General features: G+C 68.7%; 40 protein-coding genes and 2 pseudogenes (1 of these 42 running past the window's edge). 22 read left to right on the top strand and 20 right to left on the bottom strand.

The genetic code is table 11. The features are described 5' to 3' along the window. Positions 1 to 288: pseudogene (locus C569_RS33655) on the top strand (ISAs1 family transposase); the annotation flags it as partial. A gap of 1,089 nt (positions 289 to 1,377) precedes the next feature. Here C569_RS33655 and C569_RS30010 read toward each other — a convergent pair. From C569_RS30010 to C569_RS0110005, 11 genes are all read right to left on the bottom strand, one after another. After that, entirely contained in the window at positions 1,378 to 2,370 is a 993-nt protein-coding gene (locus tag C569_RS30010) for a methyltransferase (RefSeq protein ID WP_018785636.1), read from the bottom strand. Further along, complete coding sequence (locus tag C569_RS31725; RefSeq protein ID WP_018785637.1) at positions 2,367 to 2,657, bottom strand: acyl carrier protein; 291 nt, start codon at positions 2,655 to 2,657, stop codon at positions 2,367 to 2,369. Before C569_RS31725 ends, C569_RS30010 begins: the two co-directional genes overlap by 4 nt. After that, positions 2,654 to 3,850 carry a hypothetical protein gene (locus tag C569_RS0109965; protein ID WP_018785638.1) on the bottom strand — a complete coding sequence of 399 codons (1,197 nt, stop codon included), beginning with the start codon at positions 3,848 to 3,850 and terminating at the stop codon, positions 2,654 to 2,656. The genes C569_RS31725 and C569_RS0109965 overlap by 4 nt, the downstream gene beginning before the upstream one ends. Before the next feature lie 17 nt (positions 3,851 to 3,867). Then, positions 3,868 to 5,007 (bottom strand): acyl-CoA dehydrogenase family protein, encoded by a 1,140-nt coding sequence (locus C569_RS0109970; RefSeq protein ID WP_018785639.1) that lies wholly within the window; start codon positions 5,005 to 5,007, stop codon positions 3,868 to 3,870. After that, on the bottom strand, positions 5,004 to 6,041 hold the full coding sequence (gene pyk, locus C569_RS0109975; protein ID WP_018785640.1) for a pyruvate kinase: 1,038 nt from the start codon (positions 6,039 to 6,041) through the stop codon (positions 5,004 to 5,006). The genes C569_RS0109970 and pyk overlap by 4 nt, the downstream gene beginning before the upstream one ends. Next, positions 6,041 to 6,784, bottom strand: a complete 744-nt coding sequence (locus C569_RS0109980; protein ID WP_018785641.1) for a hypothetical protein — start codon at positions 6,782 to 6,784, stop codon at positions 6,041 to 6,043. Before C569_RS0109980 ends, pyk begins: the two co-directional genes overlap by 1 nt. A gap of 33 nt (positions 6,785 to 6,817) precedes the next feature. Continuing rightward, positions 6,818 to 7,459 carry a nucleoside monophosphate kinase gene (locus C569_RS0109985; RefSeq protein ID WP_196806707.1) on the bottom strand — a complete coding sequence of 214 codons (642 nt, stop codon included), beginning with the start codon at positions 7,457 to 7,459 and terminating at the stop codon, positions 6,818 to 6,820. A gap of 2 nt (positions 7,460 to 7,461) precedes the next feature. After that, positions 7,462 to 8,559 (bottom strand): hypothetical protein, encoded by a 1,098-nt coding sequence (locus C569_RS0109990; RefSeq protein WP_018785643.1) that lies wholly within the window; start codon positions 8,557 to 8,559, stop codon positions 7,462 to 7,464. Between the two features lie 214 nt (positions 8,560 to 8,773). Continuing rightward, positions 8,774 to 9,937 carry a nucleotidyltransferase family protein gene (locus C569_RS30020; protein WP_081635929.1) on the bottom strand — a complete coding sequence of 388 codons (1,164 nt, stop codon included), beginning with the start codon at positions 9,935 to 9,937 and terminating at the stop codon, positions 8,774 to 8,776. 70 nt (positions 9,938 to 10,007) lie between these two features. Further along, positions 10,008 to 10,973 carry a hypothetical protein gene (locus C569_RS0110000; protein WP_018785645.1) on the bottom strand — a complete coding sequence of 322 codons (966 nt, stop codon included), beginning with the start codon at positions 10,971 to 10,973 and terminating at the stop codon, positions 10,008 to 10,010. Beyond that, positions 10,970 to 12,295: a nucleotidyltransferase family protein gene (locus C569_RS0110005; RefSeq protein ID WP_018785646.1), complete on the bottom strand. Its 1,326-nt coding sequence runs from the start codon at positions 12,293 to 12,295 to the stop codon at positions 10,970 to 10,972. Before C569_RS0110005 ends, C569_RS0110000 begins: the two co-directional genes overlap by 4 nt. 525 nt (positions 12,296 to 12,820) lie before the next feature. On the opposite strand from C569_RS0110005, the gene C569_RS0110010 reads away from it, so the two are divergent. After that, positions 12,821 to 13,474, top strand: a complete 654-nt coding sequence (locus tag C569_RS0110010) for an HAD family phosphatase (protein WP_036345490.1) — start codon at positions 12,821 to 12,823, stop codon at positions 13,472 to 13,474. 32 nt (positions 13,475 to 13,506) lie between these two features. Here the strand turns inward: C569_RS0110010 and C569_RS0110015 are convergent, their stop codons facing one another. From C569_RS0110015 to C569_RS0110025, 3 genes are all read right to left on the bottom strand, one after another. Next, the gene (locus tag C569_RS0110015; RefSeq protein WP_155945519.1) at positions 13,507 to 14,421 is read right to left on the bottom strand and encodes a hypothetical protein; all 915 of its coding nucleotides are present in this window, start codon (positions 14,419 to 14,421) and stop codon (positions 13,507 to 13,509) included. A 184-nt stretch (positions 14,422 to 14,605) separates the two neighbouring features. Next, positions 14,606 to 14,821, bottom strand: a complete 216-nt coding sequence (locus C569_RS0110020; protein ID WP_026267930.1) for an MbtH family protein — start codon at positions 14,819 to 14,821, stop codon at positions 14,606 to 14,608. Positions 14,822 to 14,922: 101 nt separating this feature from the next. Then, positions 14,923 to 16,440 (bottom strand): condensation domain-containing protein, encoded by a 1,518-nt coding sequence (locus C569_RS0110025; protein ID WP_081635930.1) that lies wholly within the window; start codon positions 16,438 to 16,440, stop codon positions 14,923 to 14,925. A gap of 672 nt (positions 16,441 to 17,112) precedes the next feature. Between C569_RS0110025 and C569_RS30025 the strand changes: the two genes are divergently transcribed. The 5 genes from C569_RS30025 to C569_RS30035 all read left to right on the top strand — a co-directional run bounded on the left by C569_RS30025 (position 17,113) and on the right by C569_RS30035 (position 31,124). Further along, a complete protein-coding gene (locus C569_RS30025) occupies positions 17,113 to 21,360 on the top strand; it encodes a non-ribosomal peptide synthetase (protein WP_155945520.1) in 4,248 nt (1,415 codons plus the stop codon). Continuing rightward, positions 21,347 to 26,395, top strand: a complete 5,049-nt coding sequence (locus C569_RS30030; RefSeq protein ID WP_051090471.1) for a non-ribosomal peptide synthetase — start codon at positions 21,347 to 21,349, stop codon at positions 26,393 to 26,395. The genes C569_RS30025 and C569_RS30030 overlap by 14 nt, the downstream gene beginning before the upstream one ends. Before the next feature lie 27 nt (positions 26,396 to 26,422). Continuing rightward, positions 26,423 to 27,229 carry a phytanoyl-CoA dioxygenase family protein gene (locus C569_RS0110040; RefSeq protein ID WP_018785651.1) on the top strand — a complete coding sequence of 269 codons (807 nt, stop codon included), beginning with the start codon at positions 26,423 to 26,425 and terminating at the stop codon, positions 27,227 to 27,229. 251 nt (positions 27,230 to 27,480) lie between these two features. After that, on the top strand, positions 27,481 to 29,205 hold the full coding sequence (locus tag C569_RS0110045; protein ID WP_018785652.1) for an ABC transporter ATP-binding protein: 1,725 nt from the start codon (positions 27,481 to 27,483) through the stop codon (positions 29,203 to 29,205). A 113-nt stretch (positions 29,206 to 29,318) separates the two neighbouring features. Continuing rightward, the gene (locus C569_RS30035; protein WP_018785653.1) at positions 29,319 to 31,124 is read left to right on the top strand and encodes an ABC transporter ATP-binding protein; all 1,806 of its coding nucleotides are present in this window, start codon (positions 29,319 to 29,321) and stop codon (positions 31,122 to 31,124) included. 344 nt (positions 31,125 to 31,468) lie between these two features. On the opposite strand, the gene C569_RS0110055 is transcribed toward C569_RS30035, so the two are convergent. After that, complete coding sequence (locus tag C569_RS0110055; protein ID WP_155945521.1) at positions 31,469 to 34,735, bottom strand: VWA domain-containing protein; 3,267 nt, start codon at positions 34,733 to 34,735, stop codon at positions 31,469 to 31,471. Positions 34,736 to 35,410: 675 nt separating this feature from the next. Between C569_RS0110055 and C569_RS0110060 the strand changes: the two genes are divergently transcribed. From C569_RS0110060 to C569_RS0110085, 6 genes are all read left to right on the top strand, one after another. Further along, a complete protein-coding gene (locus tag C569_RS0110060; protein ID WP_026267931.1) occupies positions 35,411 to 38,680 on the top strand; it encodes a DEAD/DEAH box helicase in 3,270 nt (1,089 codons plus the stop codon). A 3-nt stretch (positions 38,681 to 38,683) separates the two neighbouring features. Next, complete coding sequence (locus tag C569_RS0110065) at positions 38,684 to 40,906, top strand: ATP-dependent RecD-like DNA helicase (protein ID WP_026267932.1); 2,223 nt, start codon at positions 38,684 to 38,686, stop codon at positions 40,904 to 40,906. 367 nt (positions 40,907 to 41,273) lie between these two features. Further along, entirely contained in the window at positions 41,274 to 42,257 is a 984-nt protein-coding gene (locus C569_RS0110070; RefSeq protein WP_196806709.1) for an ABC transporter substrate-binding protein, read from the top strand. Positions 42,258 to 42,270: 13 nt separating this feature from the next. Continuing rightward, complete coding sequence (locus tag C569_RS0110075; RefSeq protein ID WP_018785658.1) at positions 42,271 to 43,365, top strand: iron ABC transporter permease; 1,095 nt, start codon at positions 42,271 to 42,273, stop codon at positions 43,363 to 43,365. Beyond that, the gene (locus C569_RS0110080) at positions 43,365 to 44,171 is read left to right on the top strand and encodes an ABC transporter ATP-binding protein (protein WP_018785659.1); all 807 of its coding nucleotides are present in this window, start codon (positions 43,365 to 43,367) and stop codon (positions 44,169 to 44,171) included. Before C569_RS0110075 ends, C569_RS0110080 begins: the two co-directional genes overlap by 1 nt. A gap of 28 nt (positions 44,172 to 44,199) precedes the next feature. After that, positions 44,200 to 45,438 carry an MFS transporter gene (locus C569_RS0110085; protein WP_018785660.1) on the top strand — a complete coding sequence of 413 codons (1,239 nt, stop codon included), beginning with the start codon at positions 44,200 to 44,202 and terminating at the stop codon, positions 45,436 to 45,438. Between the two features lie 304 nt (positions 45,439 to 45,742). Here the strand turns inward: C569_RS0110085 and C569_RS0110090 are convergent, their stop codons facing one another. Next, positions 45,743 to 46,339, bottom strand: a complete 597-nt coding sequence (locus C569_RS0110090) for a helix-turn-helix domain-containing protein (RefSeq protein ID WP_026267935.1) — start codon at positions 46,337 to 46,339, stop codon at positions 45,743 to 45,745. Positions 46,340 to 46,481: 142 nt separating this feature from the next. Between C569_RS0110090 and C569_RS0110095 the strand changes: the two are divergent. The 5 genes and pseudogenes from C569_RS0110095 to C569_RS30040 form a co-directional block, all read left to right on the top strand. Then, positions 46,482 to 46,757 (top strand): annotated as a pseudogene (locus tag C569_RS0110095) (thioredoxin reductase); the annotation flags it as partial. Further along, positions 46,754 to 47,395 (top strand): bifunctional 2-polyprenyl-6-hydroxyphenol methylase/3-demethylubiquinol 3-O-methyltransferase UbiG, encoded by a 642-nt coding sequence (locus C569_RS0110100; RefSeq protein WP_018785663.1) that lies wholly within the window; start codon positions 46,754 to 46,756, stop codon positions 47,393 to 47,395. The pseudogene C569_RS0110095 and the gene C569_RS0110100, both read left to right, overlap by 4 nt. Before the next feature lie 77 nt (positions 47,396 to 47,472). Then, the gene (locus C569_RS0110105) at positions 47,473 to 47,730 is read left to right on the top strand and encodes a hypothetical protein (RefSeq protein ID WP_018785664.1); all 258 of its coding nucleotides are present in this window, start codon (positions 47,473 to 47,475) and stop codon (positions 47,728 to 47,730) included. A gap of 56 nt (positions 47,731 to 47,786) precedes the next feature. Further along, positions 47,787 to 48,680 carry an IS982 family transposase gene (locus C569_RS0110110; protein ID WP_026267936.1) on the top strand — a complete coding sequence of 298 codons (894 nt, stop codon included), beginning with the start codon at positions 47,787 to 47,789 and terminating at the stop codon, positions 48,678 to 48,680. 48 nt (positions 48,681 to 48,728) lie between these two features. Continuing rightward, complete coding sequence (locus C569_RS30040) at positions 48,729 to 50,048, top strand: MFS transporter (protein ID WP_018785666.1); 1,320 nt, start codon at positions 48,729 to 48,731, stop codon at positions 50,046 to 50,048. Between the two features lie 520 nt (positions 50,049 to 50,568). Here the strand turns inward: C569_RS30040 and C569_RS0110125 are convergent. Then, positions 50,569 to 51,396: a TrmH family RNA methyltransferase gene (locus C569_RS0110125; protein WP_018785668.1), complete on the bottom strand. Its 828-nt coding sequence runs from the start codon at positions 51,394 to 51,396 to the stop codon at positions 50,569 to 50,571. Positions 51,397 to 51,620: 224 nt separating this feature from the next. Between C569_RS0110125 and C569_RS0110130 the strand changes: the two genes are divergently transcribed. Further along, the gene (locus tag C569_RS0110130) at positions 51,621 to 53,795 is read left to right on the top strand and encodes an acyltransferase family protein (RefSeq protein WP_026267937.1); all 2,175 of its coding nucleotides are present in this window, start codon (positions 51,621 to 51,623) and stop codon (positions 53,793 to 53,795) included. 20 nt (positions 53,796 to 53,815) lie between these two features. Here C569_RS0110130 and C569_RS0110135 read toward each other — a convergent pair whose 3' ends face one another. Continuing rightward, on the bottom strand, positions 53,816 to 54,436 hold the full coding sequence (locus tag C569_RS0110135) for a pyridoxamine 5'-phosphate oxidase family protein (RefSeq protein WP_018785670.1): 621 nt from the start codon (positions 54,434 to 54,436) through the stop codon (positions 53,816 to 53,818). A gap of 167 nt (positions 54,437 to 54,603) precedes the next feature. On the opposite strand from C569_RS0110135, the gene C569_RS0110140 reads away from it, so the two are divergent. The 3 genes from C569_RS0110140 to C569_RS0110150 are packed head-to-tail and all read left to right on the top strand — an operon-like array spanning position 54,604 to position 56,801. Next, positions 54,604 to 55,110: a DUF2231 domain-containing protein gene (locus C569_RS0110140; RefSeq protein ID WP_026267939.1), complete on the top strand. Its 507-nt coding sequence runs from the start codon at positions 54,604 to 54,606 to the stop codon at positions 55,108 to 55,110. Next, complete coding sequence (locus tag C569_RS0110145; protein ID WP_018785672.1) at positions 55,107 to 55,634, top strand: Hsp20/alpha crystallin family protein; 528 nt, start codon at positions 55,107 to 55,109, stop codon at positions 55,632 to 55,634. The genes C569_RS0110140 and C569_RS0110145 overlap by 4 nt, the downstream gene beginning before the upstream one ends. A 6-nt stretch (positions 55,635 to 55,640) precedes the next feature. Further along, positions 55,641 to 56,801, top strand: a complete 1,161-nt coding sequence (locus tag C569_RS0110150; RefSeq protein WP_018785673.1) for a glycosyltransferase family 9 protein — start codon at positions 55,641 to 55,643, stop codon at positions 56,799 to 56,801. On the opposite strand, the gene C569_RS0110155 is transcribed toward C569_RS0110150, so the two are convergent. Together C569_RS0110155 and rfaE2 are read right to left on the bottom strand one after the other, a co-directional pair. Further along, positions 56,776 to 57,648, bottom strand: coding sequence for a glycosyltransferase family 2 protein (locus C569_RS0110155; RefSeq protein WP_018785674.1), 873 nt, complete (start codon positions 57,646 to 57,648; stop codon positions 56,776 to 56,778). The two genes, C569_RS0110150 and C569_RS0110155, sit on opposite strands and share 26 nt — an antisense overlap. Next, positions 57,645 to 57,671 carry the 3' portion of a D-glycero-beta-D-manno-heptose 1-phosphate adenylyltransferase gene (gene rfaE2, locus C569_RS0110160; protein ID WP_026267941.1) on the bottom strand. The gene runs 1,788 nt beyond the window's last position, so the window shows 27 of its 1,815 coding nt (coding positions 1,789-1,815); the start codon falls outside the window, past its right edge — the gene reads right to left on this strand; its stop codon occupies positions 57,645 to 57,647. The genes C569_RS0110155 and rfaE2 overlap by 4 nt, the downstream gene beginning before the upstream one ends.

Here is a 57,671-nt window from a genome sequence, read left to right on the forward strand (position 1 = left end):
GCCCACCAGGCCAGCCCAGCCGACCTGGCCACCGCGATCCGCGGGCACTGGGCAGTGGAAAACTCCTCACACCACATCAGGGATGTCACCTTCGCCGAGGACGCCTCCACCGTCCACGCCGGAACCGCACCCCGGGCCATGGCAACGCTGCGTAACCTCGCCATCGGCGTGCTGAAAACCCTCGGAGCCGACAACATCGCCAAGACCACCCGAGCGATCCGCGACGAACCCCAACGAGCACTGCCCATCCTGGGCATCACCAACGATTCCGACGTCTACGGAACTTGATCAGGCCCTGGCCATGAGCGCCACCAGGGCTGAGTGAGGTCATCGCCGTTCGTTGCGCGGTAGTGGCAGCGGAGATGTCGATTCAATGATCAACGTGCCCGCTGGCACTGCCAGTTCTGGGACGTGCCCCGGCGGGGTGCGAACCAGCGACAGCGATGCGCCGCGCCTGGTTGTCGCCCCCCGTTTACCCCTCGAAAACCTTGCTAACGATTGACCAGCGGCGATAAATGATGATCACTCTGTGCGGTCGTTTGCGCAGCTCAGCGCCAAATGCCGACAGGCGATGACGACGCCAAGATCGCAGGGGTCGAGGAGGGTAGGTCGACGGTTCGATTCCGTCAGGCGGCTCAAGGTTAGGCCCTGGCCAGCTCGAATGCTGGCCAGGGCCTCATATTGGTCGATGGAGTATTGGATCACCCCCCGAAAACCTCCAGGATGACGGTTGGGTGGAGCCGCCCCGAGCTTGATGTCGAGGCCACGCAGGGCGCTATGATCCTGAAGTTCATCTCGCCTGATTCAGCCGGGTCTCATCGCATGTACGCGGGTCGGTGCCGACAGCGCCGCGACGCTGCTCGTCGTTGCCGTCGAGAAACCTGAACGGCTGGCCCGCGAGACGTCCTTCGCCGCTCGGTATGAGATGAGTCCGGCGCTGGGATCTTGGAATCAGAGGCGGCGCCACCGACTCGACTGCGGCGGATGCTTCGGGCAGGCATATCGGGCCGCTGTCGACGGCTGGTCGTAGGTGACCTAAACGCTACGACCTTTAGGAGAAGGTGGTTCAGGAACTGTGCATTCCTGTGACCCGGGATGTCCTACCTGCCAGTTTTCGTCGCGATGGCAGTCTTCGGCGGCGAGCAGGCCCGGGGCGACGTCGATGCCGACGCGCGTGCCGTCCATCCCAACAACGAGTAGGGGGGAGGAACTGGCGACGCACCTGGCGGAGGTGGATCAGGACGCGGCGCTCGCCGTCCTGGTCGGCATGGTGTCCCGGACCCTCGCCTACGGCTGCCGGGCAGTACCCAGCCGACAAGGCTCGACAGGTATTCGAAACGCGCACCGCAGCAGCCGCACGAGCCGGGTTGGCCACCCTCACCGCCGGGCCTCCCCCTCAAAGAGCAGCTCACCGGGGCGGATCACCTGATGCCGCAGCAGGCGCGCACCGGCCCGCGCAAACAGGCTCTCATACTCCTCCATCGTGCGTAGCCGCCCGCCGGAGAAGACCATCAGCTGCAGATCCTTGAGCAGCGCGGGCAGCCCGGCGTCCGCGAGCACCTCGTCGACGACCAGCACCCGCTCTCCGTGCGCGAGGCAGCGGCGGATTAGCCGAGCCGAGTCGTCGTCGCTCCAGCTATGCACGACCGCCGACAGGAGATAGACATCGCCGTCAGTGGGCACACCGGAGCGGAAGTCTCCGGCGACGACGTCGCATCGGTCCGCGACGCCCAACTCGTCGAGGACGGAGGCCGCGCCCTCGACCGCGTACGGCAGATCGATCAGCGTCCCACGCAGGTGCGGATGCCGGCTCAGGACCACGCCGAGGATCGCACCCCGGCCACCGCCAACGTCCACCAGGTGCCGCGAGCCGGAGAAGTCGAACGCGTCCGCGATCGCCGCGCCGCGCACCCTCGCCTCGTCGGTGACCCTCGACATCATCGTGTCGCCGGCGCCCGGCGTGCGGTCGAAGTAGTCGAACGAGTTGGCGCCGTGCTCGGTCTCGAACGCGGACTTGCCGGTGCTGACCGTCTCCAGTAACCGGCCCCACGGACCCCAGTGCCAGGGCTCGCCGACGGCGCGCACCCGCCCCCACTGCGAGCCCTCAACATCCTTGCGCAGCAGCCGGCCGCGGTCCGTCAGCTCCTGCAGACCGCCGGGCCCCTCGATGATCAGGCCCATCGCGCCCGCGACCCGCAGCAGGCGCCGCAGCGACGGCGGGTGGACACCACAGCGGCCGGCCAGCGCATCGGGGGTGGCCGGGCCGGCGGCGAGCAGGTCAGCGACGCCCAACTCGGCGAAGACGTACAGCGCCTGGCTGAGCCGGTAGCCCAGCGCCACCGACCGGAGGTATGCGATATCGGACGTCATCGACTCATCCCTCCGCCGTCACGGGCGACCGACGGGGTAGCTCCGGCGTCGGCCAGCATCTTCCACAGCCCGCCGACGTCGGTGGTGACGAAGTCCATCAGCCTGTCGTCGGGGATCGTCACCGCGTACTCGCTCTCCAGGTCGAGCAGCAGGCTGACGGTGGCCATCGAGTCGAGGCCGTGCTCGGCTAGGGCCATCTCCGGCGTGAGCTCGGCACCCTCGTCGATGGTCAGGTACCTGCGTAGCAGGGCCTCGAAGCCGGGAGGCCACCGCGTGTTGTCGGTCATCGCGGATCCCCCAGCATCTCGACGCGCAGCCGCACGGGCCATCCGGCGATGTCGGCGCCGTACCGGCAGAAGAGCGCGAAAGTAAGGCGCTCCAGGCCGAAACCGGCGCACGCGGTGTGCGCGACCGCGCCGTCCGGCAGCAGGATGCCGTACGGCTCGCCAAACGTGGTGCCATGCACGTTGAAGGACGCGACCGAGATCGTACGCCCCTGCTCGGCGGGCAGCCGCAGCTCGTACTTGAGCCGGTTGAGCCGCTGGGCCAGCACGCGACGCGGCACGGCCGGCCCGGCGAAGAACGGGTCGTCCGCCGACTCCGCAGTGCCAGCCAGCCCCAGTTCCTCGGCCAGCTCGCAGGCGGCGGCCAGCATCTCCGCGCGTACCCCCGCGACGGAGGCCTCGTCGCCGATGACGACGACCTCCCGGATCGTGAAGTCCCACAGCCGTTCCAGGGACCGGTGGTAGCGGGACTCGAACCGGAAAGACTTGCCACGGGCGGTGACCACGGTGGTGCCGGCGGTCAGCGTCTGGCCGCTGAACTGTTGGTACGTGTGGAAACACATCGTCGGTGGCAGGCAGTAGCCGGAGTGCGTACCGTACCGCTGCAGCAGGTTGGCGGGATCGTCACCACCCTCCAACGCGGCCACGAACGCGCGGTAGACGTCGATGTCGGCGCAAAGCCGCCCGGCTGACATGATCAAGTGCGGGAAGGAGCTCAGATAGCCGCCCCGGCGCAGGGTCTCCGTGCTGATCAGAGTCGGGTAGCGGTACTCCACCGCACCGAACCGCTCGACCGCGATCCGCGTCACCCGGGCGTCCAACGCCGCGAGCACGTTCGTGAACGGCGGTCCGACGGCGATCACGCCGTCGCCCATCTCGTGCACGACCCCGCCCGTCACCAGCGCGTCGAAGACCCCGTCGGCCGGCTCGGCGGCGTGCGGGGAGCGCCAGGCGACCTCGGGTGTGACAAGCCGCTGCGGCCGGACCTCGGCGTCGTTGACCTCGTCCAGCCGTCGAGCCAGCGCCGCAGGGTCGGCGTCGCCGGCCGTGGTCACCCGGACCCCGACGACCTCATCGCCGTGGTGAACCAGGTCGAATGTGTCGATGTCGGGGGCCAAGTAGTACACGCGTCGGGCGAGTTGCTCGCCGTGCGCTGCGGGGACCGGCCTGGCCAGCTCGACCACGTAGGTGGGCATGTCACCTCCTCGGATCGTCAGATCAGCGTGACCGATCTGTCTAACATGGACAACACGCCGACGCCGACCAGCAGCGCGTCGTTGGCGTGGTTGAGGCTCGCCGAGCGCAGGTCGCGGAAGTGACGCTCCAGCGGGATGGGGGAGTTCCGCAGGTAGCCGGTCCGCAGACCGGCGATCTGGATCAGGTCGTTGACTGCCTGAAAGGTCAGCTCCGAGGCGGCGATCTTCAGCGTGTTGAGTTGCAGGCGCACCTGCGAGCCGCTCAGCGAGGCGCCGTCGGCCCGGGCCCGCTCCACCTCCTCGCGCATGCGGGTGAGGTAGGCGCTAACCAGTTCCAGCGACACCCGAACCCGGCCGATCCGGGCGTACTCCAGGTCAGAGCGGGCACCTCTGGCCTGCGCTCGAACCACCTCGGCGAGCGCGCCGCGAGCCGTGCCCAGCCAGCATGCCGACCAGCCCAGATGCGACAACGGCACCATCGACTCCCGGGCCACCTCGGCGAAACGGCCGGGCGCCCCGACCACGTGGTACCGCGGCACCGACCCCTTGAGCGTCATCCCGACGCTGGCGGTGCCGCGCACACCGAGGGAGTGCCAGTCGCTGGTGATCTCCGTCTGCAGGTCGCCGCGGTCGGCGTAGACCAGCGAGACCTCCGACTCGGCGGCGTCCGGCGCTGCCCGCATGGTGATCAGGTAGCCGTCCGCGTGCTCGCCGCCGGTGACGACAGGCGCGCTGCGCTCGATGAGCAGCCGGTCGCCGTCGGCGTGCAGCGGCGTGCCGGCGCTGAAGAGGTCCGCCTTGCGGCCCCGCTCGCTGGTCACAGACGAGATGTAGACCTCGCCGGCGGCGACCCGGGGAAGCAGGGCGTCGCGCAGCTCGGGTGTGCCGTGCCGGGCGATCGCGTCGACCTGGAAGCAGTGCATCGCCCAGATCTGCGCGGTCGACAGGCAGTGTGCGGCGAGACCCGCCGCCACCCCGACGAACGTGGCCAAGTCCGCGCCCAGGCCGCCGTACTCGACCGGGACCAGCAGGCCGAGCAGCCCGTGCGCGCGGATCGCGCTCATCGCCTCGCTCGGGAAGGTCGCGCTTTCGTCGTGCGAGGCCGCGTGCTCGCGTGCCACCGGCGCGATCGGCGCGAGCAGCTCCGTGGCGCTCATGACCCGGCCACCGCGGCCCGGCCCCGCACATCGACGCCGTCGTGCTCGGTGCGTTCGATGATTCGGCGCAGTATGTCGACCACGTGTATCGGATGCCTGCCGTACCCGGTCTCGCCGGTCAGCACGAACGCCGTCGCGCCGGTCTGGATCGCGTGCGCGACGTCGGCGACCTCGGCGCGGGTGGGCCGCAGGTGGGTGCGCATCGAGTACAGCACCTGGGTGGCAACCATGCCGGTCTTGCCGCGGGCGGCGCACGCGGCCAGGATCCTGCGCTGCGCGGCCGGCACGTCCTCGAACGGCAACTCCTGGCCCAGATCACCGCGGGCGACCATCAGCCCGTCGAACGCGTCGGCTAGGGCGTCCAGGCGCTCGAGTGCGGCCTCGCTCTCGACCTTGCCGATCACCGCGGCCTGGTCGCCGGCCAGCGCCCGTACCGCCTCATGGTCCTGGGGCGTCTCGGCGAACGACAGGGCGACCTCCTCCACGCCGAGCTCCAGCGTGAACCGCAGGTCGTCGGCGTCCCGCTCGGTCAGCCCGGGCGTGAAGACGGTCGCGCCGGGCAACGTGACGCCCCGGCCATCGGTGACCGGCCCCCCATCGGCGACGACGCAGCGCAGCAGGCCGTGGCGCACCTCGCGTACGGTCAACACGATTGTCCCGTCGTCGATCAGGACCGTCGCACCAGTGCGGACCTTCGACGGGTTCCACGGGTGGGTGATCCAGGTGCGGTCCGGCGCGAGCGGGCCGGGCCACGCGGTGAGCGTGACTTCGTCGCCGGTGGCCCAGTGCGACCGTCCGTCCGGAAATCCGCCGAGGCGGTTCTTGCGGCCCTGCAGATCGGCTAGCAGGCGCACCTTGCGGCCGTGTACGGCGGCGGCCTCGCGGACCATCCGGGCCGTGGCGCGGTGTCGGTCCCGGCTGCCGTTACTCATGCTCAGCCGGACCACGTCCATGCCGGCCGCGACCAGCCCGTCAATGCAGGCCGGGGTCTCGCTGATCGGCCCGAGGGTGGCGACGATCTCGACGGCTCGCATCACCGGTTCACCCTTCGAACGCTGCACCGGTGGTACTCCCGGACGTAACCGTCCGGGTCGGTGACCTCGACTGGGGTCGCGCCGTGCAGGATGCCGGCGCTGGGAAGGTTGTTGACGAACAGGATTTCGCCGGGGCCGAGCGGGCCGACATTGGCGCCGTACTCGGCCAGCACAGCGGACTCGTGCTCGGCGCGCAGCACCGGCTTGCTGCCCGGAGTCGGCTCCTGCGACCAATCGAAGAGGTCGGTGAAGCCAGCGCTGTGGCGGCCCATGTAGGCGCGTACATCGGCCAGCAGCAACGCACCGCCGTCGAAGCCGGCCGTCGGGCCGTACAGGTGCGAGAAGATCAGCGCGTCGCGGTCCATGTGCAGTTCTTTGAAGCTCCACGCACTGCCGTAGAGCTCCAGCGGAATCGCGCCGTCGGCGATCACGTTCATCTTGACCTTGTAACCGTTCCCCGGCACCTCGTCGCCGGCGGCGGGCTCGACCAGCTCCCAGACCGCGGCGAAGAGCGCCTCGTGGAACTTCCTCGCCCGCAGTACGTCGAAGGCGGCGTCGAGGCCGGTCACCAGGGCGGCACCAGGGCCGGCGTCGCGCAGCAGGCGGTCCCGCACCGCCACGGCCAGCACGCCTGGATCCGGTTGCGGGCCGGCGTCGATCCGGATCGCCTCGGCCGAGAGCGAACCGGGCGGCTCAGGCAGGCCGGCCATCGCGTCCAACGCAGCCCGGCGCATCGCCATCATGTCTATAGTGGACTGCACAATAATCCTCTCCGGTTAGGTGTTCAGCAGCAGGTTTCGCAGTTCGCGCCGAACGTCGAGCTCGCTGCCGGTGCCGTCGACCCGGCGCAGCAGCCGGCGCTCGTCGAAGTACGCGCCGACCTCGGCGGTCAGCCGCCGGTAATCGCTGAGCCGGGCGGCCAGCAAATTCATCGCGTCGTCGCCACGCCGGGTGATCGGCCCGCCGCACGTCGCGCAGCCCGGCGCCGGACCAACCGGCACGGGTCGACCGCAGGCGGCGCAGATCCGTCGGTCCGCGACCCGGGACCAGACCAGGTCGTCGGGCACATCGACCACGACGATCGCGCCGACCCGCGCCCCAGCCGCCTCGACAACCTCCTCGAAGTCGACGCACTGGGCCGGGTCCCGGGGGTAGCCCTCCACCGCGACGACCTGAACGTCGCCCGGCAGCCGGGCGAGGAAGTGGGTAAACTCCTCACGGACCACGTCGTTGGCCAGCAGCTGCCCGCGCAGCAGCGAGTCGCGCATGGCGAGGCCGAGCGGATGACCGGCCCCGGCCAGCTCGAGACCGTAGTCGCGGACGCCGAACCGGGCCAGCCAGTCATGCTCGTCGGCCAGCGACAGCAGGGCGGTCGTCTTTCCCGCCCCAGGCGGCCCGGTGACCGGGCAGACTCGCACCTTCACAGCTTGACCCCGTGCTCGGCCAGCATCGTCCACGCCTGGTGCAGCAGTGCGGCATCCCCGGTGACCCGGCCCTCAGCGATGTGCAGGTCGAGGGCACGGAGCATGGCGTACATCCGCTTCTGCGGGGTGTCGAGCAGAAGCTCGGTGAGGTGGTAGAGCTGGTTGGTGTCGGACGCGACCCGCACCGCCTCCGGAAAGGCCGGCGCGATCAGCCCAGCCAACGACTGCGGGCCCTCGTCGACCAGGTAGACAGTGATCGGGTCGGCGTAGAGGAACGTGATCGCCTCGTCCCATCCGGAGACCCGGCGCACGTCGGGACAACGGCGCGGGTCGTTGCCCTCCAGAATGCGCACCGAGCCGTCGTCCAGGATCAGGCAGGCCAGGCCGTCGAGGTGCTTGACCGTCGGCCCGTTGTAGGTGCGGGCCGGCACGTGCTTGCCGGCGTCGTCGACGAACCGCTTGCCGAAGACATCCGCGTGCGACTCGGTGGGCAGGCTGACCGGCAGCCGATTGAGCTTGCGCTGGTTCATCCGCCCCTCGACGATCAGATTCTTGTAGTAGACGAGCACGCTCCGGCCGTCCGGAAGCCGAATCTCCTGCTGGTAGTCCTCCAGCGCGCTCAGCTCGCCGCCGAGCCGTTTGGCCAGGTCCGGCATGGTGCTGTCACCGTCGAGCAGCACCGAGCGGAGGTAGCAGTCGACATCGCTCATCTCCGACTCGCCGAGCATCTCGATCACCCGGGCGGCCGGCTCGACGCCGATCCGCTGCGCGTGGAACCAGTCAAGGCTGATCCGGATTGCGAAGGCGGCCTCTGTCAGGTGTGATCCACGGGTACGCCACGCGTCCACCAGGCCGCTCAGGCGCCGCCGGGTCTCGGCCTCGTCGGCGGCGAAGTGCGCACTGGTGATCAGCTCGATCTCCGCCAGGTCCGGCGAGTCGATCTCGTTCACGAACCGCTCGCAGAATTCTGGCTCCACCATTGGCTCGCCGCCACCGGAGAGCACCGCCTTCCACAGCCGCATTTCGTTCATCACCCGCAGCACCGGCTCCGGATCCCGGGCCACGCTGTAGCGGGTCAGCCGGTCCAGCGACATCGGCGAGGCGTAGTTGCAATGACCACAACCGACCGGGCATTCCGACGACGGCCAGACGTAGCAGGTCGAGGCATGCACTGGACCGTGCCGGCGGTACGGCGTCAACGAGTCGATGATGGAGTCACGCAGCCGGTCGAGCGGCTGCCGCGCAGGCGTGAGCGCGATCTGTCTGAACAACGAGTCCGGCAAGACGCTCTCTTTCCGTTCGTCGTGGTCAAACCACGGATCGTGGCCCTGGGACCTTGCTGCACGCCGCCACCTCGTCGATTCGGCGCGGGTCGAAGAGACGCTCGGCGAAGGTGCGCTTCCACGTGAACCGGCCGCCGTCGAAGGCGCCGTATTCGTTCAGGTAGGCCGTATCGGCCGGCCGGAACTCGTCGACGAACTTCTCCGGTACCAGATCGGGATAGAGCTGCCAGGTGTGCACGAGCGAGTAGTAGGCACTGGCCCCGCAGCCGAACCTCGCCACCCGGGCGCGCAGGTCGTCAAGCGTCTCCGGGTTCGCGGCCAATAGCAGGTGCACGAGGTCGAGGAAGTTGCGGACCAGCAGGTCCTTGCCGCTCTCGATGTAGTAGAAGAGCGTGGCCCGTAGATGGATCTGGATGCAGGCGTCGAGGATCTGGTCGGCCGGGTGCAGCATGCGGGCCGGCACGCCGTACAGGCTGATCGGCATACTCCGGTCGAGGAAGTCGTCGGCGTCGTCTCTAATGCCGAGCATCGGCTGGAAGAGACTGAACATGCTCGAGACCAGGTACGACTCGACCAGGTCGCGGTCACCGACCCGGGCGTACGGCAGCGACGTGTTGGTGAGGTTGACCTTCCAGTAGAGCTCGGTGCGCCGGTCGAACGGCACGATGGAAGAACCGGTGGCATCCAGCTCGCCCATCCGGTAGCCGAGGCCGGTCACGGCTTCCTGCAGCCTCGGGTAATCGCTGCGGCGCAGAAAGACGTCGATGTTGGAAATCCGCCGTGCGGCCAGGTCGTGGTAGTAGTGCTCGCCAAGCACCGGGCCCTTGCGGATCAGGTAGCGCACGCCGGCGGCGTTGAGGGCGCGCAGAACGCGGGCGTACTCGTCAGCCAGCACCTGGTTGCGTCGCCGGCTCCCCTCGTAGACGTCCGAATAGATCCACCGGTACGGCACGAGCGGCTTGCCCGCGTCGGAGTGGGTCAGCCGCAGCCGGGAGAGGTGCCGGCCGATCAGCGGCAGCATCTGGTGGCGGCACGCCTGGTCGAGGAACTCGCCCCAGCCGATTTCGGTGCCGTGCGCGGCCAGGAATGCGCGGATCTCCTGCTGTTTTTCGATGGTCAGTTCGGGCCTCGATAGCGCGAGCAGTAATTCGTGTTCGGGGCGCAACGCACCGAGCGCTGTTGTTTCCATCACCAGAACTCCCGTCGCGGGTGGCGAAAAAAATCGTGCGTCTGTCAAACCGATTCAGATATGTGTGTCGTCATGTCGAGAGGAATTCCTCGTGCAGCCCGGCCAGGATTTCGGCGGCCTTTTCCGCCTCGGCCACGGTCGCACCGGAGAAGGAAAGCCTTATCGACGCGACGTCGCTGCGGAATGCGCGGCCGGGCGAGACCATCACGCCGTGCCGGGCCAGCGCGTCGACGGTTTCGGGTTCGGGCCGGGTGGTCTCCAGCAACAGGGACGGACCGCCGCCGGTGATCGTCCAGCCGGTGAGGTCGTGCATCCGGCCGGTGAAGGCGCGCCGCGCATCAAGGGTGGGCTCCACGCACTCCTGCCGCAGCGTCCGCAACGTCGCCGGGGTCAGGAAGTCCGCCCAGGCCCGCTGCCATGCGGTCGGCGGCGCACCGGCCGTGGACTCCCAGCCCAGGGCGGCGTCCTCGGGGGCGGTCACCCAGCCGAGCCGCACACCGCCGCCCGCGATCTTCGCCAGCGACGTCACCGTCCATACCCCGTCCGACGCGGCATGTTCGTCGGCGTACCAGCGGTAGACCTCGTTTACGACCACGGTGTGTCCGCCAGCGACCAGCGCCCGGATGACGCCCGCGTCAAGTGACCGGCCGTCCGGATTGCGGAACGGGCTGGTGAGCCAGATCGTGACCGGCTCGGACCGCGCGGGCAGCGCCTCCCACGCCGCGCATACGACCCGTCCCCGGGCACCGATGATCTCCGGTATATCAGCGAACGTGGGCGTTTCGACCACTGTGACTGTCGGGACTGTCGGCCGCCCTGCCCAGGCCGACGCGAACTGCCGCACCCCCGAGACGACCGCTGTGCGCTCCGGCGGTGCCCCGGCCAGCTCGGCCAGCTGGTCGAGCAGCGCCGGCTCGCCGCGCGGCGCGGGCGTGCGCCACCAGGACGTCGCGCACAGAGCGCGCTCGTGCGCCGCAGCGAAGCGGACCACCAGCCGCTCCGGCCATGGGCGGATCGGCCCCGTGAGGTCGATCATCGCGTGCGGACCGCGGCCGCCGCCCGGGCCTGGCGGATCACGTCGGCGGACAGGTCGTACTCGACAGTGCCGACAAAGAACTCGTCGCCGATCCGGAAGTACATGCCGGCGGCGGTGTCGAACCGCTCGAACTCCTTGTCGCCGCCGATGAAACTGCTGGCCGCGTCGGTGTACGCCGCCTCGCCGGGCTGTTCCAACAGGCCCGTCGCCATATCCAGCGGGACCAGACGCACGCAGGTCCACGGATTCCACTCGGCAGCCCGGGCATTGCGCCCGCCGCCGTGCACCGCGCGCAGCTGCAACCGTTTGCGGTAGTAGGAGAACGCGTTCGCCGCCGTCCGGCCGGCCGCGATCAGGCCCGCGTCCCGGCGTACGGCGAAGGCATGCAACGTGGTACCCAGGCAGCGCAGGGTCCAGCTGGGCGCGTCTGGCCGTGGCGGCGGCTCGACGGTCAACGCCGGCGGAATCTCGCGGAAGCGCCGTTCCTGCTCCTCAGTCAACACCGTCGTCTCGCGCAGCGTGCGGATCATGAAGCCGAGAAAGCCGTCGAGCCGCGCCTGGCGGATCAGGCCCAAGAAGCGTGGTAGGTCGAAATCCGGCGCGGTGATACCCAGCAGCAGGTCGTTGGTGTCCTTCGCGGTCACGAAGTAGTCGCCGGCCGCGTTGTTGACCACGCAGGCCAGGTTGTCCTCCGGGGCGAGAAGATGCAGGCCGGAGGTGTCTCGGGTGAGGCCACCAGCGATCCGCAGCCGGCCGCAGTGGCGGACCGAGTAATCCCCAAAGTGGACATCGACGTTCAGCATGTCGCCGGCTCCGCGCGGCGCCACGTGGGCAATCTGGCCGTACACCATGCCGTCGGAAGGGTCGACCTTGAGCCAGGGCAACTCGTTGTCCTGGAACGTGTAGCCGAACTCGCCGCGTAGCACCGCGGACAGCCGGAACGCGTCGGTGTGGTTACCGACGAACAGGTCGAGATCGTTAAAGTCACGGATCGACGGATCTGGATACCTTGTGTGGGCCACGAGCCCCTTGCCGGCGACAATCGCCAGCCTGGTGTCGCGGGCCACGCGTTCGAGCCTGTCCAGGTTGGCTTGCAGCACCGTGTGCATGTGGGCCAGCGAGGCGACCTTCACCGCCAGGGCGGCCTGGCAGTCGCGCACGGCGTTACTCGGCGACGGCAGGTCGGCGAGCCGACGGCTGACCAGCGTGCGCATGCGGAGTGTGTCGATGAAGCGGCTCGCCTCGGCGGCACCGAGGGCGTCGATCGCTGCGACGGACCGCTCGATCGTGAAGAGCGACTGGACGCTGGCAAGACTGCGCAAGGCGCGCAGATGTGCCCTTCTTTCCGACCTTTTCAATGCCGACAACCCCCGTTGACTGTGCTGGTCTGTTCGAAGTGTCACGTGCCCCGGAAATGGCCATGTCGCGTGCCTGAACTACGCAGGGCTCCGCGAACTATTCCGAGAAGGATTGGCCTTCACGGGTGGTGGCGCCGCTGAGGACGTTTCTCATCCACATTGGGGCTTGACGTAAGCGCCCCACGGCTGCAGCTACCCGCCCGCAAGATCCGAATCGAACGTTTCCGGGTCGTGAGTCACCTCCATTTCCCCAGGGAAATGCATTGACGAGAAAACGTATCGACGTGCCTGACTAGGAGGTTAGCAGGCCTCTTGGGCGACGGCAAGCACTATGATCGCCGCCGATGCACTGAACCCGTATCCCGACACACTTCCGACTGGATTGTGGGCGCTTTTTAAGTCGATCTTGAAGGTCAGGACGGGTGCGGGGGCAGGCCGGAGATTGATAGGATCTGGCCTCCCTCCGGCGGGCGGCCGTACCCTCCGCCTATGACGATCCGGCGGGCACCACGCGGCGCGGTCGTGTTCGACTGCGACAACACACTCGTCGCCACGCTCGGGGCCTGGGAGCGGGCCTATACGGCGCTGTTCGCCGGGTGCGGACGCGTCTTCGACCCGGCTGTCCATCTGGGAGGGCTGGTCGGTATGCCGCTGGAGCCACTCGGGCGCGCGCTCGCGACGCTGCTCGACCGGCCCGGCGAGCACACTGCGCTGAGCGCCCGCATGGTTGCCCTGCTCACCGCCAACGAGACCCGGCCGATGCCGTACGCGGTCGAGTTGATCGCCGCGCTGCACGGCACCCGGCCGCTGGCGGTCGTGTCCAACACGCCACGGGTGATCGTGCGGCATTACCTGACCGCTGTGGGGCTGGCCCAGGCGTTTGACGCGGTACTCGGCTGCGACGACGTCGCCGCGCCGAAGCCCGCGCCGGACGTCTACCGGGCGGCGTGCGCAATCCTCGGCGTCGACCCGGCCGATGCGGTGGCGGTGGAGGACTGCCCGTCCGGGCTCGCGGCCGCGACCCGGGCCGGTCTCTTCGTGGTTCGTGTGGGCGCCACGGCCGTGCCGGCGGATCTGGCGGTCGCCAATCTCGGCGACCCGACACTGTGGCGGGCGCTCGGCGTGCCCACCGCACAGTCGTAGACACCGCATCGAACAGAACCTCGACGGCCGGCCTATGTGATCTTGATGAACGGCCCTTCGATGTCCAACCCGTGAAGCGCCGCACGCACCTGCCGCACGGCCCAGGCGTCAAGTCTGTTTCCGGCCAGTCGCAGAATCCGCGCGCCGGCGAAAGCCGACGGCTGGACCTCAGGCGTGTCCGGCCCGAGGCCGAGCACGCGACCAGCTTTGAAGTTCCAACGGTCGGGTAGTTCCCCGACCCGGATCAGGTCGCGTAGTTCCCACAACGCAATCGAGAGGCTGAGTTCGTCCTGGGTAAACACCGAGGGTCGCGTGAGTGCGCCGAGCATACGACGATGCAGCTCCAGCCACCGGTTCCCGAGCAGCCGCAGCGCGGAGCCTGACCCGTAGACCACGTCACTGTCCCAGCGCCTGAGCTCACCCATGACCGAAACGGGCAGGGAGAGCGCGTATGTCTCGTTCAGGAGGCGGATGGCGACCTCCTTGTCGATTTCTGGATCGTCGAAATAGCGGTGCCTGCTCGCCCACACCGTCGGCTCCGGCCGGTACGGGACCATGAATACATCGGCCTGACCACCCAGCTGGTGATCAAGCTCAGGTTGGACGTCACCGATGTCACCGAGCACCAGGCTGTCCTGGTCCAGATAGAGATACGGATCATGACTCGTACGGACAAAGGACTTGATTTTCAGTAGTTGGGCCGACACCGACTCTCGCTCTGCCGGCGACGGCGCCCACACGTTCTCCGTGTCGGTGACGACCCGCTCCAGGTGCAATCCCAGTACCGGCGCGAGGCGCTGCAACCCCGGGCTTGCCTCGTCGATATAGACCGTGACCGGGACGTGCGGATTGTGCTGTCGCAACGACGCGACGGCGGCAGCGGCGAAGGGAACGATGGCCGGGCCGCTCACCAGCCCCACCCCGAACGACATACCGATCGGCCTCATGCCTGGCACCCTATTCCCCACCGAGGCCGTGAGTGGGCACTGCATACCGCAGGCGGCGTAGCACTCCAGTCGGGCATCGTGATCACGACCTGATGCGGGCTTGTCGGGTGAGGACCACCCTTTCGACGAACATCCCTCCGAGGAGCCCACCGCCCCTCCGACCCAGGACGACCGTCAAACCGGGTCAGGTTTGGTCGGCCATAGCTCGGCGCAGGCTCGCTGGCCGCATGTCGGTCCAGTTCCGCTCCACAAAGGCGAGGCAGTCCGCCCGATCGCTCTCGCCGTGGACCCTCGCCCAGCCCGCCGGAACCTGTGCGAACGCCGGCCACAACGAATACTGTCCCTCGTCGTTCACCAGCACCAGGTAACGGCCGGTCTCGTCCTCGAACGGGTTCGTCATCGTCACACCTGCTCCTTGACCCGCGCGCCCGTACCGGACGACACGGGCGCCTCGATACGCGGACACCTGGCGTAAGCCACTCGTCTTCGGTCTCCCAACCGTCACTGTCCGGACTCGACAAGCGCGTGTCCGACGTTGGCCGGGGAATCCTCGGCGAGCCGCCGCAGCGTTCGTGCAAACCACCACATCAGCTCCTCCAGTGCAGGTCTGCCGAGAAGCGTTGGATCCGCTCTCACCACCACGGACAGCTCGTTCCCGTTGCGAACCTTGATGTCGAACCGGGGACCGATCTGACGCCTCGGCCGGTTCCACACCACACGCTCACCGGGGTCGTCCCACTCGGCGAGTTCTTTCGCGTTGACGTCGTCGCCCAGGTAGTTGAAGAAGTGGTCAAAGCTCGGTGGAGCGCCACGTTCCTGCGCCACCAGATCCCAGATGGCGTCCACGTCGTAGCAACCGTGCCGGTAGGCGATGATCCCCTTCGTGTGGACGTCCCGGACGAAGTCGGCGAACGGCCGGTCGGGGGCGGGTATCGGTACGACCAGCGGGGAGTACTGGTTCATCGAGGTCACCACGTCCTGCCAGGGCCCGTGGCGGTTGCTGGCCTGCAACGTGAGCACCACCGGGTCGGTCCCGACAACCTGATGCACGGCCAGGGCCGTGAGCGCGAGCATCACGGTCTGCTGGGAAACCTTGTTGCGTTGCGCCACCACCGCGAGCGCGGCGCGGGCGGCCGACGAGCGCAGCTCCGCCTCGATCCTGCCCTCGTCGTCCCTACCGGGTGCGACCGGGATCGGAAAGGCGTCTGCCGGCAGGGTCGTGAGCAGGTTACGCCAGTATCGCGCCACTCCGTCACGCCGTGCCCGCCACCTGTCTGAACGCTGTAGCAGGGCGATCTCGGATGGCTGCGGGGCTGGCGTCGCGATCCACCTCCGTCCGGCAGGGTCGTCGACGCCGAGGTCCGCCCGCAACTCGGCGACGAGCCGCAGCAGGCCCCACCCGTCAGACACGACGTGGTCGATCACCAGTCCGAGATAGGTGGGCCGGCCGGCGTCACATAGGAGCAGGACCCGCCAGCTGAACTCGGTCTCCCAGGAAAACCGTTGGCGGCCGGTCGAGACGGTCAGGGCCAGCGCCTCGGATTCCGTGTAACCGGACCGGTCCGTCACAACGAGGTTCACGACCGGGTGCGGGTCGACCAGTTGACGTCGCCCGTGACCGTCGTCGACGAACCGGGTTCGCAGCGCCTCGTGCCGGTTCGCGATACCGGTCAATGCTGCGCGGACGCGATCGAACGTGACCTGTGCTGGCAGGGCGACCGGATAGGCCAGGTACGTCTCCGACCACCGATCGAGCGGGTACGTCTCGTTGATCCGCTGCACAGAGACCTGACCGAACGCCAGCGGTGCCGACACCGGCCGGATGCGTAGGTCGGTGGGTGGCTCGGTCATGCCGCACCTCTGGCTGGCGCCGGCCAGTCCTCCTCGACGGTGGCGCGGACATCCGTGGGGCGTGCCTTGGCCAAAGGTCTCGACCAATCGACGTAAGTCACGGGCCTTCCTCGCGGTCGTGCGGCTTTGACATCTAGCACAGGCGGCAGGAGCGATGTAGCGGGCCATGCCATTGCAGTGGGGTCACGGGCGGGCAGCCAGAAAAGGCAGATCTTTCAACCTGACGTGAGGCTAGACGGTCGCTCGCGATGCAGTCAAGAACACATCGTCCGTATGGAGTCAGGGCTTGCATCTGGTCGGCCCGACAGGCAATCCGCATCCCTTGACATCGGCGGGGGTTGATGCGATCATTTTGAAACTTCCTGTCATGCCACGCATCAGGACCTAACGGGGGATCAGGATGCCTGTTGACGTCAGAGGCAAAACGCGACACGCTAGAAGCCGGTATCCGGTGGCATCCGGTCGCGCCCGACGACGAAGCGAGCGCTGCGCCTTCTCCGTCCTAGGACCTGGCTGATCGTGCGCGGTCTTCGGCTGTTCGTCGCCGTCGTGCGCTGAAACTGCCAGCCAGAGCTGGCGCTACTCGGTTGCCGCCTAGTTGCCAGCCGTCGTGGGTGAGTGTATGCCGATTCGGAACGTTCCAGGCGCAGCGATTCGAGAAACGGAGTGAGTGGAGTCATCGATCGTCTGAGAGATGACGTCTCGGTGTTTCACCTCAACCCGGTGTACACCTCCACTTGTCTGGTTGATTGTCTCCACAAGGAACCGTGTTAAGGGGTTCCGTCTGGTGGCGTCGCGTCCACCCTCAAGCCATCGCCACCATCGCAATCTTCGGACCGCTTGGTATTCGCACCCATCCGCAGACATTTCCTACACTTGGCTGGCTGTCGTCATGCCCGAGACGTGACTAGAACGCCGCGGCCGGCCAGCGAGAGGACGATGGTGCTCCCACTTTCCTACGCCCAACAACGATTGTGGTTCCTCGATCGTCTGCAGGGTGCCGACGCCACGTACCACCTGCCGGTGGCGCTGCGCCTGACCGGCCCACTGGACATACCCGCGCTGCAGGTGGCGCTCGCCGACGTCACAACGCGGCACGAGTCGCTGCGCAGCGTCTTCCCCGAGGTCGACAGCGAGCCGGTCCAGCATGTTCTCGCGCCGGAGCAAGCGCGACCGCAGCTGCTGGTGACTGACGCCAGGGCTGGCGAGACCGAGCCGGCTATACGCCGGGCCGTGCTCGAGCCGTTCGACCTCGGACGCCAACCACCGCTGCGGGCGACGCTGTTCCTCCTCGAAACTGAACAGGCGATCCTGCTGCTGGTCCTGCACCACATCGGGGCAGACGGCTGGTCTATGGCACCGCTGCTGCGTGACCTGTCAGCCGCCTACCGGGCACGTGCCGAACACCGCACCGCACCAGACTGGCCCGAGCTTCCAGTCCAGTACGCCGACTACGCGTTATGGCAACGTGAGTTGCTGGGCGACATCGACGACCCGGACAGCCGGTACAGCCGGGAGGTGGCCTGGTGGGTCCAGGCGCTCAACGGCCTTCCGGAGCCGCTGCCGCTGCCGACCGACCGGCCACGACCGGCAGTGGCGAGTCGGCGGGGCGCAGCGGTTCCGATCCGTTGGAGCCGGGACCGGCACCAGCGGCTCCTCGCGTTGGCGCGGGCGCACGACTGCACGCTCTTCATGGTGATACAGGCCGGGCTGGTGGTACTCCTCTCCCGCCTCGGCGCCGGAACCGACATCCCGATCGGTACCGTCGTCGCCGGCCGTACCGAGGAAGGGCTCGAAGACCTTGTCGGCTTCTTCGTGAACACCTTGGTACTACGCACGGACGTGTCCGGTGACCCGGACTTCGTGCAGGTCCTGCGGCGGGTACGGGACATGGACCTCGGGGCGTACGCCCATCAGGACCTCCCCTTCGACTGTCTGGTTCAGGCGCTCAACCCACCGCGCACATTGGCGCACCACCCACTGTTTCAGGTGCTGCTCGTGCTCGAGAACGTCGCCGCGGTCGCCCCGGACTTCGGTCCGGTCTGCGCGGTGGCGTGGGAGGTGGAAAACCCGGCGGCCAAGGTCGACCTGACCTTCCAGCTCCGGGACACCTACGACGCCGACGCGACGCCCGCCGGCCTGGTGGGCTCGCTGGAGTACGCCACGGACCTGTTCGACGAGACCAGCGCCGAGGCATTCGTCACCCGACTCACCCGGTTGCTCGACGAGGTCGCCGACACGCCGGGCATCCCGATCCGGCAGATCGATCTGCTCGGCCTGCACGAACGACGGCAGATCCTGGCCGAGTGGAACGCCACCGAGCGACGCCTGCCGGAGACGACACTGCACGCGGAGTTCAGCCGACAAGCGACCCGTACACCGCGGCGTACGGCCCTGATAAGCGACGGGATGGCAATCGGGTACCGCGAGCTGAACGCGCGTGCGAACCGGCTGGCGCACCACCTCACCCGGGTCGGTGTCCGACCAGGCGACATAGTGGCGGTGGCGGTCGAACGTTCGCCCGCCCTTGTCGTATCCCTGCTGGCGGTCCTCAAGGCGGGCGCGGCCTTCCTGCCGCTGGACTCCGCGCACCCGGCCGACCGGCTCGCGTACGTCGTGAGAGAAGCCCGGCCGACGCGCGTGTTGGCCGACTCAGCCGCCCGGGAACTGCTCAGGCTCGATCCGTCAACGATGGTGGCGGTCAGCGACCCCGTCTTTGAAGAGTCCCTGGCCGAGCTCCCGGACGACGACCCGTCGCGAGATCTCACTCCGGACCACCCCGCCTACCTGCTCTACACGTCCGGATCGACCGGCCGGCCCAAAGGGGTGCTCGTCTCGCACGGCGCGATCGCCAACCGGCTGCGCTGGATGCAGGCGATGTACCCGCTGACCGGGGATGACCGGGTCCTGCAGAAGACCCCGTCCGGATTCGATGTCTCGGTCTGGGAGTTCTTCTGGCCGCTGCAGGTCGGGGCCACGCTGGTGCTGGCCGGACCGGCTGAGCACCTCGATCCGGCCCGAATCGCCCACAGAGTGCGCGAGCAGAGTGTGACCATTGCGCACTTCGTGCCGTCCATGCTGCGGCTGCTCCTCGCCGAGCCAGCGGCTGCCACCTGCACCGGCCTGCGGCGGGTCTTCTGCAGCGGGGAGGCCCTGACGAGGGAGACAGCCGACGAATTCCACCGAGTCCTGCCCAATACGTCGCTGGAGAACCTGTACGGCCCCACGGAGGCGGCGATCGACGTCACCGCCCACACCTGCCGACCCGGCGAGCGCGGACCGGTTCCGATCGGGCGACCCGTCGACAACACCCGGGTCTTCGTGCTGGACGACAGCTTGCGCCCAAGCCCCGTCGGTGTCCCGGGCGAGCTCTACCTGGCCGGCGTCCAACTCGCGCAGGGCTACCTGGGACGTCCGGCGCTCACCGCCGCCAGTTTCGTCGCCAATCCGTACGGCGCGGCGGGGGAGCGCATGTACCGCACCGGCGACGTCGTCCGCTGGCTGCCCGGCGGCGTACTCGGCTATCTGGGGCGCTCGGACCGTCAGGTCAAGCTCCGCGGACAGCGGCTGGAACTCGGTGAGATCGAGAGCGTGCTGGTCGGCGACGAACATGTGGCCGCCGCGCACGTCCTGGTGCGCGAGAGCGGGCCGGGCGAGCCGACGCTCGCCGCGTACGTCACCCCGGCCCAACACCCGGCGGGCGGCCGTTTCGACCCGGCCCGGCTGCGGCGACTGCTCGTCGAACGGTTGCCCGAGTACATGGTGCCGGCCACCGTCACCGTCGTGGAGAGCTTCCCGCTCACTCCCAACGGCAAGCTCGACGTCGCCGCGCTACCCGTGCCGTCACTCCCCACGACCACTGCCGCCCATCCCGGTACGCCCCTGGAAGCAGCGCTCGCCCGGCTGTTCGAGGAGGTCCTCGACCTGCCCAGGGTCGGCGTCGACGACGACTTCTTCACTTTCGGCGGACACTCCATGCTGGCGGTACGCCTGGTCCGGCGCGTCTGTCAGGACCTCGGCATCGACATCGGGGTGCAGAACCTGTTCCGCCGACCGACCGTGCGCTCGCTCGCCTACGAACTGTCCCAGGGCGAACCAATGGACGCCTACGGCAGGATGCTGCCGCTGCGTAGCACGGGTGGCGGCGTTCCCCTCTTCTTCGTGCCCCCCGGTTCCGGGCTGAGCTGGTGTTACTACCGGATGCTGGGGCACCTCGACAAGGACCGGCCGGTGTACGCGCTACAGGCGTATGGCTTCGGGGAGGAGGCCAAGCCCACCGCCACGCCGCAGTTGCCGACCTCGACCGACCAGATGGCTGAGGACTACCTCGAACATGTCCTGAAGGTGTGGCCCGAGGGACCATACAACCTGCTCGGCTGGTCCTTCGGCGGGATCATGGCACACGTCATGGCGACCCGGCTGCAACAGGCGGGACGCGAGGTGGCGCGGCTGGTCGTCTTCGACAGCCACCCCGATCCGCCCACCGCCGCGCGAGCCGCCCCCCCCTGCGGAGGACCTGCTCCAGGCTGCTCTGGGCAACATGCTCGGCCGGCCAGCGGGCCGGGACGTCCGGCCGGAGGAACTGCAGGCACTCGGCGCAGACCTCGTCGAGGAGATACGGCAGGGGTTCCCGCCGCTGGCCGGAGCGCCGCAGTGGCGGATCCGGGCGGCACTGCGGGTCGGGATGAACAACCTGCGGCTGCTACACCGCGCCCAACTCGGCGTCTATCACGGCGACCTGACGTTGATCCCCGCTGCTCGCGGAAGCTCGACCGGATCGCCCGCCGAGGCCTGGCGGGACTACGTCACCGGCCGAGTGCACGTCTATCCGGTCGACAGCCACCACCACGAAATGTTCACCACCGCCGCCCCGGCCACCGGCTCGCTGCTGGCCGACATCCTGCGGACCCCCAGCACTCACATCAGACCGACGTCAGGGGAGCTAAAATGATCGACTCGTCCGACCACGCCACGCCCGGTTCCACGTGGTCCTCAACGAGGACGTGTCCTGCCCGCTCCCGCCGGGCCGCTCGGGACGCCCGACCAGTCCACGTGGCCACCCACGGCTGGAACGATGACGACCGTTGACAGCGCGTCGGGCACCCGCACCCCGGTCGAACTGTTCGAGCGGCAGGCGGGCCGGACACCAACCGCCACCGCGGTCGAGTGCGGTGGCGACGTGCTCACCTACGCGGGGCTGGACACCAGGGCGAACCGGCTCGCCCGGCTGCTCGTCGAACGTGGCGCCGGCCCGGAGCGGTTGGTCGCACTCGCGGTGCCCCGGTCGCTGGAGCTGGTGGTGACGCTGCTAGCCGTCGCCAAGACCGGCGCCGCGTACCTCCCGCTGGACCCCGCCCACCCCGCCGGGCGGAACGCGCACATCCTCAGGGAGGCGCGACCGGTGCTCCTGGTCATCCACTCCGACACCGACGTGCTCAACCTGCTCGACACCGGCGTACCCGTGCTGGCGGTCGATACCATCGACGTGTCGACGCCGGCCGGTGGCGCGCCCCAAGACCAGGTTCCCGTACCGGACCGGCACCCGGAGCACCCGGCGTACGTGCTGTACACCTCGGGTTCCACCGGAACGCCCAAGGGCGTGGTGGTGACCCTGGCGAACTTTGGCAATCTGCTGGCGGCGTTCCAGGAGCGGCTGGCCCTGGCACCGGCCGACCGGTGGCTATCCGTCACCACCATCGGGTTCGATATCTCGGGACTGGAGATCTTCGCTCCGCTGCTGAGCGGCGCGCAACTCGTGCTGGCCACCGCAGAACAACAGCGCGACCCGGCCCGAATCGCAGCCGTCATCGAGCAGGGTGACATCACCGTCATGCAGGCTACGCCGGCGCTGTGGCAGGCGTTGCTGGACGGGACGCGGGTACGGCTGTCGGGGCTGCGCGTGCTGGTGGGCGGCGAGGCGCTACCGAGCCGCCTCGCCGGGCTGCTGCACGAGGGCGCCGCTGAGGTGATCAACGTCTACGGGCCGACCGAGACGACCGTGTGGTCCACCGCCAGAACGATCGGCCCTGCCGACATCACCGCGCCGCCTATCGGCACGCCCATCCGCGAGACCAGAGCATACGTGCTGAACCAGAAGCTGCGCCCCGTCGGGCCCGGGGTGACCGGCGAGCTGTACCTCGCCGGTTCGGGCGTCGCCCGGGGGTACCTGCACCGCTCCGGATTGACCGCCCTGCGGTTCGTGGCCGACCCGTTCGGTCCTCCGGCGTCCCGCATGTACCGCACCGGGGATCTGGTGCGGTGGCGGACCGACGGCGAGCTTGAGTTCGTCGGCCGTGCGGACCGGCAGGTGAAGATCCGGGGGTTCCGAATCGAGCTGGGGGAGGTCGAGGCAGCTGCCCTCGCGCTGTCGGGGGTCGCTCAGGCGGTGGCCGCCGTCTGGGAGGAACGCCGGCAGGATCGCCGGTTGGTGCTCTACGTGCTGGCCAACCCGGGAACGGCCCCTGACCCGCTGGCGCTACGCCGACGACTCGCCATGGAACTACCCGACTACATGGTCCCCTCCGCCGTCCAGGTGCTCGACCGGCTCCCGCTGACACCGAACGGCAAGGTGGACCGGGCGGCCCTACCGCCCCCCGATTACCGCGTCGCGTCCGGCGGCGAGACGGCACGGGACGAACGGGAGACGCGGCTCTGTCGGCTCTTCGCCGAGACGCTGGGCGTCGCGACGGTCGGAGCCTCGGACGACTTCTTCGAGTTGGGCGGGCACTCGCTGCTGGCGAACCGGCTGATCAGCCGAGTCCGCTCCGAGTTGGGCCTCGACCTGGGCATCCGAGAGTTCTTCGACGGCGCGACCCCCCGGGCGGTGGCCCGAAGACTCACTCGTCCGGCGGTTGCCCGTCCGGTGCCGGCGCCAGCACCGAGGCCGGACCGCGTCCCGCTCTCCTTCGCCCAGCGCCGCCTGTGGTTCCTCCATCGGTTGGAGGGCCGAAGCGCGACGTACAACATGCCGCTGACGCTGCGGCTGCGCGGACGGATCGAGCCCGGTGCGCTCTGGGCGGCGCTGAGTGACCTGGTGACGCGGCACGAGGCCCTGCGTACGGTCTTCCCGGACTGCGGCGACGGAGAGCCCTGGCAGCAGGTTCTGTCCAGCGCCGCCGTTATCGTGCCGGCCGTCGTGACCGTCACCGACCGGGAACAGGCGCAGGCGGTACGCGATAGGTTCATCAGTGACGGGTTCGACCTGAGCACCGAGGCACCCCTTCGGGCGCTCCTCGTCACGGTGGCGCCCGACGAACACCTCCTGGTGCTGGTAGCACATCACATCGCGGCAGACGGCTGGTCGATGGCACCGCTGGCCAGGGACCTCCTCGAGGCGTACGCCGCACGCCGTGCCGGGCGGGCGCCGACCTGGCCACCACTCCCGGTGCAGTACGCGGACTTTAGCCTCTGGCAGCGGGACCTGCTCGGCGACCCGAACGAGCCGGGCAGCGTCTACGCCCGGGAGCTAGCCTTCTGGAGGGCGGCGCTGGCCGGCATACCCGAGGAACTGGCGCTGCCCTACGACCGTCCCCGCCCGACCCGGGCCTCGTACCGCGGCGGGCGCGTGTCCATCAGGCTCGACGCCACCCTGCACCGGGACCTGGTACGCCTGGCGCACCGCACCGGCACGACCGTCTTCATGGTGATCCAATCTGCACTCTCCGCCCTGCTGACCAGGCTTGGCGCGGGTACCGACATCCCGATCGGCAGCCCCGTCGCCGGCCGCGCAGACAGGGCCTTGGACAACCTGGTCGGCTTCTTCGTCAACACGCTCGTGCTGCGTACCGACACCTCCGGCAACCCGTCGTTCCGGGAACTGCTGAACAGGGTGCGCGAGGTCGACCTTGCCGCCTTCGCACACCAGGACCTGCCGTTCGAATCCCTGGTGGAGGCGCTGAATCCGGCCCGATTACTCGCACGTCACCCGCTTTTCCAGGTGTTGCTGGTCGCGCAGAACAACGAGACACCGGCATTCGGGCTTGACGATCTCGCGGTCACCGTAGACGAGTCCGGGCCCGACGTCGCGAAGTTCGACCTATCGTTCAGCATCACCGAGCGGCACACCCCCACGCGCGCCGTGCAGGGGATCGACGTGCTTGTCGAGTACTCCATCGACCTGTTCAATCACACCACCGTCGAACGGCTGACCGGGTACTTCGTGGAGCTGCTACGGGCCGCCGTGACCGACCCTGATCGACCGATCGGTTCCCTGGATCTGATGCCGGGCGCTGAACGCCACCGAGTGCTGTTCGGGTGGAACGACACCGCTCGGGCGGTGACCCGTGATCGGTTGCCCGAACTCTTACGAGACCAGGCAGCCCGGACCCCGGACGCGGTGGCGCTGCGGTACGAGGACGAGTCTGTCACCTACGCCGACCTGGACGCGCGGTCGAACCGGATGGCGCGCCTTCTCGCGGCGCGTGGCTGCGGACCGGAGCAGACGGTGGCGTTGGCGGTGCCGAGGTCGGTGGACCTGGTCGTCGCGCTGCTGGGTGTGGTCAAGTGCGGTGCCGCATACCTGCCGCTCGACCCCGACTACCCGGCAGAGCGGATCGAGTACATGCTGCGCGACAGCGCTCCCGCCTGCGTGCTGACCACTCAGGCGATGGCCGCGCGGATACCACGCGAAGCGCCCCGGATTCTCCTTGACACCACCCAGGTGGCGGAGGAACTGGCCGGGTGGTCCGACGCCGAGTTCACCGACGCGGACCGTACCGCACCGCTGCAGCAGACCCATCCGGTCTACATCATCTACACCTCGGGTTCCACCGGCCGCCCCAAGGGAGTCGTATTCCCCTCCGAAGCGTTGGTGAACCTCCTCGCCTGGCACGCGGAGATCATGCCCTACCGGCCCGGGTTGACCACGGCACAGTTCGCCTCGCTCAGCTTCGACGCGGCGGCACAGGAGATCTTCTCCGTGTTGACCTCCGGCAAGACGCTCGCCATACCAAGGGACGACGTGCGCAGAGACACCGAGGAACTCGTGCGCTGGCTCGACCGGTACGCGGTGAACGAACTGTTCGCGCCCACCTCCGTGGTCGAAGAGATCATCACGACCGCGCTGGCGCTGGGGATCGAGCTAACGGACCTCGTCGATGTCGCGCAGGCCGGTGAGGCGCTGATCCTTCGCCAGCCGCTGCGCACCTTCTGCGCGGCGCGGCCGGGCCGACGGCTGCACAACTACTACGGTCCCACCGAGACACACGTCGTCACCGGCTGGACCGTCCCAGACGACCTATCGACGGGCGACGTCTCGCCCCCGATCGGGCCGCCGATCTGGAACTGCCGAACCTACATTCTCGACGCGTCCCTGCAGCCGGTCCCGGCCGGTGTGGTCGGCGAGCTGTACATCGCCGGTGAGCAGGTCGCCCGGGGCTACCTGAACCGGCCAGGGCTCACCGCGCAGCGGTTCGTGGCGAATCCGTACGGTGCCGAGGGGACCCGGATGTACCGCACCGGGGACCTGGCGCGCTGGCGTCCGGACGGGGCGATCGAATTCCTCGGACGTATCGACTTCCAGGTCAAAATCCGGGGACTCCGGATAGAGCTGGGGGAAATCGAGGCCGTGCTGGCCGGGCTGCCCGAGGTGGCCCGCGCGATGGTGCTGGCCCGCGAGGACCGGACCGGGGACAAACGACTTGTCGCGTACGTGGTCGCGCACCCCGGCAGCGATCCGGATCCGATCGAGCTGCGGCGAGCGAGCGCCAGGACGCTGCCGCAGTACATGGTCCCTTCCGTGGTGGTGGTACTCGACTCCATCCCGTTGACGCCGAACGGCAAGGTGGACCGGGCGGCGCTGCCCGCACCGGACTACCTGGCGGCGGTACGGGGCCAGGCTCCCCGGGACGCCCGCGAGGAGGTGCTCTGCCGCCTCTTTGCCGACGTGCTCGGTGTCGCCCACGTGGGTACCGACGACAACTTCTTCGAACTCGGCGGGCACTCCCTGCTGGCGACCCGTTTGATCAGCAGGATCCGCGCCGAACTCGGATGCGATCTAGGCATCGGCGATCTGTTCGACGCGCCCACGGTGCTGGGCGTGGCGCAACGGTTGACAGCCGGACCCTCGTCCCGCCCGGCCCTGCGCCGGATGCGACCTGTCGCCGGTACCGGCGGCCACCAGTAGCACCGCGTCACCAGGAAGGACTTGCTGATGTTGTCGTACGAGAGTATCGACCTGTATCGCGAGGACGGGTTCCTGTTCGCGGACCCCCTTACCGAAAAGGAGACAGACCTTCTACGCGAACAGGCCGATCGTGAGTTTCTGCGGGATTCTCCCGGCCGGATGTTGGAGAAGGACGGTTTCACGGTGCGCGGGGTGCACGGGTCGCACGTGGTGAACAGCACGTTCGCCCGGCTGGTACGGCACCCAAAGATCGTCACACCGGCCACGCAGCTACTGGGTGGCCCCGTATATGTGCACCAGTTCAAGATCAATGCAAAGAAGGCGCTGACCGGCGATGTGTGGCCCTGGCACCAGGACTACATCTTCTGGAACCGGGGTGACGGAATGCGTCGCCCCGACGTGGTGAACGTCGCCGTCCTGCTGGATGAGGCGACCGATCTGAACGGTCCACTGCTCGTCCTGCCCGGCTCACACAAGTGCGGCTCTCTGGAAGTGGCGAGGCGGACGACCGTCTGTGGCGACGGGGCGTGGCGGTCCGACATCTCCGCAGATCTGGACTACGCCATCGACGCGCCGCTGCTGTCCAAGCTCACCGAGACTACAAAAGTGACCGCCATCAAAGGGCCGCCCGGCTCGATCCTCCTCTTCGATCCCCTGCTCGTACACGCCTCGGGCGTGAACATGGCTCCCTACGATCGGCGCATGATCCTCGTCACCTACAACCGGGTGGACAATCCACTCGGAGAGGTGCCCAGCCCTCGACCGGACTTCCTCGCCGCCCGGGACAACACGCCGGTCAGGCCGCTCGACCCCGGCGCGGACCTTCTCGCCTGATCGACCAGGGGTTTCGTCGTACGCTTATAGCGTAGAGGATCGTATTGATAGCGGTGGTAACGGCAATCAACATGTTCGTGCACCGTCACCAACGGTGTACCAGGCAGATCCACTCCAGGTCGTTCGTGCTCGCGGTCCCATAGCGGGCGTCACCCAGCCGCGGCTCAACGCACAGCGACGTCAGTAAGGAGCGCGTCCTGACAACCGTAAAGACTGTCGGTCGCCCGACCAAGGTAGGCCTCGCCACCCTGGTGCGACTGCTCGCCACACGCGCGCGGCCGTACCGGAACACCGTGATCGCGGTGGTCGTCCTCCAGGCTCTCCAGGCTGTCGCCCTGCTCTTCCTACCGCTTCTGAACGCCGACATCATCGACAACGGCGTCCTGAAGGGCGACACCGGTCACATCATTCGCGTCGGCTCCCTGATGATCGCCGTGACCGTGGTGCAGGGATTGGCCACCGTCTACGCGGTCCAGCTGAGCGCCCGGGTGGCGATGGCCGTCGGCCGGGACCTACGGGAAGCTGTCTACCAGCGAGTGCAGCGATTCTCGGCCCAGGAGATGCAGCGGATCGGCGTCCCCTCGCTCATCACGCGGACGTCCAACGACATCCAGCAGGTGCAGACATTCCTGCTCTCGACGCTGACCCTGGTCGTCACCGCGCCCGTCATGGGCCTGGGTGGAATCGCGCTCGCGATGGCCCAGGACGTCGCCCTGGCCCTGGTGCTGGCGGCGCTGCTCCCGCTCCTCGGCCTCATCGTCGCGCTGCTGATCCGGCGGATGCGCCCACTGTCGGCGGCCATGCAGGTCCGGATCGACGGCGTCGGCCGGGTGCTGCGCGAGCAGATACCGGGCATCCGCGTGACGCGGGCCTTCGTCAAACACGACTTCGAGCAGGCCCGCTTCGCGCGCGCCAACCAGGAGCTGACCGACGTCTCGGTACGGCTCGGGCGGGTGAGCACATTGCTGTTGCCGCTCGTGGTGAACACGGTCAACGTCTGCGGCGTCTTTCTCGTCTGGATCGGCGGCTTCCGGGTGGAGAGCGGCGCGATGCAGATCGGGGCGTTCGTTGCGCTGCTCACCTACCTGGTCATGGTCCAAGGGGCGGTACTGACCGCCGCCTTCGTGGCGATCGGCCTGCCGCGTACCGAGGTATGTGCCGGTCGGATCGACGAGGTGTTGTGGACGCAGCCGAGCGTCATCCCGCCTGCGGAGCCCGTCAGGACCTTCCGCACCCCCGGCCACGTCTTGCTCGATGGGGTGTCATTCCGGTACCCGTCAGCCGAAAAGGACGTTCTGCACAACGTCGACCTCGTGGCCGGCCCAGGCACGACCACCGCGATCGTCGGCTCGACCGGCAGTGGCAAATCCACCCTGGTCAGCCTGATCTGCCGGTTGTTCGATCCGACAGGAGGCCGCGTGCTGGTCGGCGGGGAGGATGTGAAGACACTCGACCCCGGACTGCTCACCACGGCCATCGCCGTGGTGCCGCAGCAGGCGCACCTGTTCTCCGGCACGGTGGCGTCCAACCTCCGCTACGGACGACCCGACGCAACGGACGAGGAACTCTGGCACGCCCTGGACATCGCACAGGCAAGCGGCTTCGTCTCGGCTCTCGACGGCAAGCTTGAGGCTACTATCGCCCAGGGCGGGACAAACCTCTCTGGCGGGCAGCGACAGCGGCTGGCAATCGCGCGCGCCCTGGTGCGGCGACCGCAGATCTACCTGTTCGACGACTGCTTCTCCGCGCTGGACCACAATACCGACGCAGCGCTGCGAAAGGCGCTGGCATCGCAGATCGCCGACGCCACCACCATCATCGTCGCGCAGCGCATCAGCACGATCGCGCAGGCCGAGCGGATCGTGGTGCTCGACGAGGGCAAGGTTGTCGGTGTCGGCACACACGAGGAGTTGTTGCGGCACAGCCCGGTCTACCAGGAGATCATGCAGTCGCAGCACGGAGAGGCTCCACAGTGACCGCACAGACCTCAACAAGGACGCCGCGGCAGACATCCAAGGCCGAACCGTCGCAGGACCCAGTGGCAGAGACGCCAGCCGGTTTCCGGCAGACATCGCGTCGACTAATCGCGATGCTGCGTCCGTACCGCAGGCTCGCCGGAGTCGGGGCGCTCGGCCTCGGTAGCATCGTGCTGAACGTGAGCGGGCCCTGGCTGCTGGGCCAGGCCACAAACCTGATCTTCGCGGGCTACCTCGGTCAGCGGTTTCCATCAGGTGGGAAAAAGGAAGAGATCGCCGAGCGGCTCCGCGGAGAGGGCGCCGACGTCCTCGCCGCACTAGTCGGTACGGTGGACTTCACACCCGGCCGCGGCATCGACTTCCGCGCGCTGGGTCTGACGCTCCTCGCGGTCTTGGCGGCGTACGTGGGCTCGGGCCTGTTCTGGATCATGCAAGGCCGCCTCACCACGAACCTTGTCCAGCAGGCACTCTTCGGCCTCCGCCAACAGGTGGAGGCGAAACTCTCCCGACTGCCGCTGTCCTACTTCGACCAGCGGCCCCGCGGTGAGGTGCTGAGCCGCACGACGAACGACATCGACAACATCGCCCAGGGCCTGCAGCAGACGATCAGCCAGATCACCAACTCGCTGCTTCTCTTGGTAGGGGTACTGGGGATGATGGTGTGGATCTCCCCACTGCTCGCCGCGGTGGCTCTCATCGCGGTGCCGATGTCGATCTACCTCACGAAGGTGATCGGCAAACGGTCGCAGGCACAGTTCGCCCAGCAGTGGAAAACCGCGGGGGACCTTAACGCCCACGTGGACGAGGTCTACACCGGCTACGCGCTGGTCAAGATGTTCGGACACGAGAAGGAGAGCCTGGCTGCTTTCCGGACGCACAACGAGCGGCTCTACCGGTCATCGACTCGGGCGCAGTTCATCAGCGGCACCATCGGGCCCGTGACGACCCTGATCGGGAACGTCAGCTACGTCCTGATCGCTGTGATCGGTGGCCTGCAGCTGGCCTCGGGCGCGCTGTCGGTGGGTGCGGTACAGGCGTTCATCCAGTACTCCCGCCAGTTCACCCAACCGTTGATGGCTCTGGCGAACCTGTCGAGCCTGGTGCAGTCCGCGGTCGCCTCGGCGGAACGGGTCTTCGCATTCCTGGACGCCCCCGAAGAGACCCCTTCAGCAGCGACGGAAGAGCGGCCAACCCAGGGCCGAGTGTGTTTCGAGGCGGTCTCATTCCGGTATCAAGACAATAAACCATTGATCGAGAACCTCTCGCTGACCGTCGAGCCGGGCCGATCGGTGGCCATCGTCGGCCCGACAGGTGCGGGCAAGACGACGCTGGTGAACCTCCTCATGCGGTTCTACGATGTCACCGCCGGCCGGATCACCATCGACGGCGCCGACATCCGGGATATGGACCGCGACCAGCTCCGGTCCGCCATCGGTATCGTCACCCAGGACCCGTGGCTGTTCGGCGGCACGATACGCGAGAACATCGCCTACGGACGCGACTCGGCGACCGATGACGAGATCGTCGCCGCGGCACGAGCCGCACACGTCGACCACTTCGTACGGACCCTCTCTAACGGCTACGACACGGTGATCGATACCGAGGGCGGGGGAGTGAGTGCCGGCGAGCGGCAGCTGATCACGATCGCCAGGGCGCTGCTCGCCGACCCGGTGATCCTGGTCCTAGACGAAGCGACCAGCTCGGTCGACACCCGCACCGAGTTGCTGATTCAGCAGGCCATGGCCCGGCTCAGCGCGGGCCGGACCAGCTTCGTGGTGGCACACCGACTTTCCACCATCCGCGAGGCCGACCTCATCCTGATGATGGAAGACGGCGCGATTGTCGAGCAGGGCACGCATAGAGAACTACTGGCCGCAGGAGGGCCGTACGCACGAATGCACGCCGCGCAGAGCGTCTAGTTGTCGCTGCGGTCGGCACTGGGCACCGGTCACGTGCCCCCGTTTACCCCCCGAAAACCCGTGCCAAGTATCGGTCAGCAGCGGCAAGTGTTGATCAGTTGACGGTCATGTTTGTGCAGGTCAACAGGCGGTTCCGACTACTAATGACAAACCTGGGACCGTGACGCACGGTAAGCGTAGGTCGACGGTTCGATTCCGTCAGGCGGCTCAAGAAGAGGCCCTGACCAGCATCAGCGCTGGTCAGGGCCTCATTTTCATCGATGGAGTTTTGAGTCGTTCCCGGAAACCTTAGAAATGCCTACCGGGTGTCGCGCCGGGAGGCGAAGATCGCGTTGCGGGGATTGTCAGGTGTTCACGGATTGCCTCCGCCGCCAAGCTACCAGCAGCACACCCACGGCCATGGATAGCAGTCCCCCACCGATCACGCCGGTCAGCTTCATGCCGGTGACGGGTAGGTGCTTTTTGAGCCGATTGTGGAAGGTGCAGGTGATGTTCTGCCCGTTGCTCGGCGTGACTACCCCGTGTAGTACCGGGACTGTGGTGCCCGTGCCGGTGATCACACACTTCGGCGATCCCACGTGCTCGTAGCCCTTGGGGCCGCCGGATTCGGAGAGCTTGTGGCCGACACCGACCTGTACACGCACACCGGTTACAGAAGGACTGCCGGAGGTGCCGCTGATCGGGGTGGCTCCGTTGTCCGGGGTGGCTGTCAGCGTCCAGTCGGTCGGCTTCGCCTCGCCGTGCCACACCTTCTTGACCAGTGTCAGGTGGGCGGCGCCCGGGTCTACCTGGCCGTTGCGCCAGGTGCAGGTGTAGCTGATCCCGTCGATCGGTGTGAGGGCGTCGTCCGGCGTCGAGATCCGTTCACCCGTTGCGTTGTCGACGCAGGTGACTGAGCCGAGCTGTTCGTATCCCGTTGGACCGTCGGTCTCGCTGAGCGTGTAGCGCACCCCCGCAGTTGCTGGCACGTCGGTCACTGCCGCCTCGCCGCTGCGTCCGCTGACCGGTGTCACCCCGGAGCCGGGCGGCGGGGTGGCGTTGAGCAGCCAGTCCCGCGGTACCGCGGTGCCTCCGAACGGGTTCTCCACCTCCTTGACCAGGGTGAGTCTTGCCTCACCTGGCGGTGGTTCGAGCTGCCGGTTGCGGAAGGTGCAGGTGATGTCCTGCCCGAAACTCGGAGTCAACACGTTGCCGGGGGTCTGCACGGGGGTCTGCGTCCCGGTGAGTAGACACTGGACCGTGCCGACCGGTTCGTAGCCCTGGGGGCCGTCGGTCTCGGTCAGGGTGTATCCCACGTTCGGGCTCACCTCGGCCTCGGTGACGGCTGGCTCACCACTACGCCCGGTGACGGGGGCGGCCGGCGAGCCGGGCGGCGGCAGCGCGTTCAAGACCCAGTCCTGTGGGGTGGCCGTTCCGCCGAAGGGGTTCTCCACCTCCTTGACCAGAGTGAGATTGCCGGGCTGCGCCTGGTTGGTCGCGGTGCAGACGGCGGTCTGCCCGATCTGGATGGCTACCGTTCCGTCCGCGCCATCGAAGGTGCCGCCCAGGGATCCGTCACGCATCAGCAACTGGCAGTCCCAGCTACCCGTGGCTGGCGGCGTGATGACGGCTCCGTCGACAACAGTCTGGGTGAATCCGGAGACGTTTGTCTCGCCGAGTGAATAGATGATCTCTGGTGTCACCTCACCGGTGGTCCCGGTGGTGCCGCTGAAGAGCGGGTCCGTCGAGCCGGGCGGGAACGCGTTGAGTGTCCACGCGGTCAGCGGTGGCTCCGGCACTCCGTACGGGTTGTCGATCGTCTTGTCCAGCCGCAACCGGGTGGTGCAGGTGACCGTGTTGGTGACCTGGTAGGTGTTGAGGCCCGAGGCCAACGTCTGCTCGCCCAGGTCCCCGCTGGCCACGTTGTCGCAACCTGGCGGGAAGAGCTGCAAGTTGATCTCCTCGGCGATCGTGATCGTCTGGCCCGCGTCGAAGTCCGTGTACTCAACGCCCCAGGCCGGTTCCGTGATGCCGGTGAGTGACAGCGCTGCCTCGAACTGCGCGTCCTGATCGGGGTCCTCGAACGGCTCTCCGTTGATCACCCAGGTCTTGTTCACCACGACGGAGGCGAGCGGATCGGGCGCCTGGTTGAGAATGATGCAGCTGACGATCGCGTCCGTGCTGACGGTGACGGTGAAACCGAGGGCACCGCTGTTGGTGACCGGTGCCGGGAGTCCGTTCGCGGTGCAGGAGGCATTGTCTCCGGCCTGCTGGACGAGGGTGAAGTCAGGCTTGAGCGTTTCGGCGAGGGTCACGTCCCGGGACGGATCGCCGCCGAGATCAACATCGAAGCTGATCGCACCGCTGGCATCACCGGTCACTCCGCTGGCTGGTGTGACACCGGAGTCGGCCGTGGAGATCGTCCAGCCACCTGCTGGCTGGGCGTCGGCCGGTGTGCCGCCGAACGGAATGACCTTCTTGACCACACTGATCGTGCCGGCACAGGTTTCCAGTGCCAACTGGCGCAGGAGCGGACCGAGTTCATCGGTGTCGGCTTGGTAGTAGTCGGAACCGGCCACGGGGCCGGAGACGGCGGACAGGTTGTTGGTGGAGCCGCCAACGCCGTCGCCCACCCCGATGACGATGATCCGAGTGCCCTCAGCCTTGACCGCGTTCGCGGAGAAGATTCCACTTTCCAGTTCGATAAAGCGGGTGAAGCCACCCGTCCCCTGCACCGGAGGCGGCCCGTAGACCGTGGGGTTTCCGTCAGTGATCATGATGACCGCGTCGAAGTCGAACGGCGCAGCGGCGATCTGGAACAATCCCTGGTCCCAGTTGGTGGTACCGCCAGCGGTGAGACCATTGACCGCAGCCTTGACCACATCTGCCCCGGAGACATCGGAGACCGGTGTGGGGTTCAGCACGGCGTCGGCCTCGGTGGCGAAGGAGTATACGGCGATCTCCGACGGCGTGCCGGTGAGCGCGTCGACGTAGCCGTTCGCCGCAGCCTTGACCTGTGGGAGGTCTCCTGTGATCGAACCCGACACGTCGATCAGGAATGCGACGTGTAGACCGCACTGCCCGGGCAGGGGCGGGTTGTCCCGGGCATCGGCCCAGATGGGCCCCCGGGCGGTCAGGTTGGCGTCGCCGGTGGTCTCCACCGGAAACTCGTACGTCTGGTCGTTGGCGACCGCGCCGGTGAAGACCCCGTTGTAGACGGTCGGCGAGGTGCTGATGCCACCGACGTCCAACTCCTGGAGCAGCCGCCATCCGGTCGGCGCGCTCCGTTCGATGATCCAGTAACCCTGGTCGGGGCCGGTCCGTCCAGGCACGTCCACGCTGCACGCGCCGGTAACGTCGGTGGTGCATGACGCATCCGGAATGTCCCCCGGGCCCGGACGGGTGTCGCTGATGCCCGCGTAGAAGTCGAAGGTGGCACCGGCCAGGGGTCCCACCGTCTGCTCTCCGGTGCGGTCGCCACCCTTGTTGACGACGAGCGTCGTTTCGGTCGGGCTCGCCGCCCGAGCTGGTGCGATGTCCAGCCCGACCAGCGGAAGCAGGCCACCGACCAGCGCCAGCGCGGCGGTCGCACTCCAGCCGCGGCGCACACCCGTGTTACTGAGAACGAACATTCACATACCTCCGTGCGCCGTGCGGAACGGCTCGGTCTCGGCCTGCTTCCTGTACGCAGGTCATCCCGCAGAGTATGGGGAATAAGACTGCTTTATGTGGCTTTATTCCTAATAGTCCGGTTTGGCGACGCCGCACTTGGTTGCCGGCATCCCTGGCCTGTGGTCAGCGAACATCTGGGCGTCCGCAGTTGGTCGGGGTGCCCCCGGCGGGTGGTGCCCCTGCGCCAGCCCGTCGATGCGCCGCGCCTGTTGCGGACCCCGGCTACCCCCGAGAAACCCCTGCCAACGGGATTCGGGGGGCGTAGGTCGACGGTTCGATTCCGTCAGGCGGCTCGGTGCGATGCCCTGACCGGCGAAAGCGCTGGTCAGGGCATCGTCTTTATCGATGAAGATTTGAATCGGCCCCGAGAGCGCCCCCTGGTGCCGGCTGATTGGAGTCAGATCGGGACGTCGTGCGAGCGTGGCCGGCCGCCGGTGACGATGCACCACGGACGAGCCGTGAGGTGCGGACACAGTTCCGGGTAGGCCATTGGTCACGTCGTCCAGCCGGACCAGAAGTTCCCCCAGCCGGGAGCGGACTGTGGTCCCGGTTTCTCGGATGGGTGATGCCCGGATCGGCGGCACCTGGTCGCTCGGTAGCGTTGTGTCCGATCACCGATCTGGCGGAGGTTCTTTGTGGGGCGGCTGGTGCTGACGGCTGATGAGGCGGCGGTGTGCGAGGCCGTCGGGGTCAGATCGTTTGTGCAGGCCCGTTCGCTGGTGGCGAACGGCGCTCTGGCCGAGGTGAGCTGGGACCCGCGTTCCGGCCGTGGGCGGGCTGCCGTACAAGGCGAGAGATCTGGTTGGGTGACGGTGTCGGTCGTCGTCGGCGCCGACGGTGCGCTCAAGAGCGTCAGCGGCGCATGCACGTGCTCGGCAGCTCCGGTGTGCGCGCATCCGGCTGCCTTGGCGTTGATCGTCTGCACCTCCGAGGGGTCCAGACCGGAGCCGGCGTCGTCGTGGGAGTTGGCGTTGGCTGGTCTGGTCAGCGTGGACAGCCCGGCCGTCGTGCCAGGTTCTGCGGAACTGGCGTTGCAGTTCGAGCTTGAGGACGGTGACGGTCGGGGAAGGTGGCGGATCGCGCTCCGGCCGGTCGTGCCGGGCAAGAGGGGCTGGATCCGCGGCGGTGTCTCGTGGGGGACCCTCGGCTTCGAGTACGTTCCCGATTCACCGCACACGCAGCATCACGTGGATCTCTTGACGGAGTTGCTCGCGCTGGCGGACGAGGAGGTTAGCGACCCGTACGCACACCGCTACTACGGCTCGGGTCAGCGCGTCGTGTACCTGGATGAGTTTCGTAGCCGGCGGGTGTGGGACGTTCTGGCCGAGGCGCGGGAGGCGGGGCTGCCGCTGGTGCAGAGCGGCCGGGCCGCGTCACCGGTTCAGGCATCGGCACGTCCGGTGCGATTCTCGGTGCGGGCCGATCGAGTCGCAGCGGGCCTGCGGCTACGTCCGGCGCTGGCCGACGGCACGGAGACGATCGATCCCGAGAAGTTGATCGTGGTCGGGCGTCCGGCGCACGGCGTCGCCTGGTGGGGTACGACGGGGCCGGGTTCCTCGACTGATCCGGGTACCCTGCGGCTCGCGCCCCTGGCGAGACCCCTGCATCCGCGGGCCATGGGGGCGCTTGCTGCGCCAGAGATCGTCGTTCCCGCCGCCGAAGAGCCTCGTTTCCTGCGGCAGTACTATCCGGGGCTCGTCCGCCAGGCCGAGGTGGTGCCGGCCGACGAGACGGTGAGTCTGCCTGAGCTGGGGAAGGCGGTGCTGACGCTGTCGGTGCAGCCGCTACCGGAGCACCGCATGTCGTTGTCCTGGGACTGGGTCGCCGTCGTCGGTTCGGAGAACCAGGTGGAGCCGCTGCACGCCGATCTGCACCACGACTCCGACCGGGCCGCGACGCTGCAACGCGTCACAGCTCTGCTGGCGGACTCGGCGTACGGGCTGACCGAGCGGATCCCCGCCGGACGGCGGCTGCTGGCGCATGCCGTCGTCGCCGACGACGCCATGCTGCGGCTCGTACGCGATGCGCTTCCCCGACTCGTCGAGATGGACGGCGTTGACGTGGCCGTCAAGCCGCATGACGACGTTCCGGAGTATGTCGAGACGCAGGAAGCCCCGGTCGTTTCGTTCGCGAGCGCGACCGGGGGCAGCGCCGGCACGCAGGACTGGTTCGACCTGTCCGTCCGGGTCACCGTCGATGGTGAGGAGGTCGGCTTCGAAGGGCTGTTCCTCGCGCTCGCCGCCGAACAGGAGTTCATGATCCTGCCCAGCGGTCGCTACTTCCGGCTGGAGCAGCCAGAGTTCCGGCAGCTGCGCGACCTGATAGCGGAGTCCCGTGAGTTGGAGGACGCCCCGCCCGGTGTGCTGCGGGTCGGACGCTTTCAGGCGGGGCTGTGGCAGGAGTTGTCCGAGTTGGGCGAGGTCACCGGTCAGGCGGCGGTCTGGCAGGAGTCCGTGCGCGGGCTCAGCGACGTCAAGGCTGGTCCCGCCGATCCGCCACCGGTGGGGCTGGACGCCACCCTCCGGCCGTACCAGCTGGAGGGCTTCCGATGGCTCGCCACTCTGCACCGGCATGATCTCGGCGGTGTGCTTGCCGACGACATGGGGCTGGGCAAGACACTCCAGGCGCTGGCCCTGATCTGCCACGCCGTCGAACGGGCGCCCGCCGGTGCCCCGTTCCTGGTGGTCGCCCCCGCCAGTGTCGTCAGCAACTGGGCTCACGAGGCGGCGCGCTTCGCCCCGCATCTCACCGTCACCCCCATCGTTCAGACCGGCGCGCGTCGGGCCGGCACGCTGGAACAGACGGTCGCCGGATCACACGTCGTGGTCACGTCGTACACGCTGTTCCGGCTCGAGTACGACGACTACGCGGCGTTGCCGTGGACCGGACTGATCCTGGACGAGGCGCAGTTCGTCAAGAACGCCCAGTCGCAGACATACCGCTGTGCGAAGCAGTTGCCGGCTGTCTGCAAGCTCGCGATCACCGGCACACCGATGGAGAACAACCTGGTCGAGTTGTGGGCCCTGCTCTCCATCACCGCCCCGGGCCTGCTGCCCCGGCTCGACCGTTTCACCGACTACTACCGCCGGCCGATCGAGAAGGACCACGACGAGGAGCGGCTCGCGCAGCTACGTCGCCGGATCCGCCCGCTCATGCTGCGCCGCCGCAAGGCTGAGGTGGTCACCGAGCTGCCGGCCAAGCAGGAACAGGTCATCGAACTGGATCTGAACCCCAAGCATCGCCGGATGTACCAAACCTATCTGCAGCGGGAACGGCAGAAGGTCCTCGGCCTGCTCGGCGACATGCAGAAGAACCGCTTCGAGATCTTCCGCTCGCTGACTCTGCTGCGCCAGGCCAGCCTCGACCTGACCCTGGTCGATCCGAAACACCACGCCATCACGTCGACGAAACTCGACGCGCTCCGCGATCAGGTCACCAATCTCGCGGCCGAGGGGCACCGGGTTCTCATCTTCAGCCAGTTCACCCGTTTCCTGGCCACCGCCCGTCAACGTCTCGAGGAGGCCGGCGTCACCTGCTGCTATCTCGACGGCAAGACACGGCGGCGGGCGGAGGTCATCGCCGACTTCAAGAACGGGACGGCGCCGGCCTTCCTGGTCAGCCTCAAGTCGGGCGGTTTCGGGCTGAACCTGACCGAGGCCGACTACTGCATCCTGCTGGACCCGTGGTGGAACCCGGCGACCGAAGCTCAGGCGGTCGACCGTGTTCACCGCATCGGCCAGACGCGGACGGTCATGGTCTACCGCCTGGTCGCCAAGGACACCATCGAGGAGAAGGTCATGGCGCTTCAAGCCAGGAAGGCCGAGTTGTTCAGTAGCGTCCTCGACGGTGGAGAGTTCGCCTCCGCCGAACTGACTGCCGCTGACATCCGCAGCCTGCTCGACTGACTCGTGCCCAGGGCTGTCTCGTCCCGCCCGTCTCCACATGTCCTTGAGGCGGTGCTGGAGCGGCTGACGTACGTCAACGAGGAGACCGGGTACACCGTCGCGCGGGTGGCGACCGGGCGTGGCTCGGATCTGCTGACCGTGGTCGGCGCGCTGCTGGGGGCGCAGCCCGGTGAGAGTTTGCGGTTGCAGGGGTGGTGGTCGTCGCATCCGCAGTACGGCCGCCAGTTCGAGGTCCTCTCGTACACGACGGTCCTGCCCGCGACGATCCAGGGCATTCGCCGCTATCTGGGCTCCGGTCTGGTGAAGGGTATAGGTCCGGTGTTCGCCGAGCGGATCGTGGCGCACTTCGGTCTGGACACGTTGCAGATCATCGAGGACCAACCGGGCCGGTTGGTGGAGGTGCCGGGTCTCGGCCCGAAACGTACCGCGAAGATCACCGCCGCCTGGGCCGAACAGAAGGCCATCAAGGAGGTGATGGTGTTCCTGCAAGGGGTGGGGGTGTCCACGTCGATCGCGGTACGCATCTACAAGAAGTACGGCGACGCCTCGATCGACGTCGTGCGTCACGAGCCGTACCGGCTGGCCGCGGACGTGTGGGGCATCGGGTTCAAGACCGCCGACACGATCGCGCAGGCTGTCGGGATCCCGCACGACAGCCCGCAACGGGTCAAGGCCGGGTTGCAGTACACGTTGTCGGAGGCCACCGACAACGGGCACTGCTACCTGCCCACTCCGCACCTGGTCGCGGACGCGGTGAAGATTCTCGATGTGCCCGCCGGGCTGGCCATCAGCTGTCTCGATGACCTGGTCGGTGAGGAAGGCGTCGTCAGGGAGAGCCTGCCCGGCCCGGACGGGCCGGTTCCGGCGGTCTACCTGGTGCCGTTCCACCGCGCCGAACAGTCCCTGGCCAGCTCGGTGCTCCGGCTGCTCGGCGATCGTACGGACCGGATGGCGCAGTTCACCGGCGTCGACTGGGGCAGAGCACTGACCTGGTTGAAGGCCCGTACCGGCACCGACCTGGCACCGGAGCAGCAGCAGGCCGTCCGGTTGGCGCTGACGTCGAAAGTCACCGTGCTCACCGGCGGTCCCGGTTGCGGGAAGAGCTTCACCGTCCGTTCGATCGTCGAACTCGCCGCCGCCAAGAAGGCGAAGATCCTCCTCGTCGCACCGACCGGCCGGGCCGCGAAACGCCTCGCCGAACTGACCGGCCAGCCCGCCGCGACGGTGCACCGGCTGCTGAAGTTGCAACCCGGCGGTGAGCCCACCTACGACCGGGACACCCCCTTGGACGTGGATCTGCTGGTGGTGGACGAGGCGTCCATGCTCGATCTGATCCTGGCCAACAAGTTGATCAAAGCCGTACCGCCCGGGGCGCACCTGCTACTGGTCGGTGACGTCGACCAGCTTCCGTCCGTCGGCGCCGGTGAGGTGCTGCGGGACCTGCTCGCCGCGGACGGGGTCCCCCGGGTCCGGCTGATCCAGGTGTTCCGGCAGGCCGCGGACTCCGGTGTCGTCAGCAACGCCCATCGGATCAACGCCGGTCGACCGCCGGTCCTGCAGGGCATGAGCGACTTCTTCCTGTTCCCCTGCGACGACACCGAAGCTACGGCCGCTCTCACCGTCGACGTGACGTGCACCCGAATAGCGAAACGATTCGGCCTCGACCCGCGACGTGACGTGCAGGTACTCGCGCCCATGCACCGGGGCCCGGCGGGTGCCGGTGCGCTGAACATCCTGTTGCAGCAGCAGCTCACTCCGGCCCGCGAGCATCTGCCGGAACGGCGGGTCGGCGGCCGGGTGTTCCGGATCGGCGACAAGGTCACCCAGATCCGCAACAACTACGACAAGGGCGTGGCCGGAGTCTTCAACGGCACCGTCGGCGTCGTCACCGCCCTGTCCACCGACGAGCAAACCCTGACGGTACGCACCGATGAGGACGAACTCATCGACTACGACTTCGATGAACTCGACGAGCTGGCTCACGCGTACGCGATGACCATCCACCGCTCCCAGGGTTCGGAGTACCCGGCGGTGGTCATTCCGATCACCACCAGCGCGTGGATGATGCTGCAACGCAACCTGCTCTACACCGCCATCACCAGGGCGAAGAAGCTCGTCGTTCTCGTCGGCTCGCGTCGGGCTCTGGCCGCGGCTGTCCGCACCGTGGGCGCGGGCCGCCGCCACACCGCCCTCACACACCGTCTCAACGTGAAGCCCCGCCCGTGAGAACCGGTTGCGAACGGCGCAAGTCCCGTCGGTCGAGGTGCCGCCGCTAGAGCTTTGTTGATTCTTGTCATCGTCACGCACTGGTCGGTCGCCGCGGCACTGCACCTCCGCTGGGATGACCAGCCTCTTGCCGCCGGCCATGAGCGCGCCGAGCTCACCGGCGACGGTGTCGTAGCCGTTCGGCAGTGTCGTGATGAACTCGTGCGCTCGGGCGGCCCGGTGCCGTGGGGCGGTGAGCGTGACGGGCTTGACTCCGTTGTGCAGCGTGTCGGTTACTGATGGCGACGTAGTCGCCCCGCTGCGTCGGACTGCTACCCTGCCACCGATGAGAACGAAAACGAGTTTCAAAGTCATGACTGCTGCGGTGGTGCTGGTCCTCGCCGGATGTTCGAGCGGCGAGTCCCCCGGCTCGTCCGCGCCAGTGGCGTCAACGGGGCCGGGTGGCACGACGTACCCGTTCACGATGAAGAACTGCGGCACCGACGTGACCATCAAGGCGGCACCGCAACGGGCCGTCACGCTGAACCAGACGGCAGCCGAGATTCTCATCGAACTGGGGGTGGGTGACCGGGTCGTCGGGTCCGGTTACGAGATCTACAAGCCACCGGCAGAGTTGGCCGAGCCGTACGGGAAGATCCCGCAACTGGCGCCGCGCGGTCTATCGATCAAGCACGAGAAGCTGTTGGAGGCGCAGCCGGAGTTCGTCTACAGCGGCTTCGCAAGCTTCCTCACCGCAGAGACGGGCGGCGAGCGTAAGCAACTACACGACCTGGGCGTGCCGACCTACGTCACCGAATTCGACTGCACGTACCACGCCGCCGTAAAGGGCGCGAACTTCGACATGCTGTACGAGGAGTACCGCGATCTGGCCAGGATCTTCAACGTCGCGGACGCGGGCGAGAAGCTGGTGGCCGAACAGAAGGCGATCGTGGAGAAGGGGGTGAGCACCGTCGAGAACAAGGACAAGCCGCTGAGGGTCCTGTGGTTCTATTCCACCTACAACGGCACGCCGTGGGCGGCCGGTCCCGGCGGCCTGCCCCAGCACATCTCCGAGCTGGTCGGGGTCAAGAACATCTTCGACGACGCGAAGGACAAGTGGATCGAGACGAGCTGGGACGAGGTCGCCGCCCGGAATCCCGACGTCATCATCCTGGCCGATCTGACCCGGGGCGAACCCAACGACACCGCGGCGGAGAAGATCGAACTGCTCAAGAAGGACCCACTCACCAGCAAGCTCGGCGCGGTGACCGGTGACCGGTTCATCACCCTCCCGGGTGCCCAGATGGACCCCTCCTACGGCACCGTGAGCATCGTTTCCCCTCTCGTCGAAGGCCTGAACAAGTTCCGGTGAGCGGTCGACAACCATGACAACGAAACTGCACCCGCCCGTTGGGCGCGCAGACCCGATCGTCGGCCACAAACCGGCGCCATCGGGTCTGCGGCGCGCCTCGGCCGCGGCCATCGTCCTCCTGACCGTGGCCGGACTGTTGGCGTCGATCATCGCGGCGTCCCTGTTCGGCAGCGCGAACATCAGTCCTGGCGATGTCGTCTCCACGATCCTGCGGCACATCGGCCTGGGTGAGATCGCCCCGAACCCGCCACTGCCGCCATTGCTCGACGCGCTGATCTGGGAGTCTCGCTTCCCACGAGTGCTGCTCTCCGCGGTCGTCGGCGCAGCACTGGCGGTCTCGGGCGCGGTGCTGCAGGCCATCACCAGAAATCCCTTGGCCGACCCCTACCTACTGGGGGTATCTTCCGGCGCCTCGACCGGGGCGGTGGCCGTGCTCCTGTTAGGTGTCGGCGGCGGTGTCTCGCTGTCGACCGGGGCGTTCGTCGGCGGTCTGGTCGCCTTCGGCCTGCTGCTGGTCCTGCTCGGTGGCGGGCGCGTGGCCAGCCCCACCCGCGTGGTGCTCACCGGCGTGCTCGTCTCCCAGTTCTTCGCCGCGGTCACCTCGCTCATTCTCATGATCAATGGGGACGCGAACTCCACCCGTGGCTTCACCTACTGGCTGCTCGGCACCCTCGCGGGTGCCCGGTGGGAGGGGGTCACGGTCACTGCCGTCATCGGCCTCATCGGCCTCATCGCCATCCTGTTCTTTGCGCCATCGCTGGACGCCTTCACGTTCGGCTGGGACTCCGCCTCCGCCCTGGGAATCAATGTCGCCGCGGTCCGCATCTGGCTGATGGTGCTCACCTCGCTCATCACGGCCGCCGCCGTGGCGTCCTCCGGAGCGATCGGCTTCATCGGGCTACTCGTCCCGCATGCCGTCCGCATCCTGACCAGCCCGATGCACCGCTCGCTGCTTCCCCTGTCCGCGGCCGTCGGCGCCATCCTGCTCATCTGGGTGGACACCTTCGCCCGGACCGCGTTCTCGCCGTATGAGCTGCCCGTCGGCGTCATCACCGCCCTTCTCGGCGCGCCGGCCTTCGCGCTGGTCCTCAAGCGCCTGGAGTCCTGATGGGCCGCATCAACGCCACCGAACTCTCCTGGTCGGTCAAGGGTCATCGGCTGCTGGACAACATCGAGATGGCCGCCCAAGACGGAAAGGTCGTCGGGCTTCTCGGTCCCAACGGCTCGGGCAAGTCGACACTGCTGCGCCTGCTCGCCGGATTGCGCCGCCCCGACACCGGCGCCGTCGAGTACGACGACACCAGCCTGCGCGACCTCAGCCGCCGCGTGCTCGCCCGGCGGCTCGCCGTCGTCGAGCAGGACGTGACCGCCCACAACCACGTCAGCGTCCGGCAGGTCGTCGAACTCGGCCGCACGCCGTTCCGGGGCCGCTTCGACGCACTGACCGAGCGCGATCAGCAGATCATCGATGCGGCGCTGGACCGGGTCGGCATGACCGACAGGCAGCGCCAGAGCTGGCGCACCCTCTCGGGAGGCGAGAAACAACGCGCTCAACTCGCCCGTGCCCTCGCCCAGGAGCCCCGGGAGATCCTGCTCGACGAACCGACCAACCACCTCGACATCCGCTACCAGCTCGAACTGCTCGACCTGCTGGGATCGCTTGAGGTCACCTGCGTGGTCGCCCTGCACGACCTCAATCTCGCTGCACGCTACTGCCACCACGTCGTCGTTCTCGATCGCGGGCAGGTGGTCGCCGCCGGCACGCCCGAAACGGTGCTCACCACCGGACTGATCAAATCGGTCTACGGCGTGGAGGTGCTCGTCGACCGGGAGCCCACCACGGGCATTCTCCGCATCACCTACCTGGCTGCCACCGCCCCGCGAACGGCTGACGCGACAGCCGTCACGGGTTGACGTCATCCGTGACTGGAGAACGATTCAGATGCATGACAGTGCTGTGGAAAGCCCTCCCACGCCGACCCCCCTGCTGCGAAGCCCCTCCTTCGTGCGGCTCTGGACCGGCACGATGGCCTCCGGCGTGGCGACGTGGGCACTTCCGTTCATCCTCGGTCTGGCAGTCCTCGACCGGTCGTTGACCGGAGTCGGGCTCGGAGTGCTCCTGGCCACGCGCACAGCGGGTTTCCTCGCCGCCATGCCGGTCGCCGGTGTGCTGGCCGACCGGTACTCCCGGAGGAAGACGGTGCTCTGGTCCGGGCTGATGGCCGCCCTCGCCACGCCCGTCATGGCGGTGAGTCTGGACCGGTCGCTGTTGGTGGCGGCAGCCGCGGCGTTCGTCGTGGGCGCTGGGCAGGGCGCGTGCCGTCCGGCTTTCCAGGCACTGACCGCCGAGGTGGTCGCCGAGCCACAGAGGCAGCAGGCCAACGCCGCGATCACCCTCGCGGTGCGGGTCACCACCCTGGTGGCGCCGACACTCACCGCGCTGCTCGCCGTGGCCGTCTCCACCCCGGTGCTGCTGTGGGGGGTCGGCGCCCTGTGGTTGGTGGCCGCGTTGGCTCCTCCCGCCGGGAACGATCCGCCCGAACCTTCGACCACCAGGCCCAACATCCTGGCCGACTTCGCCGACGGCATGCGTGAAGCCCGTAGGCATCCCTGGTTCGTCGCCGGCCTTGCCGCGTTGACTGCGGTGATCGCCACTGGATACTCGGCCACCTTCGTGGTCCTGCCACTGGTCAGCCGGGACCGCTTCGGCAGCGAGGCCGTGCTGGCCGCCGCGATGACCACCTATACGATCGGCGCCCTCGTCGGCGCCCTGATCATCGCGAGGTGGCGGCCCCGGGCCCAGGGCTGGTCAGCGCTGGCCGGACTTGCGCTCTACGGACTCGTGCCGCTGAGTCTGCTACTGCCGGTGCACCCCGCAGTGATCTTCGCTGCGTATGTATTCGCCGGCATTGGCATCGAGCTGTTCAACGTTCCCTGGTTCACTGCCACCCAGCGCGAGGTCGAGCCCACCAAACTTGCCCGGGTGTCCTCACTTGACTTCTTGCTCTCCTACGGACTCGCGCCGGTCGGCCTTGCGCTCATCGCACCCGCGATCGACCAGTTCGGCGCAACCGTGGTGCTGGCGGTCTGTGCGGTGGTGTGCTTTGCCGCTCCAGCGGCTGCGGCGATGGTTCCCTCGTCCCGAGGCTTTTCGGCGCCTGAGGGAAAGTCGAACGCATGATGGCCGTGGTCAAGGGCTTGCCGTCGGCCCCTGAGTCCCGTGCTGCGGCAGTAGGGTGAGGCGGTGCCGGCGCTGCGGCGGACGCGCCCTGCGGTGGGTTGTGTGACGCCTGCGAGCAGGTGCAGCAGCGTACTTCAAAACAACGATCGTCATTTGCTTATAGTCGGTCGGGTGGTGTTGCCACTGGTCGATCCGTTCGCCGCGTCCTCCGTCTTCCGCGCGCTCGTCGGTTGGCGCGAGACCAGGGCGGCCGGCTCCCCTGCCGGACCCGGCCGGGTGCGGAGTGGTTGGGCAGTTCTGTTGCTCAGCGGGGCGTGTCTGATTTTGGTGTGACGCGGACGTGTGCGCGTTCGCCTTGTCTGCCGATGAGGCTGAGGAACTCGACGGGGCCGGAGCTGGTGGCGCCGAACCAGTGGGGGGTGCGGGTGTCGAACTCGGCGGCCTCTCCGGGATGCAGGGTGAGGTCGTCGTCGCCGAGGATCAGGCGCAGGGTGCCGTTGAGGACGTAGATCCAGTCGTAGCCCTCATGGGTGCACAAATTGGGTACGCGGTTGTCGTCGCCGGTGGGCAGGACGAACTTGTAGGCCTGGATGCCTCCAGGCCTGCGGGTCAGAGGTAGGACGGTTGATCCGTCGCAGACGGCGATGGGGCGCAGGTTGACGCGGGGGTCGCCGGTCAGTGGGGCGTCGACGAGTTCGTCGATGGTGACGCTGTGGGCGCGGGCGAGCGGGAGCAACTGCTCGAGCGTGGGGTGCCGCAGGCCAGCCTCGAGCCGCGACAGCGTGCTGACGGAGATGCCGGTCTCCTCGGCCAGGTCGGTCAGGGTGATGTTGCGGCGCTGCCGTAGCTGCTTCAACCGCGGGCCCACCGCGTCCAGGGTGCGATCCAGGTTCTCATCCACGTTCCCATTTTGCCATTCGGCAAAGATCTTTGCGCATATGCGTTGGAGGGCTCAAGCTCAACTCATCACCGGCGAAGACGGGGAAAGGCCAGGCCAGCAAGTGGTGGAGCAGCAAGGGGCGTGCGGGACGTGGTGGTGGTCGGTGGCGTCGCGGATGGTCGCCCGCGCCGATGTGTTCGCCGGTATCGGCATCACCGCCACGCAGCACCCGGAGGGTTCCTTCGTCGCTGCTGATGAGACCGGCCGGACCTCGGTGCCCGGGGTGTGGGTGGCCGGTAACTCCACCGATCTGTCCGCCCAGGTCGGTGCGGCCGCCGCGGGCGGCGCCCGGACCGCGGCGCACCTCAACGCCGACCTCGTCGCTGAGGACACCGACCGGGCGGTTGCCCGGCTGACGAACGCGGAGAACCTTCGATGACGCACAGCTTCGACCGGGCCTACTGGCAGCAGCACTGGCAGCAGGCGCACGGTGACCGGCCCGGCTCGATGGCCGGCAACCCACCCAACCCGTACCTCGCCCAAGAGGCCGCCGGCCTGGCCCCAGGGACCGCCCTGGACGCGGGGTGCGGCGCCGGCGCCGAGGCGATCTGGCTGGCCTCCCACGGCTGGCAGGTCACCGCCGCCGACATCTCCGCCGACGCCCTCGCCCGAGCCGCCGACCGCGCCACCACCAGCGGGCTGACGGAGACCATCCGGTGGGTGGAGGCGGACCTGACCGCCTGGGAACCGGGCATGCGCTTTGACCTGGTCACCACCCACTACGCGCACCCCACCATGCCGCAACTCGCCTTCTACCGGCGCATCGCCGACTGGGTGACTCCCGGCGGCACCCTGCTCATCGTCGGACACCTCCACACCCCGGAAACCACCAGCCACGGGCACGGGCATCACCCTCCCGCCGAGGCGACGGTCACCCTCGCCGACATCACCGCCAGCCTCGACGCGGCCGAGTGGGAAATCGTCACCGCCAAGGAATACCAGCGCCCGGTCCCCATGCCCGGCGGCCAGACGGTCACGCTGCACGACGTCGTCGTGCGCGCCACCCACCGCCCCTGAACCCACCTGCTCTGCGACGCCGGGACCGAGGTCCACCCCGGCGTCGTACCTCATCGCGCCCTTTGGAAGGAACCCCCATGTCCGCCCCAGACAACTCCCGGAGCGTGAGCGTCGCCGACGCGACGATCCACGACCCGCGCCAGCGCCGCGCGATCCTGATCGCGGTGTGCGTCGCCCTCATGGCGGTCATCGCCTCGGTCTCTGGGCTCAACGTCGCCCAGCCGCAGGTCGCTGTCGCGTTCGACGCCTCCCAGAGCACCGTCCTGTGGATGATCAACCTCTACACCCTGAGTCTGGCCGCGCTGCTGCTGCCGCTCGGCTCCCTAGACGAGTAGTTCCGAAGTCAGGGGTCGATGTTTGGGCATGAAGAGAGGGCATCCAAGATCATGTTGTGACGCAAGACCTGGATACCCTCTTGACCGCACTGTACGTGAAGATCGACGACAGCATCCGCACGCCCCGGTGGCGGGGACGGCCGCCGCTGCTGACCGACTCCGAACTGGTATGCCTCGCGGTGGCGCAGGTCCTGCTCGGTGCCCGCTCTGAGGCGCACTGGATCCGCTACGCCCGTATCCACCTGCGTCCCTGGTTTCCCTACCTGCCGCAGCGGCCGGGCTACAACAAACGGCTCCGCGCTGCCCTGCCGCTGATCAAAAAGGTGATCCGGGACCTGGCCCGCGACAGTGACTTCTGGTTCGACCACCACTGGATCGTCGACTCCACCCCCATCCCGTGCGGTATGTCCCGCCCCACCGCCCAGCGCTCAGACCTGGCCGGCTGGGCCGGATACGGCTACTGCGCCTCCCATTCCCGCTTCTTCTGGGGCCTCCGGCTCTACCTGGTCTGCACCCCGACCGGGATGCCGATCCTGTGGGCCCTGGCGAACCCGAAGATCGGCGAGCGAGAGGTCCTCGCCGCGATGCTCGACGTCGAGGCCGCCGTGGTGGCCGAGCACGACAGGATCCTGCTGATCAGCGACAAGGGATTCGCCTCCACGCCGTTCGAGCGGCAGTTGGCCGAACAGGGCATCGAACTACTGCGCCCGTCCCGCAAGAAGGAGAAGGCCCGCTACGGCGAGCCGATGCTCAAGAAGGTCCGCCAGTTGATCGAGTCGGTCAACGACACCCTCAAGGGCCAGCTTGACCTGGAACAACACGGCGGACGAACCTTCGACGGTGTGGCCGTCCGAGTCGCCCAACGCCTGCTCGCCATGACAGCGGCGATCTGGCACAACAACAAGACCGGCGCACCCGTCACCCGGTCACTGATCGCCTACGACCACTGACCGGAATTCGGAACAACTCGTCTAGGTGACCGGTGGGGCCGCAAACCGATGCTGCTCGCCGGCCTGGCCCTGTTCGGCGTCGCCAATGCGGCGGCGGGCCTGGCCATCTCTTCCGAAATGCTGCTCGCCGCCCGGCTGCTCGCCGGGGTCGGCGCCGCGATGATCATGCCGGTCACTCTGGCCGTGATCACCTCGACGTTCCCCGACGAGCAGCGCTCGAAAGCGATCGGTGTGTGGAGCGCCGTCGCCGGCGGCGGCGGCATCCTCGGCATGTACCTGTCCGCGGTGCTCGTCGACTGGGGGAACTGGCGGTGGCTGTTCGTCCTGCCGGTCGTGCTCGTCGTCGCGGCCGCCGCCATGGCCCTGCGCACCGTTCCGAACTCTCGCGAGCAGTCGCAGCACCGTTTCGACATGGTCGGGTCGCTGACGTCGGTGATCGCCGTGGTCGCGCTCATCTACGTCCTCCACGAAGGCCCGGTCCACGGCTGGACCGCACCGCTCACCGTGGCCGGCCTGCTCGTCGGCGTCGTCACAGCCATCGGGTTCGTGGCCTGGGAACTACGCCAGGTGGCGCCCCTGCTCGACGTGCGCCTGTTCCGCGACCGGCGCCTCGCCGCCGGCTCGCTGGCCCTGCTGGCACTGTTCGGCGTCCTAGCCGGGATCTTCGTCGTGTTGTTCCCCTACTTCCAGGCCGTCCTCGGCTGGTCCGGGCTGCGTTCCACCCTCGCGCTGATGCCCATGGCAGTCATGATGATGCTCGCCTCCGGGCTCGCCCCCCGGGTGGCCGCCCGCGCCGGAGCCCGCGCGACGATGGCGGCCGGGATCCTGCTCGGCGGCGCGGGACTGGCGCTGATGGCCATCCTCGTCTCCGTCGACGGCGGCTACCCGGCGATCCTGCCCGGCATGCTCGCCATGGGAATCGGCTTAGGCCTGGCCCAGACCCCCTCCACCGAAGCCATCACCTCCGCCCTGCCCCGCGAGCGTCAAGGTGTCGCCTCCGCCCTCAACGACGTCACCCGGGAATTCGGCACCGCCCTCGGCGTCGCACTGCTCGGAGCAGTCCTGACGGCCGGTTACCGCAACGCCATCAACGGTCGCCTCGACACCATCCCCACCGACACCGCCGACACCGCCCGCGAGGGCATCGCCAACGCCATCGACACCGCTGACACCGCCGGCACCCAAGCACCTGCCCTCGTCCGTGCCGCCCAGGAGTCGTTCGTCTACGGCTGGCAACATGCCATGTGGGCAGGGGTCGCCGTCATGGCGATCCTGTTCGTCTACGTCCTGGCCCGGGGTCCTCAACGGACCGTTGCCACCACACCGGCAACCGTATCGAAGCCGACCAGCGACACCGTCGCCGGGTGACACCGGCCCGCGCACGCGCAGGTCCTGCATCCCCACGCGGGCACGCTTGTTCCCATGCTTCTCAAGGGCCGAGTTCGGCCAGCTGCCTACCGCGGTGGCCTGGGCCAGCGCAGCGGCCGTGCTCGGTCGCGTTCAGGGCGACGTCACCGTAGTACATCCCCATGATGACCTGGAGCATCCCAAGAGCATCGCATGATGCCGCTGGCCATCGAGTGTCAAACGCTAGATGACAAGTCCAAGGCCCCGGCGGTCGAGGAGCGTAGGTCGACGGTTCGACTCCGTCCGGCGGCTCGGAACAGAAGCCCAGGTCATCGGCCTGGGCTTCGCCGTTGCCCAAGGTCGACGACAGCACCGCCGCCCGTGCCGGTCCGTAGATCATCCGCGCCCCGTGCCGCGCCCTCAGACGTCATGGCGGTCAGCAGCAGCGGTTCGCTGGGACAGCTCGCGGCGCAGCAGGTCGCGACCCGGAGTCATGCAGGCGCAGGACACCTGGCTGCCCCGCAGCGCCAGGGCCGAGCGGCTACCGGCTCCCGCCGCGCTGCCGGGCCGCCTCGTAGAGCGCCACCGTCCCGGCCGCCGCCGCGTTGAGCGAACTCGCCGCCCCTGCGATCGGGATCCGGACCGTCCGGTCGCTCGCCTCCTGCCAGCCCTTGCTGAGCCCGTGCGTCTCGTTGCCGATGAGCAGGACAGTGGGGCCGGTCAGGTCGTGCTCGGCGACGTCCACGTCCCCGTGCTCGTCCGTACCGATGATCTGGACCTGCGGAAGTCCGTCCGCGCGCACCGCGGCGACCCAGTCCAGGACGTCGCGGTGACTGGCGACGCGCACCACGGGTACGGCGAACAGCGACCCGGTGCTGGCCCGGACCGCCTTCGGGTCGTACGGATCCGCGGCGTGACCCGTGATGATCACGCCGGAGGCGCCGAAGGCGTCGGCGGAGCGGACCAGGGTGCCGATGTTGCCGGGGGTCTTGGGGCGGTCGAAGACCACCACGAGCATCGCCGGGCCGGCCGGGATGCGGGCCAGTTCGTCAGCGGGCTGCGCCACGACGGCCAGCAGCTCGGGCGACTCCTCCTCCTTGCCGCTGAGTTCCCGCATCAGCTCCGCCGCGAGGGCGACCCGCCGGGCGTCGGTGCGGTCGAGCAGGTCGCGGCACCAGCGGGACAGCGGCTGCCGGTCCGGGTACAGCAGGGCGCGGATCTCCCAGCCCTGCTCCAGCGCCACTGTGATCGGGCGTACCCCCTGGACCAGGAACTCCCCGGAGCGCTGCCGCTTGGTGCGGTTGGTCAGCAGCGCCTGCCACTGCTGGAAGCTCGCGTTGCGGGTGGTGATCGTCAGCGTCTTCGCCACCCGCCGATTCAACCCCATCGCAGGCCGGCACCACCCGCGGTATCCACCCTGCCCCCTACACCGCCGGGCGACGGTCTAGGGTCGGAGCGGCCTGCTCGTCGCACCGGGGTGCGCGCTCGCGCGCCGCGGCACCCGCTCCACGAGTCGGTGCGGCGTGATTGTCCGTCGCGTGACCAAGCCGCTATCGTTCCCTCGCCCCCAGCCCGCAGAGTTTGAGGATCGCGATGACTTCCCCGCCGTTGACGAAAGTTGCCGATCGGGAAGGTTCGCCGGTCGCGGAGCCGGCCGGCGCGACGACCGGACACGAACCGGCCAGGGAGGCGACGCCGAGCCGGTTCCGGGCCGACGTCGCCGGCCTGCGGGCCGTCGCCGTGGGGCTGGTGCTGCTCTACCACGCCGGGCTGCCGTTCATCCCCGGTGGCTTCGTCGGCGTCGACGTCTTCTTCGTGATCTCCGGCTTCCTCATCACCGGCCAGCTCATCTCGGAGATCGAGCGCAGCGGCCGGGTCTCGCTGGTCGGCTTCTACGCCCGCCGGGCCAAGCGCATCCTGCCCGCGGCCACCGTGGTGCTGGCCGCCACCGCCGTCGCGGTCCGGCTGTTCGTACCCCGGGGTGAGTGGCAGGTCATCGGCCGCGACATCGCCGCCGCGGCGACCTACATCGTGAACTGGCGGTTCGCCGACCGCGCGGTCGACTACCTGGCCGAGGACGTCGCGCCGTCGCCGGTCCAGCACTTCTGGTCGCTCGCCGTGGAGGAGCAGTTCTACCTGCTCTGGCCGCTGCTGATCGTGCTGGCCATCGTCGCCGCGCGCAAGCTCCGGCGGGCGAGCGTACGGCCGGTCCTGTGGGTCGGTCTCGCGGTGCTGGCGGTGCCGTCGTTCGTCTGGTCGGTCATCGAGACGGCGAACTCGCCCGAGCGCGCGTTCTTCGTCTCCACGACCCGGCTGTGGGAACTCGGGGTCGGCGCCGCGATCGCGCTGCTGGCGGTCCGCGCCGCCCGGATGCCCCGGTCCGTGGCGGTCGTCCTCGGGTGGCTCGGCCTCGCCGCGATCGTCGCGGCGGCGCTGCTGGTCAGCGGGAAGACCGCCTGGCCCGGGTACGCGGCGGCGCTGCCCACGCTCGGCGCGGCAGCGGTCATCGCGGCCGGTGCCGCGGCCGGCTCCCGGGGGCCGGTGATGGTGCTCGGCACGCGTCCGTTCCAGTGGATCGGTGACCTGTCGTACTCGCTGTACCTGTGGCACTGGCCGATGCTCGTGGTGGCCGCCGCGCACTTCGGTGACCTGTCGCTGACCGAGGGCCTGCTGGTGGCGCTCGCCTCGGTGATCCCGGCCTGGATCACGTTCAAGCTGGTGGAGAACCCGCTGCGCTACTCGCGGAAGATCTCCACGTCGCCGCGTCTGGCCCTGAGCCTGGGCGGCAACTTCACGCTCGTCGGCATCTGCGCCGGCATGGTGCTGGTGCTGATGGGCGCGTGGGCCGCCGCCGCGACCACCACCAAGGGCCGGTACGCCCCGGGCGCCGCGTTGCTGTCGACAGCGCCCGGCACCGCGCCGATCGGCCCGGTTCCGGAGCGGTTCGACGTGATCACGCCGGACCCGTTGCAGATCCGGCAGGGCTTCATGGACGTGCCCGACACCAACCGGGACAAGTGTTTCCAGCAGGTCGAGGGCGCCGAGGTGTTGTCCTGCACGTACGGCAACCCGAACGCGTCCACCACTGTCGCGCTCGTCGGCGACTCGAAGATGGACCAGTGGCTGCCCGCGTTCCAGGTGCTGGCCGAGCAGAACGACTGGAAGATCCTGGTCCTGGCGAAGGCGGGATGCGCCTTCACCAGCGCACAGGTGCTCAAGGGCGACGGGTCCGGCACGCCGAACACCGACTGCATCGAGTGGAACCGCTCGCTGCTGGACCGCCTGGTGCAGGAGCGCCCCGACTACGTGGTCACCTCCCAGTCGGCGTCGACTGCACTCGACGGCGGAGGCAAGCGCGCCACTGTCGCCGCGATGGTGTCCGGCGTGCGGGCCTCGTGGAAGAAGCTCGACTCGGTGGGGACCAAGGTCGTCGTCCTCGCCAACAACCCGCATCCGGGCGCGGCGGTGGCCTGCGCCGACAAGAACCGCACGCGACTGTCCGCCTGCGCGTTCGACAGGGAGAAGCACGACCAGGATCCGAGCTACCGGATGCAGCGGCAGGCCGTCGCGGGCGCGCCGAAGGTCAAGATGATCGACCTGTTCGACGCCGTCTGCCCGACCGACAGGTGCCCGGTGGTGTTCGGCAACGTGCTCATCTACCGGGGTGGCTCGCACATCGGTGCGGCGTACGCGAAGACGACAGCGCCACACCTCGCCCGCGCCCTGTCCGACGTCGGCGTGCCGGCGCGCTTCACGCCGGCCGGATAGCTTGCGGCGCGCCGACGCGCTCAGCGGTAGAGCGTCTCCAGGTAGCCCGGGCCGTAGTGGCGCTCCAGGTCGGCGAGGCTCTCCGCCGGGGCCTCCACCTCCTTGATCAGCCGGGCCCGCGTCGGCAGCACGTCCGGCTGCCAGGTCTCCGGCTGCCACAGGCCGGAGCGCAGGAACGCCTTGGCGCAGTGGTAGAAGATCTGCTCGATCGCGACCTCGACGGCCAGCACCGGCCGGTGGCCCTTGACCTCCATGCCGGCGAACCACGGCGCGTCGGCGATCAGTCGGGCCTGGCCGTTGATCCGCAGCGTGTCGGTGCGGCCGGGGATCAGGAAGATCAACCCGACGTGCGGGTTGGCCAGGATGTTGCGGTAGCCGTCGGCCCGCCGGTTGCCGGGCCGCTCCGGTATCGCGATCGTGGTGTCGTCGAGCACCAGCGCGAACCCGGGCGGGTCGCCTTTGGGGGAGACGTCGCAGGTCCCGTCCGCGCCGGCGGTGGCGATCAGGCAGAACGGCGAGGCGGCGAGCCACTCCCGGTCGCGTTCGTGCAGCGTACGGCGGTCCTTGGCGGCCGCCCGCGGTGCCGGTGTGCCGATCAGTTCGCGTAGTTCGGACTCACTGGTGATCTCCCGGGTCGTCACGTCTTCCTCCCCCGTCCGTTGACCTTGACGGCGGTTCCGACCCGCGACGGGCCGTGATCCGCCACTGTCAGCCTAGGAGAGCGCGTCGAGCGCCGGGTTTGCCCCCGGTTCCGGCGGGTAGGGACCGGATCGCAGCGCGTGTCCGGAAGCGACGAATGGAGGCCGAGATGGAGAGCCGGCTCAAGGTGCTCGGCCATCCCGTGCACCCGATGCTCGTGATGTTCCCGGTGGCGCTCTTCGTGACCGCGGTGATCTTCGACCTGGTGGACACCGTCGGCGGGCCCGGCTTCCTGGCCGAGGTCGCGTACTGGAACATCACCGTCGGTCTGATCGGTGGCCTGCTGGCCGCGGCGGCCGGGGCGTTCGACCTGCTCGCCCTGCCGGCCGGCACCCGCGCCAAGCGGGTCGGTCTCACCCACGCCGCCGCCAACGTGGCGGTCATCCTGCTGTTCGCCGCGGTCTGGGCGGTCCGGCTCAACGCGGATTCGCGGGCGGCCGGCGGCGCGCTCGTCGCCATCGAGGTGGTCGCCCTGGCGATCCTCGGGGTGGGGGCGTGGCTCGGCGGCGAGCTGGTGGACCGGCTCGGTGTCGGCGTCGACCCGGAGCACGACCTGAACGCGCCCAGCTCGCTGCGACCCCCCTCGTCGACACAGCGGATCGGAGACGTGCGATGACCGAACAGAAGGGCTGGCGTGGCGGCCAGCAGGGCTGGGATCCGATGGGCGAACTCCAGTCGCTGCGCTCCGAGTTGAGCCGGCTGGTCGGTGGACGGTCCGGCAACCAGGACGTGGACCTGGCCGAGACGGCCGACGGCTGGGAGGTGGTCGTCCGGCTTCCCGGCGTGGCGCCGGAGGAGGTCGCCGTCGAGCTGGACGACCGGGAGCTGTGCGTACGCGCCCGGTCGGAGGCCGAGGTGAACGCCGACCACGGCGTTCCGGGCGGGTTCACCACCCGGGGCTTCGAGTATCGCGTCGACCTGCCGTCCCGGGTGGACCCGGAACGGATCGACGCGGTGATGGACCACGGCCTGCTCCGGGTGCGCCTGCCCCGGGCGTCCCGGCCCGCGCCGCGCACCATCACCGTCGGCCGGACCGGTCCGCGACCGGGCGCCGACCGTACGCCGATGCCCGCCGACCCGGCCGCGGACCGGGAGCTGCACCACCCGGACACCGCGCTCGACGAGATCGACAGACCGTAGGGCCGCGTGACCAGCCCGCCCGACGACTCCAGCTCGGCGCGCCGCGATCCGGAGCCGTCGCTGCTCGGCCCGGTCGGCGAGCGCGTCCCCGACGTCGAGCGGATCGCCGTGCTGCGCGCCAACGCGCTCGGTGACTTCATCTTCGTCCTGCCGGCGCTGGACGCGCTGCGGTCCGCGTACCCGTCGGCCGAGATCGTGCTGCTCGGCGCGCCCTGGCACGCGGCGCTCTGGCGGGACCGGCCCGGCCCGGTGGACCGGGTGCTGGTGGTGCCGGCGGCGCCCGGCATCCGCGACCCGGGGCCCGGCGAGGAACCCGGTGACGTTCCGGCGTTCCTGGCCGCCGCCCGCGCCGAACGGTTCGACCTGGCGTTGCAGGTGCACGGCGGCGGCGGCAACTCGAACCCGTTCGTGGCCGGGCTGGGCGCCCGGGTCACCGCCGGCCTGCGGGCCGAGGGAGCGCCGCCGCTGGACCGGTGGATGCGCTACGTCTACTACCAGCACGAGGTGATCCGCTACCTGGAGGTGGCCGCCCTGGTCGGGGCGCCGGCCACCACGATCACCCCGGCGCTCGCGGTCACCGCCGCCGACCGGGCGGAGGCCGCCGCCGTGCTCGGCGAACCCACCCGCCCCCGGGTCGCGCTGCACCCGGGCGCCACCGACACCCGGCGCCGCTGGCCGCCGGAACGCTTCGCCGAGGTCGCCCGCGAGCTGACCGGAGACGGGTACGAGGTGCTGGTCACCGGCACCCCGGCGGAGCAGGAGGCGGTCGACGCGGTGGTGGCGGCGGCCGGTGTTCCGGTGCGTCCCCAGGTCGGCACGCTCAGCCTGGGCGCGCTCGCCGCCGCGTACGCGGACTGCGCGCTGGTGGTCTCCAACGACACCGGCCCGCTGCACCTGGCCGCCGCCGTGGGCGCGCCGACCGTGGGCGTGTTCTGGATCGGCAACCTCATCAACGGGGCGTCGCCGCTGCGTGGGCGGCACCGTCCGATCGCGGCCTGGACCACCCGCTGCCCGGTGTGCGGCGTCGACTGCACCCCCGGGATCTACCCGCACCGGCCGGGCGACGGCGAGTGCCCGCACCGGGTGTCGTTCGTGGCCGACGTGCCGGTCGCCGAGGTGGTCGAGGCGGCCCGGGAGCTGCTCACACCTCCGCGGGCGACTCGCTGAGCAGCACTTCCCACGCCTCCACGTCGCGTTCGGTGACGGTGGTCGGCGACTCCAGGTGGTAGGCCCCGCTGGGCAGCACCCCGGCTCCGCCGTGCCGCTCCAGCACCGCGAGCTGCGCGGCGACGTCCTCGCCCTGATGCCGCTCGGGCAGCCGCTCCCAGAAGTCGAAGCCGCCGGCCTCGACGAGCTTGGCCCGGTCGTAGAGCACGCATCCGCCGATCCAGGAGATCTTGTACGCCCGCCACTCGCCCGCCGCCAGGCCCAGCTTCTCGGTGATGTGCAACAGGTTAGCCGCCGGGTGGATGGACGCCCGGTGCCATTCCGGCGTGCCGGGAACGATCCGTTCCGGCACCGGCGGCCCGGTCCACTCCTCGTAGTGCTGGTGCGTGCCCGGGCGGACGTCGTCGGCGTAGGACAGGCCGTGCACGGCGTTGCCGACGAAGCCGCAGCCCAGCTCGCCGAGCGCGGTGACCAGGCGGGACAGGGCGCCCGGCTCCAGCCACACGTCGTCGTCGAGGCAGAGCACCGCGTCGGCCGCCGACTGGGCCAGCAGGTATGACCGGTGCTCGGCCAGGCCGCGCCGGGGCAGCCGCCGGGTCAGCAGCACCGGGTGCCCCCGGTGGCGCAGCGCCCGGACCATCGTGGCGGCAGCCGGGTGCGCGTACGCGGGATCACCGTCGGACTGGTCGCTGACCACCACCCCGAAACCGGGTACGCCCTCCTGGGCGGCCAGCCCGGACAGCGTGACAGCCAGTTCGGCGGGCCGGTTGCGGGTGGGGATCAGCACGTCGAGCCGCCGGTGACGCCGGAACCGTCCGGGCGTGCCCGGGTCGAGCGGACGGGTCACGCCGGCCTGCCCTCGCCGACCGG

Source organism: Micromonospora sp. CNB394, from assembly GCF_000374985.1.
GTDB lineage: Bacteria > Actinomycetota > Actinomycetes > Mycobacteriales > Micromonosporaceae > Micromonospora > Micromonospora marina.

What these genes read in the sequence shown, in the direction of transcription:
- C569_RS0109990 (WP_018785643.1), bottom strand. Translation starts at nt 8,559, where the DNA reads ATGTCGCTGGACCGGCTGACCCGCTACAGCGTGGCCCGGGATCCGGAG.
- C569_RS0110080 (WP_018785659.1), top strand. Translation starts at nt 43,365, where the DNA reads ATGGGCCGCATCAACGCCACCGAACTCTCCTGGTCGGTCAAGGGTCAT.
- C569_RS30030 (WP_051090471.1), top strand. Translation starts at nt 21,347, where the DNA reads ATGACGACCGTTGACAGCGCGTCGGGCACCCGCACCCCGGTCGAACTG.
- C569_RS0109965 (WP_018785638.1), bottom strand. Translation starts at nt 3,850, where the DNA reads ATGCCCACCTACGTGGTCGAGCTGGCCAGGCCGGTCCCCGCAGCGCAC.
- C569_RS0110010 (WP_036345490.1), top strand. Translation starts at nt 12,821, where the DNA reads ATGACGATCCGGCGGGCACCACGCGGCGCGGTCGTGTTCGACTGCGAC.
- C569_RS0110000 (WP_018785645.1), bottom strand. Translation starts at nt 10,973, where the DNA reads ATGATCGACCTCACGGGGCCGATCCGCCCATGGCCGGAGCGGCTGGTG.
- C569_RS30035 (WP_018785653.1), top strand. Translation starts at nt 29,319, where the DNA reads ATGCTGCGTCCGTACCGCAGGCTCGCCGGAGTCGGGGCGCTCGGCCTC.
- C569_RS0110025 (WP_081635930.1), bottom strand. Translation starts at nt 16,440, where the DNA reads ATGGCCCGCTACATCGCTCCTGCCGCCTGTGCTAGATGTCAAAGCCGC.
- C569_RS0110085 (WP_018785660.1), top strand. Translation starts at nt 44,200, where the DNA reads ATGCATGACAGTGCTGTGGAAAGCCCTCCCACGCCGACCCCCCTGCTG.
- pyk (WP_018785640.1), bottom strand. Translation starts at nt 6,041, where the DNA reads ATGCGAGCCGTCGAGATCGTCGCCACCCTCGGGCCGATCAGCGAGACC.
- C569_RS0110055 (WP_155945521.1), bottom strand. Translation starts at nt 34,735, where the DNA reads ATGTTCGTTCTCAGTAACACGGGTGTGCGCCGCGGCTGGAGTGCGACC.
- C569_RS30020 (WP_081635929.1), bottom strand. Translation starts at nt 9,937, where the DNA reads ATGGAAACAACAGCGCTCGGTGCGTTGCGCCCCGAACACGAATTACTG.
- C569_RS0110015 (WP_155945519.1), bottom strand. Translation starts at nt 14,421, where the DNA reads ATGAGGCCGATCGGTATGTCGTTCGGGGTGGGGCTGGTGAGCGGCCCG.
- C569_RS30040 (WP_018785666.1), top strand. Translation starts at nt 48,729, where the DNA reads ATGCTGCTCGCCGGCCTGGCCCTGTTCGGCGTCGCCAATGCGGCGGCG.
- C569_RS0110100 (WP_018785663.1), top strand. Translation starts at nt 46,754, where the DNA reads ATGACGCACAGCTTCGACCGGGCCTACTGGCAGCAGCACTGGCAGCAG.
- C569_RS0110105 (WP_018785664.1), top strand. Translation starts at nt 47,473, where the DNA reads ATGTCCGCCCCAGACAACTCCCGGAGCGTGAGCGTCGCCGACGCGACG.
- C569_RS0110145 (WP_018785672.1), top strand. Translation starts at nt 55,107, where the DNA reads ATGACCGAACAGAAGGGCTGGCGTGGCGGCCAGCAGGGCTGGGATCCG.
- C569_RS31725 (WP_018785637.1), bottom strand. Translation starts at nt 2,657, where the DNA reads ATGACCGACAACACGCGGTGGCCTCCCGGCTTCGAGGCCCTGCTACGC.
- C569_RS0110075 (WP_018785658.1), top strand. Translation starts at nt 42,271, where the DNA reads ATGACAACGAAACTGCACCCGCCCGTTGGGCGCGCAGACCCGATCGTC.
- C569_RS0110130 (WP_026267937.1), top strand. Translation starts at nt 51,621, where the DNA reads ATGACTTCCCCGCCGTTGACGAAAGTTGCCGATCGGGAAGGTTCGCCG.
- C569_RS30010 (WP_018785636.1), bottom strand. Translation starts at nt 2,370, where the DNA reads ATGACGTCCGATATCGCATACCTCCGGTCGGTGGCGCTGGGCTACCGG.
- C569_RS0109980 (WP_018785641.1), bottom strand. Translation starts at nt 6,784, where the DNA reads ATGATGGCGATGCGCCGGGCTGCGTTGGACGCGATGGCCGGCCTGCCT.
- C569_RS0110140 (WP_026267939.1), top strand. Translation starts at nt 54,604, where the DNA reads ATGGAGAGCCGGCTCAAGGTGCTCGGCCATCCCGTGCACCCGATGCTC.
- C569_RS0109970 (WP_018785639.1), bottom strand. Translation starts at nt 5,007, where the DNA reads ATGAGCGCCACGGAGCTGCTCGCGCCGATCGCGCCGGTGGCACGCGAG.
- C569_RS0110040 (WP_018785651.1), top strand. Translation starts at nt 26,423, where the DNA reads ATGTTGTCGTACGAGAGTATCGACCTGTATCGCGAGGACGGGTTCCTG.
- C569_RS0110020 (WP_026267930.1), bottom strand. Translation starts at nt 14,821, where the DNA reads ATGACGAACCCGTTCGAGGACGAGACCGGCCGTTACCTGGTGCTGGTG.